The following is a 57,671-nucleotide window of genomic DNA, read 5'->3' on the forward strand; positions in this document are numbered from 1 at the left end:
ATAGGATATTCATGGATATTGAAGAGATGTCGGGGATTGATATTGGTTGATATTGGATATTGATTCTGAATATTGGTTAAATATGGTAGTAATAAGGTTGAAATTGGAGCGAAGCGGAAACCCTGAGGAGCGTAGCGGTTCAGGGTATGGTTGAAATATATCCTACAGACGAAATAAGGGGAGTTGATATTATTTCTATATTTGATATTGATGGATACTAGGGAAGATTGAAATATAGTCTTAGGGCTGAAATATTGGATTTCGACAGACTATACGTTTTTGACCAACAAACCCATAAACCTATAGACCCATCGACCTTTAGACTAGCTATTACCTTTTCATAACTTACCAAGTTAGTACTGATTTAAACCCATAGTTACCGAATCATGAAAAATTTGATTTTCATCCCAATATCCATCCTCATTTTTTTATCCTGTACACCCGGAAGTAAGAACGCAGAGGAACAACTTTCCGAACCAACAATCCTTCGGTTGGAACAGGATGCGGAGACGGGGGCCATCTATGTTTTTAAGGACGGCGAATCCACTCCCATACTTACCCAGGAAGCAAAAGCGGATTTTAGGCCATACCTTCACCCTATTATCTCACCTGACGGAAAAAGCGAATTGACAGAATTTAGTCCTGGGCACCACAAACATCAAACAGGCCTTTATTGGGGGCTTACCAGTGTAAACGGAAGGGATTATTTTCACAACCCCCAAGGTGATTACTGGAAGCGGATCGCAGCGAATATGATTGAAAAAAGCGGGGAATTGGTTTCATGGCAGACTGTCTACCATCTATTGGATTCAATAGGAAATCCGGTGATGCAGGAAACACTGACTTGGAGCCTTACAGAAGCGGAAGGAAAATACCAACTCAGTATGGAATGGAAGGGGGAAGGAATTGAGGATGTAACTATTGGTAAATATGATTATGGGGGATTGTTCCTTCGTATGCCTTGGAAAGAGGGAATGGAGGGAGAAGTGGTAAATGCCGCCCGGCAGAAAAACGACAAAGCGGAAGGCCAAAAAGCAATGTGGGTTAATGTTGGGATGAAGCTTGATGGCAGAGAAGACTACGCACAGGTGGCGATCTTTGACCATCCCGAAAACAAAGGATATCCCCAAAAATGGCGGGTAGATGGCCAACTGGGCGTTGGACCAGCTTACACCAAAGACAATGACTGGACGATCAACAAAGGAGAAAGTCTTACGATAAAACATCAGTTATTGGTTTACTCCGGAGATTTGAGTGATCTGGAAATCAACGATTATTGGGCCAGTTTTTCAGGAAAGTCAGGGATGTATAACACCACGGAACTTTGGGGTATTGCCCAAGCGGAGGGCCGAAGTGCCAAGTTTTTGACACCGGAGGAAGCGGTAAACGAAATGACCATTAAAGAGGGGTACAAGGTAAACGTATTCGCTTCCGAACCCATGATGACGCAACCCATGGCATTTTGTTGGGACGACAAAGGGAGGCTTTGGATTGCTGAAAACAGGGATTATGAATCCCGTGGTCATGGATTCTCCAATGCCGGTGACAGCCGGATTCTTATTTTGGAAGATACCAATGGAGACGGAGTTGCTGATACGAAAAAGGTTTTTCTGGAAGGTATTGCTTTTCCTGCAGCCATTGCAGTGGGTTTTGATGGCTTATATCTGGGTGCTCCTCCACATCTTTTATTTGTTCCCGACAAAGACGGAGACGACAAAGCTGACTTGGACGATGTGGAGATTTTGCTAACTGGATGGGGAATCAGGGACAGGCATGAAACGCTGAACAGTCTACACTGGGGTCCCGATGGTTGGCTGTATGGATTACAGGGATTTGCCACTCCTTCCAAAATCCGAAAACCCAGCGGAGATGCCAAGTTGTTTTATCACAAAGACCCATTTCCAGAAGATCTATTGGAGGCTGATGGCGTGGATATAAACGGTGGAGTTTGGCGCTATCACCCTACCAAAGACAGGTTTGAAGTAGTTGCGCATGGTTTTAGCAATCCTTGGGGCATTGATTATGATGCCAAAGGAAATCTGTTTATCACTGCCTGCGTGATACCCCACTTGTGGCATGTGGTCCCAGGTGGTATTTATCACCGACAGGGAGGACAGCATTTTAATCCCTACGTTTATGAAGACATCAAAACGATTGCCGATCACCGGCACCGTTCTGCTCATGGGGGTGCTCGGATCTATCAGTCTGACGCCTTTCCCGCTGAAGAACATGGACGGATCTTCATGGCCAATATTCACGAGCATGCTGTTTTATCCGACATTTTGGTTCCGGACGGTTCCGGGTTTATCGGCAAAGACGGAGATGAGTTCCTAATGGCCAACAATGCCCAATGGGTTGGCTTTAGCATGGAGATAGGGCCAGACGGAGGAATGTATGTGCTAGACTGGCACGATGCGGATATTTGCGGTCAGGAAGTGCTCCTTGGAGAAACGGGTCGGGTATTTCGTATCATGCCAGAAAAATCACTCGCAAAAAATTGGGAGGGAAGGTATGAGGATCTAAACAAGCTGTCAGACCAGGAATTGGTGGCCCTTCAAACGAGTAGCAGTGACTGGCACAGCCGAAGAGCCAGAGGCATTCTTCAAAAAAGAGCCACACAGGGAATCCTCAAAGAGGACACGCAAACCCTTTTGAAAAAGATGTTTGCTGACAACAAGAATCCGGATCATCGCCTAAGGGCAATGTGGGGCGTGCATTTGACTGGGGGATTTACGGAAAAAGAGCTTATGCAGCATCTGACTGACAGGGATCCGCATGTAAGGGCTTGGGGGATTCAATTGCTTTGCGAGGATTATAACGCTCCGAGGGAAGCACTAGCCAAATTTACCGCCATGGCCAAATCCGATCCTTCTCCTGTGGTCCGCTTAAATTTGGCCAACAGCCTGCAACGAATTGAAGTTAATGACCAATGGCCTATCGCGGAGGCACTTCTCAAACATAAAGAAGATGAATCAGACCATAACCTCCCAAAAATGATTTGGTACGGCGTTGAACACCTTATTGAAGAGAATCCGGAGAAATTTGTCACTTTGGCCAGCCAATCCCAATTACCGATGGTCAGTCGGTTTATGGCGAGAAGGACGGTGGACGGAGATTACATGGACAAGCTAGTAGCTACGCTGGCAAAAAATCCACCCAATCGGATTCATCTACTTGAAGGGATGCTGTCCGGCATGGAAGGAAGGACGGATTTGGAAATTCCAGCTTCTTGGCCTGAGTTGGCGAAAAAACTTGATAGCGATAAAATAACCCAACAGCTAAGTCAATCCATTTCGGAGCTGTTTGGGGATGTGGAAGCGACCAAGCGCTCATTTGCCACCTTGTCAAATAAACAGGCTCCTATAGCACAGCGCATAAGTGCACTTCGTACTCTCACAGCCCAACAACGCCCTGAATTGGTTGCCCGGTTACCCGAATTGATAAAGGAAAAAGAAATGCGGTCAGAAGCGATTTTAGCTATCGCTGCTTTCGATCAGGAATCCTTGGGTCGGCTCCTGATTAACGAGTTTTCAATTTATTCCACGGAGGAAAAAAATGCGGCCTTGCAAACCCTTTCCTCCCGCTCCCGATACGGAAACCTTCTTGCCCAAGAAATCAAAGCAGGGAAAATTCCCAAAAGAGAGATCCCAGCCAATATTGCCCGACAGTTGCTTCGGGTTGTGGGTAGTGGGTTTATAGAAATCTGGGGGCCCATCGAGCAGGTAGCCCATGACAAAACCGCCTATGACAAATACCAATCGATCTTGACGAAAGACGCATTAACTTCAGCTAATATCCAACAAGGCAAAAGCCTGTTTCAGCAAACCTGTGGAAGCTGCCATAAGATGTTTGGCGAAGGTGCGGACCTCGGGCCGGATCTGACAGGATCCAATCGGACAGATGTGGACTATATCCTGCTGAATGTACTTGAACCCAGTGCGGAGATTCAAGATGCTTACAAAATGGTCGTAATCACCACACGTGATGGACGAACTTATACCGGGAATGTAGTTGGAGAAAACCAACGGCAGATTACCCTTAGAGTCGTAGGACAGGATCCTGTTATCATAAATAAATCCACCATTCAGTCCAGAGAAGTAACTCCGGTGTCAATGATGCCTCCGGGGTTGTTTGAGCAGCTTTCAGACAAGGAAGTGGTTGATTTGGTGGGGTATTTGCAAAGCCCCAAGGCTGTAAAATAATTTAGGTCATGGCAAAACGTTCCCATAACATCCACGATATCTTCGTGAGGGAGTCTTTTTCCGATCCGGATCGAGCTGTCGCTTTTTGGAAATGATCGTTGTAAATGCTTTGAACTTATCCGATATTTCCGAAGCACTCATGTTATAAGTCGCTCTTAGTTAAGGCTTATTGATTCTAAGTGCCGTCAGGCACGGCCGATACAATAGCCCCCGGTTTCAACCCTATTCTGTTCACACATCTTTCATTAAATTCCAGGCTTCCCACAAATGGTCAAATTTGGCAAGACCTCTATACATTGTTATTGGCCCTGGGGTGGATTGACTTCGGTAACCTTTCCATCCTCCTATTCTGGCAATGACCCAAGCGGCCCATGAGAGGGTGTTTTCGGGAAATGGATTTTTTTGTTTTTCTGTTTTCCCTTCATATCGACTTACAAGGGCCGCTAACAGCAGTTTTTGTAGGGGCGCAAAAGTGGCCTCAGCACTAATTGTTCCGGGATTATCTCTGGCTTGAGTAAGTTGGAGTATTTTCATGGAGACCTGTAATGCCAGGACTCCCAAATTCATTAAACCAGCCCCTGTTTCCATCTGACTAGATTCCAAATTTAGGCCCTTGCGCTTGCTAACCCTGAACGCATTATGTAAAGCTTTACATAAATTGTTTCGGAACCAGAAGACACTTTTGGGATGTGGTCAGGCTCAGGTGAGAAAAGAAACACCCTGCAGTAAAGTGCCACAATTTATTACAGCGGTATACGCTCTGTTACTGCTCTCAGCGTCAAAAGCTGAAATCAAAGGCCTGCCACGGCCGAAATGGTACACAAATAAGAAAACCCAAAGAAGTACAACCCAAGACCTGATCAATCAATTTAGGGCAATAAACTGGACGGATTCAGTCAAAATCAATTTCTCCGACTTCGTTACAATGGAGAATAAACAACGAAGTACTAAAAATAACCCAATTCATGTGCTATCTAATCTGTTTTACGCACGCAATTTAGCCAAACTTATGAGAGTTGTTCACCGATGTTTCATCGGTCAACAACTCTTTTAAACCAGTCTCCCCTCAATTCTTCAATTCGGATAAATCAATCCAACAAAGACGCAGACGCCTCATCCAAATAAAGTGTACAGTCCCCATGTTCTTGTAGGATACTGGCTGGAAAAAGGTTGCTGACGGGATTTTTCACACAGTCTTTCACCGCTTTCGCCTTCCGCTCATCGGGTACTGAACAAATAATTGATTTTGACTTCATGATTTGCCGAATAGACATACTGATTGCCTGACTAGGCACTGCATCCAAATTGGGAAACCATCCCTCGTTGAATTGCTGAGCTCTACATGCTTGGTCCAAATCAACTATAAGGTAAGGTACTTCGGTATCGAAATCCGCTGGGGGATCATTGAATGCCAGATGACCGTTTTCACCAATACCAACCATTGCCACATCAATGGGATGGTCCTGAATCAGTCCTCCCAATCTTTTTATCTCTTCCGTAGGATCGACCTCGCCATCTATGAGATAGTATTGTTTTAATTTCCCTACTTTATCCAAAAAACGTTCCTTCAGGTATTTTCTAAAACTTGCCTGATGGGTGACTGGAAGACCGATGTATTCATCCAGGTGAAACATGGTGACTTTTTCCCAAGCAATTCCTTTTTCTGCAAGTAATTGGTTGATGGTCTCAAATTGGCTCGTCCCGGTAGCAAGAATGATATTGGCCCTACCTTTGGTAGTAATGGCATTTCTTATCAATTCGCCTGCTGCTTTGCCTGCCTTTTCCCCGAGACTTTTGGGATCCGCATTTATACTAATTTCCATGAAATAATTGAGAATAAAATAAAACCAAAATAATTAAGATCTCAAAATTAACAAAATTAAATGGACTAAGAGCCTAGTCCCGTAAAATCCATCCAATTCTTCCGTTTTGGCAAAATTACATTCCCTTTTTTTTTCGGTTTAAGGTTTTCAAGGAATATATAACCCCACATCCAGTGCGTTTGCCATTAATTTTTGCTCATCTGCAAAAAAATGCTTTTAATTCCCAAAGAATTAAAATAGATTGACTGAAAAATACAGTAACTGCTTTCGTAATGTTACTTAAATTTGATTTTAATTTGAACAATCAACTCATCAATGACCCAACCAAATAACCTAAAAGAATCTTCTTTGGATGTAATTTCCGAGGATTTTTCTTCCGCCACCTATCAGCCTCCAAAAAGTTCCAAACGACTATTATCTTTGGATGCTTTGCGTGGATTTGATATGCTTTTAATTGCGGGAGGCGGCACCTTCCTGGTTCTTTTAAAAGACAAAACCGGAATTGGAGCTGTTGATTGGTTTGCCGATCAACTTACACATCCTACATGGGATGGATTTACTTTTTACGATTTTATCTTTCCGCTTTTCCTGTTTATTGCCGGAGTGTCTCTCATATTTTCATTAAATAAAGGCCGTACCCTTGGACTAAGTAAAAACACGCTTTACCAAAAGACATTCACTCGGATGTTGGTGCTGATATGTCTTGGTATCGTTTTTAAGAACTCACCTATTCCGTTTTTTGAACCGTCTCAAATTAGATTGGGATCAGTTCTCGGGAGAATTGGGCTGGCTTCGTTCGTAGCAACTGTCCTGTACCTTAACTTCAACACCATCCAACGTTTGGGATGGGCCATGGGTATTTTGCTGACTTATTACGCAGCTTTATTCCTGATACCTGTTCCAGGGTATGGTGCAGGAGATCTAAGTTTTGAAGGCAACTTGGTGGGTTGGTTCGACAGAACCTTTCTGCCAGGAAGGTTGCTACAGGGGACCTATGACGAACTAGGCATATTGACCCAGTTTCCCGCTATGTGTCTCACCATCTTTGGAACGATAGCGGGTGAAATTCTGGCTAAAGGGTGGAATGATCAACAAAAAATAAAGGTACTTGCATTGGCCGGGGTAGCAGGAATCGGATTAGGCCTGCTGTGGGATCTTCATTTGCCTATCAATAAGCACTTATGGAGCAGTTCATTTATAATGCTAACAGCAGGAATGGCCTTTATCTTTGTGATGGTTTTCTACACGGTCATTGATGTATGGAAAATCCGAAAATGGGCATTTTTCTTCCAGGTTATCGGGCTTAATTCCCTGACCATATATTTCGCATATAGCTTTATCAATTTCAATTATACCTCAAGAAAGCTCTTCTTTGGACTTTACAGTCCACTACCGGAGGAATGGCACCGGGTATTTGAAGCTTTCGGTGCCTTTTTGCTCGTATGGTTGTTCCTATATATTCTATATAGGCTGAAAATATTCGTGAAGGTTTAGTCTAGACCAACGAGCATAATTAATGCGATGTGAATTGTCTTTTTACCTTTATTTAATGTTAAATCTCAAGGACGTCCAAAAACTCCGCCCGTATCCATCAAGTCCCGAGCCGTGGGTTCTATAAGCTTCATTGAAATTATGAATGAAACCTCATGGTAGAGTAAACACATTAAATAAAGAATAGCCCTTGCAGTCCACATGGCTGTGATAGGATTGCAATAGAATGGTAAGGAATCACTGCGTTAAAAAGAAAATTTTGTAATTGCTGTTTTGTTTAGCGCGATCCATAATTTATTGATTTTAAATTTTAATCGTTCTTAATCGTAAGGCATTACCAATTACCGACACCGAACTGAAACTCATTGCTAAGGCAGCTATCATTGGAGAGAGTAAAAGACCAAAAAAAGGAAATAAAAGACCCGCTGCAATAGGAATACCCAAGGTGTTATAAATCAGTGCAAAAAACAGATTTTGCTTGATGTTTATCATTACTGAGTGACTCAGTTTGTGTGCTTTTACAATGCCTTGCAAATCGCCTTTTATCAGTGTTATCATTGCACTTTCAATGGCAACGTCTGTACCTGTTCCCATGGCAATGCCTACATCACTTTTTGCCAAAGCAGGGGCATCATTTATACCGTCACCCGCCATTGCCACCACTTTGCCTTGTTGTTGAAGTTTTTCCACTTCATTCATTTTATCTTCGGGAAGCATACTGGCTTTAAAATCTGCTAAATTAAGTTCATCAGCAACTGCTTTTGCTGTTTCTTGATTATCGCCTGTAAGCATAATTACATCAATGCCATTTTTTTGAAGTTCGGCAATCGCTTTTGCACTTGTGGTTTTAATTTTATCGCCAATCACCACATAGCCAACTACTGTTTTATCAACAGATAGGTAAGAAACTGTTTTACCCTGCTCTTGGTATTTTCTAGCCTCTTCCTCCATTGTAGAAGTAATTTCAGCATTAGAAAATTCCATCATTTTCGGATTGCCCAAGGCTACTTTTTTACCTACAATTGTTGCCTCAACACCTTTGCCTGTAACAGCACTAAATTTTTCAGATTTTAGAATTTCTGTATTTTGTTCTTTGCCATATTTAACCGTTGCTTCTGCCAATGGATGCTCGCTATTGCTGTTTAAGGAGACGATAACTTGGAGCACTTCGCTTTCACTGAGACCATTATCAAAAGTACCTATTTTTTCTACTGTAGGTTTGCCTTCGGTTATGGTACCTGTTTTGTCAATGATCAATGTATTTACCTTGTTTAGTTTTTCGAGTGCTTCGGCATTTTTAATCAACACCCCATTTTGAGCCCCTTTCCCAACACCAACCATAACGGACATTGGCGTTGCCAAACCTAAAGCACAGGGACAAGCAATGATCAACACAGCAATGGCGTTCACAAACGCAAATACATAAGCAGGTTCTGGTCCCCAAATAGCCCAAACTGCAAAGGTGAGCAAAGAAATAAGGACGACAACCGGTACAAAATAACCTGAAACTTTATCTGCCAAATTCTGAATAGGAGCACGACTTCTACTGGCATTATTCACCATATGAATGATCTGGGACAGTAAAGTGTCGCTACCTACTTTTTCTGCTTTCATCAGAAATGATTGGTTGCCGTTGATCGTGCCGCTGCTTACTTTATCTCCCTTGGCTTTATTTACAGGTATAGGTTCGCCTGTTATCATGGATTCGTCGATGGTGGTTTCTCCTTCCGAAATTGAACCATCCACAGGAATTTTTTCACCAGGTTTTACTTTTAAGATATCCCCTAGTTCTATTTTGTCTATGCTTACTTCTACTTCTTCCCCATTAACCAATTTAATAGCTTTGTTAGGTGCCAATTTCAAAAGTTCTTTTACTGCCGAATTGGTTTTGCTGTGGGCCCGGGCTTCCAATAATTGCCCTAGGAGCACCAAAGTTAAAATAACAGTAGCAGCTTCAAAATAGACGTGAACTGCACCTGATTCGGTTTTAAACTGTGAAGGGAATATATCTGGAAAAAGCATTCCAAACATACTAAATAACCAAGCCACTCCTGCCCCAATTCCGATTAGGGTAAACATATTGAGATTCCACGTTTTTATGCTCTTATAGGCCCGCTCAAAAAACATCCAAGTGGCATAAAACACTACTGGAATGGACAATGCAAACTGAATCCAATTCCAATGTTTTTGTTCCAGTATTTCATATAGTGGATTATTGGAAATCATTTCACTCATTGCGATAAAGAATATTGGTAGCGTGAAAACTGATGCTATCCAAAATTTCCCTAGCAGATTTTTATATGTTTTTTCTTCCGCTGAGACGTCAGCTTGTAGTGGCACCAAATCCATTCCGCAAATAGGACAAGAACCGGCTTCATCTTTTACAATTTCCGGGTGCATTGGGCAAGTCCATTGTTCTGAAGAAGTACTGGATATATTTTGCTCTTCGATTAAATCCATTCCACAGACAGGACAATCTCCTGCTTTGTCATAAGTTTTATCGCCTTCGCAATGCATTGGGCAATAATATGTGCCTTTTCTTTTTGATTTCTCTTTTTTGGCTTCTGGATTATGTTGATGTTCTCCTGATTTATGGATACTATATATTCCACCATCCTTTTGGAAAGCCTCATGAAACGTTTCAAATGGAATGTGCTTTTCCATTTCTATGGAGGCTTCGGCTTTTTCTAAATCAACTTCTGCTTTGGTTACCCCTTTTACATTTGAAAGAATTTTCTCTACATGACTGGAACAGCCGTTGCACGTCATTCCATGTATATGATAGGTATGTTTCATGTTTTTTAGGTTATTCTTTCATAAATGATAAAAGCGAACTTTTTGGAATAGCCATTTTTCTTATCACAAAATAATTTCAACCCAATGCTGGATAAAAAAGGAAGCAAAAAACAATAAGAAACGTTCAGAAAACTGAGAAATAGTCCAAAATTTAATTTTTCTTATAATGCATCCAATGCCGCCATCAGTCCCCTCAATTCCGCCAATCCCTTTAATCTCCCAATTGCGGAGTAGCCTGGGTTGGAGGTTTTCTTCAAGTCGTCCAACATCTGATGACCATGGTCGGGGCGAAATGGGATAGGCTCTTTTCTGGATTTATTGAGTGAAAGAAGCCGTTGCATGACAGCTACCATGTCCACATCTCCGTCAAGGTGGTCAGCTTCATAAAAATTCCCAAGGCGGTCTTTCTTCACATTCCTCAAATGAACAAAGTGAACCCGATCACCAATACGGTCTAAGATAGTTGGAAGGTCATTAAAGGCCCCTGCTCCCAATGATCCTGTGCAAAAGCAGATGCCATTAAATTCCTGTGGTACTGCCTCAGTCAAAAACACAAGATCCTCCTCGTTGGATACAATTCGAGGCAACCCCAAAATGGCATAAGGAGGGTCATCGGGGTGCATGGTCATGATGATTCCTTCCTCTTCACAGACCTGTCGAATACTTTCCATAAAATACATCCAATTTTCTCTAAGACCATTCTTACCGATAGTAGCATACAACGCTATGCTCTCCCGCAGTTGCTCCAGAGAAATCCCTTTTTCCGTAGGCACCCCCATGAGCACAATATCCGTCAATTCCTGAAGGCGTTCAGCAGACATTTCAAACTGCCGCTTATCCACCTGCGCTAAGATCTCTGGGTCATAAAAAGATTCAGCACCTTCACGTTGCAGCACCTTTAGGTCAAACACAGCAATGTCTACCCAATCAAAATAAAGTGCCTTTGCGCCATTAGCCAACGGATAGGCCAAGTTGCTTCGCGTCCAGTCCAGCACAGGCATAAAATTATAACAGACCTTTTTCAAGCCGCAAGCTGCGAGGTTGCGAAGTGAAGTCCGGTAATTCTCCAAGAAATGTTCGGCGTTCTTATCTTTCGTCTTAATGGATTCATGTACAGGCACGCTTTCCACAATAAGCCATTCCAGACCAGCTGCTTCGATAACCGCTTTCCGCCCTCTGATTTTCTCGATCGGCCAGATTTCCCCATGGGGAATATGGTGCAGGGCGGATACCACTGCGGTGGCTCCAGCCTGACGGATATCTGATAGAGTTACAGGATCATTAGGCCCAAACCAGCGCCAACTTTGTATTAATGACATGAAAAATAAATATTTTGAGGATAAGAAATATTCAACGTAAATAATTGATCACATAATTGTGATATTTCACCGATTCCCTGTGCAGACTATGATAGGGATATCGGATATGTACTTCTTCTACTCACCAGTAATCGTAGAAGAATAAAGCTAAAAAGCCATACTCCGTGTTTCTTCAATTCCTGAAAAGATCAGTATCAAAATTAGTACGGAACATGGCTTATTCCACCTGAGTGAAAGGATTAGATCACATAATCTACTCCATATGGAAACCTTTGAGGTCTTGAAAGCATCGCATTTGCTTCGTCGTCATTTTTGAAGCGTTCTCTTATGGGATCCCAGTATAACTTGCGTGGGATTTTCATAGCAATATGGGAAAGCAGACAAGCACTGTTGGACCGCTGGGCAACTTCTGCCGGGGTAATGGTTTGCTGCCGGCTGACGATACAGTCCAGCCAGTTTTTATGATGTTCCGAACTTTCGTAGAGGTGGATTTCATCAGGCCCTATTACGGAAGTCAAGATTTTCGGATCACTTGCTTTGAACGCTTCACTGGCCTTGCTGCCGGCAACCGGATCTGAAGCTGTTACGCCCACATTTCCTCGAGCAACAAAAATCCAGCCATCCGTCCCTTCAAATCTAACCCCGTTGGGGTAGGCACCGCTAACCAGCATGGTGGCACCATTGGCATATTTGGCGGTTACTTCAAAGTCACCATGGACAGTCCAAAGGCCTTCTGTGGGAAAAGAAGCGGTAGCTTCCAATTCAATGGGCCCGGTATACTCCGTACCCATGCCCCAGTGGGCTATATCCAAGTGATGCGCTCCCCATCCGGTAATCATTCCTGCTCCAAACTGCTCACATCGAAGCCACCCCGGCCGATCATTCAAATTAGTTTGAGAGTGAACTCTGTCTAGCGTATATGGAACCATCGGAGTAGACCCCAACCACATGTCGTAATTTAAGTTAGCAGGCACTGGCATTTCCGTAGGATTACCTCCTGCCGGATCTCCCGGTAGGCCTACCAAAATACGCTTTACCTCACCTATTCTACCATTCCGTACCAATTCACAGGCACGTTTGAACTGTGGCCAAGGAGATACGGAGCGCTGCTGGCTTCCAATTTGGAAAATGGCACCAGTCCGGTGAATGGTATCACTCATCGTCCTACCCTCCGCAATGGTAAGCGATGTAGGCTTTTGCATGTAAATATCCTTTCCTGCCAAGGCTGCTTCCATCGCGGGTTGGGCATGCCAATGGTCAGGAGTACTTATGATGACTGCATCAATATCCTTCTGCAACAACATTTCCTTGTAGTCATCATATACTTTGACTTCGACGTAATTGGGCTTATTGTATTTGTCAGCATATTGCTTTTCTATCCACTCCTTACCCATTTGGGCCCTTTTGCTGTCCACATCCGCTACAGCTATTACCCTGGCAATGTCATTTTTCATTGTCTCGGGAAGATCGTGTGTCATTCCTATTCGGCCGAAGCCTATCTGTCCGATATTGATCTTATTACTTGGCGCATTTTTCCCCAATACAGACGCGGGCACAATAGTGGGAAATCCTGTTATAGCCAAAGAGGCTGCTAAAGCTCCTTTGGTGCTGGATTTCATGAAATTCCTGCGGCTTAGTTTGTCGGTACCTTCTTTTTTCATCTGTTTATTTTTTGTTTTTTAATGGTCAGATGGAATCTCGCTATGATAATCATCCCACTGTGTGACGTTTTCGTCATGCTCGATTTCATGTGTCTATAATTGTTTTTCAGCGGTCACATGGAATCTGTTTATAATTTTCTTTTAATGGTCAGATGGAATCTTCGCATGGATGATAATCATCCCAGTGTGTGACGTACTCGTCATGCTCGATTTCATGTGTTTATAATTTGTTTTTTTGGGGTCATAACTTGCCCCGGTTTATCGGGATGGAATCTCGCAACGATAATTATCTCTCTATGTGAAATTTTCGTCATGCTCGATTTCATCGAATCTTCGTTAGGTTATTTATATGGTCAATGATAATTTTTATCTTTTTAATTTATAAATGCTTTTAGCGGAGTATTCCTATCCGTCGCATATGCTTGATTAAAGTCCCTTCCTTTTACTTGGGATGCAACAAACCTCATTCCTTGAAGCATATGGTTGACAAAGGTGGGATCTTCATAGTCTTTAATATGGTGCCCTAGAGCACTAACCCATACTACACCTCCATCAAAATCCTGATGCCAGACCGCCGGGTAATACCTTGCAAAGGGCGCTGAAAGCTCACGGACCTTTTCTTCCTGATCCTTATTCAGTGACTCCAAGTCATGGGCCATAATTACCTTAATTCCGGGATATAATTCCTTCATAAGATAGCATTCATCCTCCTTCTCCCATACATTTGGCATTCCCTCCATCGAAGGATGCGAATGGTCCAGTTTATTTACTTTTAGGTTTTGAAATTTGGGGTGCCACACAAACCGCCCGCCGATCATCATCTTAAACCATTCCCAGTTTCTTTCCGTCCCGACAACGGAATGTATACCTACCAGACCACCGCCAGCTTGGATATACCTCCGAAAAGCCAACCTTTGTTCATCCGTGTCAAATACGTCGTTGTTCGTGCTGGTAAAAACCATAAAATCAATATCCTTTAGCTTGTCTTCAGCAAAGATGCCTGGATCGTCAGAAACCTCCACCGAAAATCCATGTAGGACACCTAAACGCTCAACACTTTCCACTGCAAAGGGAATGTTATCATGTACAAATCCTTCCCCATTTTTGGTATAAACCAATACTTTTAAACCACTTAAGTGGTCGTCTGCCGCCAAACCTATAGAGGTAACAAAGCAGCCGAGAAAAAATACCATTACTAATTTTTTGAATGTTGTGCGCATTTTGAGTTTGTCGTTTTTAACTTGAATTATCCAGTCAATATAAAAGATATTTTTTCTTCGTTCAAGATTTAATCCAGAACGATTTTTATTTTGGGAGGATAGGCAAAATTCTGCCAGGCACTTTCTGCTTCCTCAGCTGTCAATTTTTTGCTGGAAACCAAAAACCTGTAGTTAAGCACATAATTTTTACCCGGCTCAATATTCCAGTCCTTGTTTTTAGTGGGTGCAAAGTTGGCGTACATATCGCCCCTGTCATACTGGTTTTCCGGCCAAATCCGCAAAGGTTCGGGATGGTTGTAGTTGGTTGGAGAGGACATCATCACCACTGAGGCGTAATCATCATCTATGTCTCCCTGTACAATACACCAAGTCGCCAAGCTACCGTCAGCCTCTACCCTATTTTTCCCCTCTGATGTAATTACTTCACTGTTATATCTGTCCCACTTCTCCGTGGTCCTCCAGCCTAGACTTCCATAGCGGTATTCCTTAAGCAGTACAGGATCATCGGTAGCAGTGTTGAGAGAAATTGAAATATCAGCCAAGTAAATTCCATTTTCTTCCGGAGTGGCAAAGATGTTAGTCCCCTGTGTTTCCACCATGGCTACTTTTGGAGTCACATTCCCTTTAAGAACGACATGTTCGTGCAATACCTTATAGCCTGCGAAAACCGGACCTTGAATTTTTTCCTGTGTATTTGCATACCTTACAGTACCCTGCCTTTCTTTTAAGTTCCAAAAATCAATCGTTTGTCCCTCAAACTCCGCACTGGTCCAGGGATTCCAAAGGCCATAATGGTGATAATGGTCGGGCGGTTGAATTCGGGTAAGTGCTTTGCCGGTAGGCGACCACATTGGATGTACAAATCCACTTCTGGCATATGCGGAATCCACACCTGCGGGAGGATAAGCTACCGCATGGTTATACTGCCAAAGATCTTTGCCTTCCCTTCGAATATAGATTGCGGCATCATCCATGGCAATTGCCAGAAAGGATAAATTGCTTGAGCTTGGGCTTTTATGGACTTCAAAAACACGTTTGTTACCTTGGGTTCCCGTAGAAGAAACCATCCAGTAAAGCTTTCTGCCACGTTGGTTATAAATCTGATAAGGGATTGATCTGGCTTGCCCCTGAACAACTTCCATTAGCTGAATGGAGGAATCAGCCAAATGGGTAATTTGATCCAAATCCACACTTACGGGAAATGCGAATTTTGGGGATTCTTTTAATTCAATTTCTAATGTCGCCAATCGCTGCCCCCAGGCAGAAGTTCCGGACTGCAGTGCGATGAACAACAAGAAAATAAAAAACGTATGCTTCATAGTTTTTGGGCTATTGAATAGTATTTTCGGGATATATTGTCGTAAACATATATATATATTCGGTCGGATACAATGGAAATCAAAAAAAATATGCAATCGGTTTCATTTTTTAAATCCTTTTTTTACCTTACCCGTTAAAACCTTGGCATGAAGGCTATTCGATGAAGAAAGAAATTACAATTTATGATATTGCGGAAAGTATAGGATTTTCACCCACAACGGTGAGTAGGGCGTTGAGCAACCATCCGCGGGTCAAAGAAAACACCAAAATTAAAATCTTTGAGGCTGCCGCTAAACTCGGGTATCAATCCAATATATTTGCCTCCAACCTTCGCAGAAAACACACTTTTAACATCGGTGTCATTGTTCCACGACTCAATAGCCCCTTTCAATCCTCCGCGCTGGCAGGTATGGAAAAGGTCGCCAGCCAAGCAGGATACAACCTGATTATCAGTCAATCACTTGAATCCCTTACTAAAGAAATCGCCAATACCAAAACAATGTTCAACAGTAGGGTCGATGGATTATTGGTGTCATTAGCTGCGGATACGGAAGCTATTGATCATTTTGAACCGTTTTTTAAAAAAGAAATTCCAGTCATCTTTTTTGACAGGGTTCCTGAACAAAACTATGGAATGGGCGTGGTAATTGACAATGAAAAAGCAGCATTCGAAGCGACTGCGCACCTAATTGAACAAGGGTGCAAAAACATTGCCCACGCCTTGGGCAATTTGAAGATTAATGTATATGCGGACAGGTTAAAAGGATACCAACGAGCCTTGGAATCAGTTGGAATCAGACACGTTCCGCAAAATGTAATTCTGACGGATTTGAGTGAGGAGGCAGGGGAGAAAATTGTAAGCCAACTCATGGAAATGAAACCACGTCCGGATGGCTTATTGGTATCGAATGACAGTTGTGCCGCTAGCTGCCTTGTAGCGCTGAAAAAGCGGGGAATTATGGTTCCTGAAGAAATCGCACTGGTTGGATTTAATAATGACGTCATTTCCCGTATGGTAGAACCGAATCTAACGACAGTGAGTTATCCGGGATTTCAAATTGGAGAAGTAGCTATGGAAAAACTCATCCAAAAACTTGTAGCAAATGAGTCTGGAATAAGGCAGGAGAAAGAACTTATTATCTTGCCCTTTAATTTGTTGATTCGCGCTTCTACCCTGCGTACTGTTAGTTCTAATAAAACAGGAAAACTATAATGGTATCTCTTTTTTCTAGTTCACTAGGTGTTAATCGAAATTATTTTCTGAAATATAGATCCAAGACAATTACTAACCAATAACAGTACAACTAATTTCTTAGCTAAAGAGCGGGACTATATCAGTAAAACGTAAAAATATTTCTATATTAGGTGCTTATTTCTTTCCAAAATGGTAAACTCCGATAAATATCATAGAACTCTTTTTTTTATAGCATTGAGTCTGGTTTATTTAGGTTCCTGCGGTCAAAACAGCGAATTCCGTGACTTGGGCCAGATAAGTGAACTCGAAGAGATGGTTATGACTCCAGCTTCAAAAATTGCACCGAGCAAGGAGGATCCAGTCTCACAAGTAGAAGATCTTCGAAAAATAATTAAGGATGGAAATATAAGGTTTGAAACCACTGATGCTAGGGAAACAAAAATTCGCTTACTCGAACTAGTTGCTGCACATGAAGGATATATTTCCAAAGACTATGCAAATACATTTGGGGATATTACAGAATACACCATTACAGTTCGTATTCCTGCTACTGGGTTTGATCAAATTGTTGAGAAAATCACAGCTTTAGCCAAAAGAATAGAAAGCCAACATGTTAATTCCCTGGATGTTACAGAAGAGTTTATCGACATAAATTCAAGGATAAATACTAAAAAGTCGTTGGAAAACAGGTATAAAGAGCTTTTGCAACAATCCACTACGGTGGAGGAAATTTTAAAAATTGAAAAAGAAATAGGAAGTTTAAGATCAGAAATAGAATCCATTGAGGGACGGCTGAATTATTTGCAAAATCAGACTTCGATGAGTACGCTTGTGGTTGAGTTTCATGAAAAATCAGCTTCTTCTAGATTTGGACCCTCTATTGGAGGAGCCTTAAGAAACGGATGGAACAATTTGCTGAGCTTCTTATTGTGGCTTTTGAATATTTGGCCCTTCATAATTATCGCCGTAATAACAACCATAGCCACTTTACGGATTCGTAAGAGAAAGAGTAAGTAGGTGTTGAATTCCAACTACTCATTCATTATCGACAATCTTCGGTGGATTGTTGCTACCTTTGCACCATGTCCGAATCACCCTTCAATTATTCCGATTATTTACAAACTTTAGGCCTGGAAGCATTTAATGAAATGCAACAGGAGTTTTTTGGCAAAGCTTCCGGTTCAGACCAACTAATATTGCTAGCCCCTACCGGCTCAGGCAAGACGCTGGCCTACCTGCTTCCATTAATACAAATGTTGGACCTTAATAAGTCTGTCGTTCAAGCGCTGGTGATCGTTCCTTCCAGAGAGTTGGCGTTACAGATCGAACAGGTGTTCAAATCCCTTAAGACCTCTTTCAAAGTCACAACTTGCTATGGGGGGCATTCCATGAAAACTGAACAAAATGCCCTGCTAGATGCCCCTGCGGTTATCATTGCTACACCCGGACGCCTGTCCGAGCACGTAGACAACGGATCTTTTGACCCAAGCACTGTTCGGTTGGTTGTATTGGATGAATTTGACAAATCCTTGCAGTTTGGTTTTCATGAGCAGCTAAAGGTTATCTTTGAAAAACTTCCCGGTGATCAACGGCACTTCCTTACCTCAGCCACTCAACTTTCTAGATTACCGGAATTTCTACCCTTTAGATCTGTGGTCGAGGTAGATTATCTAAAAGATGCGCAGGATTCAAAATTGAAGTTGAACATAGTAAGAACTACCTCTGTTGAAAAAGTTGAAACGTTGATGCGCTTGATCGCAGGCTTTGGTCATGAGGTATGCCTAGTCTTCTGCAACCACCGGGATGCTGTGGATAGGATTAGTGCTTTGCTATCCAGCAATCATTTTGAGCACGCGGTATTGCATGGAGGCATGGAGCAAATTGATCGGGAAAAAAATCTCATCAAATTCCGTAATGGAACGCACCATGTCCTGATTGCGACTGATTTGGCTTCAAGGGGGTTGGATATACCTGAAATCAAACATGTGGTACATTACCAATTACCTCCTAAAGAGGATGCCTTTATTCACCGAAACGGCAGAACAGCCCGCATGCATGCTTCTGGACAAAGTTATTTAGTTCAGGCCAATGATGAGGAGTTACCAGAATACATTCGTGGTCCCATTGTTGAACTCGAACTACCTGAGGAAATCACCCTCCCGGAACCATCGCCATGGGCCTGTCTTTACATCAGTGCCGGCAAAAAGGATAAAATCGGCCGGGGGGATGTGGTCGGCATGTTGACTAAAAAGGGAGGCTTAATTCCAGAACAGATTGGGTTGATCACTATAATGGATACGGCTACTTATGTGGCGATAGATCGGAAACAAATGCCCATTCTTTTGGAAAAAGTAAGCCAAGAGCGCATCAAAAAGGTGAAAGTGAGAATGGCGGAGGCCAATTAGAAAAACTTCCTTATAAACTGCCGGCTGTCCATCACGGGAATCACCGAATAGAAAAAATCTGATGCATTCTCTGTAATTATAAGCTGACAACCTTCCTGAATGGCGGAATAATACTCCATGCCATACTCGAAATCTATTACACGCTTATCATTAATGGCTTGGGTGACCACTCCATGATCCACTTTGGCAATTCCTATCTTTGTACTCAAAAGCTGCATTTTCCATTTCGCAGCTTTCGAACCGCTTTTTTTTTCAGAAAAATGAAATGAGATCGCCAAACATATGGGTGACGTAAACAACTGATAGGAAGGCCGATCTGCCAAACTCAAGATCCTAGAAGTATAGTTGAAATTTGGATATTCTTGATTGAGCACGGAAATCAAGATATTTGCATCCAGAAACAGTTTCATTTCTTGGATTCAAAATACTCATTTTTCAATGATTTTCGGGAAGATGTCTTTTTGTATTCGGCAGGCCCCTCTGCAACTATATTGACCCAGTCAGAAATTGGCAATTCATCCAGAGACTTATAGTCACCAGATGTGATCTGAGCATATAAAAATTCTGTAAGTCTGGACAAACTTATTTGCTGGGAAGCGGCGAACTCTTTGGCCTTTTCGATGACCTGTCTGTCGAAGGAAAGTGTGATTTTGGCGTCCATATTTCGCCTGATTTACATTATACGACAAAGTTAAAATTTCCTTACGTATAAGCATAATGATAATCCATAATTTGTGACTATCAGGTCTTTGTAGTCGCTTCTTCCAAATTGTATAAAGCCACAATTACCTGCATCAATGCTGCGGTAGTCTCTGGCGATTTTCCTTTGATTTTCCCATACTTGCCTATAGATAGTAAATTGTCTACCGCTTCCCTGTCATCTTCGAACCTTTTCAATTCCTCGGTGTAAAGTTCCTCTAACAATTCCTGTTCGTCCTTTTTAGGAGTTCTTCCCAATATCCTTACAAAAGCTTCCGAAATGGCATCTTCTGATCTTTCAAAATCAGCATCCAAATTGGCTGCCATTACCCTTGAAGCTTCCAGCACCATAGGGTCGTTGAGAAGGGCGAGGGCTTGCAAAGGGGTATTGGTTCGCTGCCTTTTTACTTGGCAGATATCCCGGTTACTCCCGTCAAAAATCAACAATGCCGGAGGTGGTAAAGTTAACTTGATGAATGTGTACATGCCCCTCCTATATAACTTGTCCCCTGAATCGGTCCTGTACACAGCCAATTCTCCCCTTCCGGATGAGGACGCTTCCCAAAGCCCATCTGGTTGATACGGCTTGACACTGGGTCCTCCGATCTCAGGAACCAATAATCCACTACTTGCTAACACAAAGTCACGGATATGTTCGGCGTTGAGTCGAAGCCTGGGGAACCGACTAAGGAATATATTCTCCGGATCCCTTTCAAAATTGGAAGGATTGACTACTGCTGACTGCATATACGCGGCCGATCCCATTATTTTCTTAATCAAGTATTGAATATCCCACCCATTCTCTTGGAAATCAACCGCCAGCCAATCCAGCAGTTCAGGATGTGTCGGTAGATCTCCCTGCATACCAAAGTCACCGGTAGAAGCCACCAAGCCCACACCGAAAATCTCCTGCCAGATTAAGTTTACGAAAACTCTGGCTGTCAGCGGATTTTCATCCGAGAAAGTCCATTGGGCAAGTCCAAGTCTGTTTTGCGGATATTGACTTCCAAAGCTCAATATTGCCTCCGGGGTGCGTGGTTGGACTCTTTGATCAGTAGGTGCGTCATAAACGCCTCTATCCAATATATAGGTATTTCTCAGGGTATCCTTAAAATCCTCCATGACAGACACATAAATCCGACTGGTATCTTGCACGTTGACGAAGCTTAGGATGCCGTCCACATCCTCTTTGTCAATGGTCATGAGGGGAGTTTTGGAGCGTATGGCAGACCCTGCACCGCCTTCAAATCCTTTTTCCGGTGTATTGTTGAAAAAGGCAAAAAGGCTAAAATAATCTTCCTGTGAAATGGGATCATATTTGTGATCGTGGCACTGGGCACATTCTGCTGTCACACCCAAAATTGCTTTGGTGAAGGTATTGGTTTTATCCAGCACATATTCGATGCGGTATTCCTCATCAATTACACCTTCTTCTTCGGTATATTTGTGGTTTCGGTTAAATCCAGTTGCCAAAATATGCTCTTTGGTAGCACCATCCATAAGGTCTCCAGCCAGTTGCCAAGTGATAAACTGGTCATAGGGCATGTTTTTGTTAAAAGCATGGATAACCCAATCCCTGTAGGGCCACTGAGTCCTGTAATTATCGTTTTGGTAGCCAAATGAGTCTGAATATCGGGATATATCCATCCATAACCCGGCCATTCGCTCTCCATAAGCTTTATGTTTCAGCAGCCTGTCAATCAATTTTTCCGTGGAATCCGCCGATGTGTCATCCAAAAAAAGTCGAAGGTCTTCCGGAGATGGTGGAAGTCCGGTAATATCCAAGCTAATCCGTTTTAACAAAAAAGCTTTGTCCGCCGCCTCATTTGGTTGGAGCCCCCTATCACTCATGGCTTTCCATAGGAACCTGTCAATTTCGTTTTTGGACCAAGGATCATTGGTGTCTAGGGGAACCTCTGCTTTTAAGGGCTTGGTAAATGCCCAATGAGGTTCGTAAACAGCCCCTTGCTTTACCCATCTTTCAAGAGTTTCCTTCTGTTCCTCGGTTAGAATTAGGTTCGATTCCATTGGAGGCATCTTTTCACTTGGGTCAGAAGTGTAGATCCGCTTGACCAACTCTGATTCTCCCGGTTTTCCGGGAATCACGGCATGAAGACCCAAGTTATCCTTCAATGCGGCGTAGGCTCCCTCGGGGGTGTCCAACCGTAGTCCAGCTTCCCGTTTGTTGGCATCAGGACCATGGCAGGCAAAACAGTTATCCGAAAGTATGGGGCGAATATGAAAATTAAAACTTACCTGGTCAGGAACTGATTCAACATCAGACAAACTAGATTTTGAATCACAGGAAACCACCCAAAGTGATGCAGCTATAACTCCAATGCTCCATATCAACTTAATTTTATCTGAAAAATTATGCATAGTTATCAATAGATAGGATTAATTATTATGGGCCATTTTTAGTTATTAAAAGGAAATTTAATGCAAATAACCGTCAATAACAACGTATTATATCATTGTTTGATGAACTAAGCTAATTTTGTTTTAATTGGTTGATGAAATGATTTATCATGATCAATCCAGTGGCGTAAATCTTATTGCATAGTATTCACAGGTACCTTTTCCCGAATTTCGAATTCCGTGCGGATCCATGGAAGCCAGAAAAATAAGCGAACCCGGCCCAAGTATGTAGGGTGTCCCATTGATCATTTCTTCTACTTCGCCCTCTAGAATCAGAATAATTTCCTCATCCAGATGGGTATGCGGATCGTGGCTTTTTTCTCCTTCGTTGAGGGTTGTAATATGCATTTCCAACTCCTTCAGAGTTGAGGAGGGAGCTTGTCGGATGCTTCTTCGACCTCCTTTGGCGTTTTCTTTAAATTCCATGGCATGATAACCAAATAGTTCGACTGGGTTATTATTCTCAGATATTTGCGCTGAAAGTTTACGTTGCTCGGGTTTCCATTGAATCAGGAAATAAGTTACCTCAGGCCCCATCTCGCTGGAAAACTTAACATTTTTTCCCTGAGGTATAAGGACAACACTTCGTTCTTCCATCACATTTTTGAAATTCTCTCCCTCAATGCCCAGTTTACCTTGCTTTATGATTATAAGCTTTTCAGAAGTGGGATCTAGATCCTCATCTGTAATTGCGGAATTACTGGATATAGTTTTCAGGGATACTTGGAAAGAACTGAAAAACAATGTACTCCAGTCAACATACCCCTTTTTCGCTCCAGGAGAAATGGATTGGGAGGGAATCATTTTGTATTCAAAAACACTGGAGGGAAGCGGCTCTTTTTGGGCCAGAACTAAACCATGAATCAATAACAGGAAGCCGGTTAAGAAGAACTTTTGGGTCATCGGTAATATTTATTTTAAGTAAAACAAAATGAAAGAAACCTATTGCTGAGTTGGCTTTTTTTAAAACATCAGTTTTTAAATAAGTGGAATTCGCAAGAATACCCCAAACTCCTTTGGAAAATCAACGCTTACACGGGCATGTACGGCACCCTGTTCATCATAAAAAGTAGCGCTGTTGGTCAATGGAATAATCGCTTCATGCCATACATTCGGATGAATATAGAGTCCCATACCACCTTCTATCCTAAAAGCCTTAAAGTCCTTCGGAGTAACATCATCACCGGGCAATGCCAGTGCTGTGATAAAGGACTCGCCGTAGGGTGGGAAAAACAACTGCCCCCCATCCGGATGGTAATTGGCATGCCACAACAAAACCTGTTCGGGTATATCAGTTGAGTGCATCGATGCTAATTCCGGGGCTTTACTCCAGCCAAATACATATTCCGAGTTTACTGCGTGGTTCTTACCTTTGAAAAAATCCCCCTCCCAATAAAATTCAAAATCACCGGATACCGTACCCGCCTCGTCACCTGTGCCCTCATCCACCTCTCTCCTGCCGGGTGCAGGCCAACGGACAATTTCTATCGGATAAGAAAGGTATTCCGATTTACTAACTAATTTCCCAAAACCTTCAAGTGTGTTTTCATTTCCTGGAATTACTGGCACATCAAAAAATCCAGTTTTTGGCGGAATTTTGGGATTTAGGTAATCGATTTTCATGAGGGAGTCCATTAGGGCAGTGTATAACTATTGGTTCATAAATGTAAAAAATTTAAAATAAAAATGAATTTTAGTTTTGGTTATATATTGCATTGCAAACCAAAATGAAGCCGTAATGGCAAAAATAAAGATTACTTGGAGGTAAAAAACCCATCATATCCCTTCTCTTGTTTCCCAGAACACTTTATGTCCATCACAAGACAATTATAGGCTGCCATTGTCATTGAATCAAGCCTGGCTCGCGGGAACCACAACTGACTTTACGGTAGAGGAACCGTGTTAACAAAGAAATTGCGCAAGCAAAAGTGACGATAATTTTCAAATCAAAAATAAAATAAAATTTCTATTTATGCCTCTTATGTGATAATTAATTATTCAAATAACACCATAGGAAATATTTTTTAGTTACATTTATCATTTAGTTAAAATTAAAGATACTAAATAGAATTTTAGGGATAGAAAAAAAAGATGGCGTTTTTTTTGACAAATCAATAATTTAAGCACATCTTTATTTTCAAACCGATAAGTCGCTTACAAAAAAATGGATAAAATTTTAGATATTGACAATGTAGACCTCAAGATCATCTCGTTACTAAACGAAGATGCTAAGACTCCTTACACTGAAATTGCCAAAAAGGTTTTTGTATCTTCTGGAACTGTTCATGTAAGGATGCGGAAATTGGAAGATATGGGGATTGTCAAAAGTGCCACACTTAATATCGACTTTTCCAAATTAGGCTATGATATTTCTGCATTTTTAGGGATTTATCTTGAAAAAAGCTCCTTATACGACACAGTGATTGAGCGTCTCAAAGAAATAGCAGAAGTGATCAATGCCTATTATACGACAGGTAACTACAGTATATTCGCAAAAATCATCTGTAAAGACACCAACCACCTAAGGGATGTCCTGAATAAAATCCAGCAGGTAGAGGGAATTGACAGAACTGAAACCCTTATAGTGTTGGAGGAGAGTATTAACCGCCCCATTCAGTTATTCGAAAATGGAAAGTAACCTTAAAATCAAGTTATTTAGATTAAATCTAAATAAATAATTTTTTGTATTTTTTCATTTTCACATTAAACTATACCAACATTGTTTACGGGTGAAGTATTTTCTTATTAATTTTTTATATTCCTGATAGCAAGGAACTTGGACTCTAAATCTGGTCCAATTTCAGGGTTTTATGTCTCCAACTGAACAATATAATTTAGATATTCGTTGTATATTTGTGTTGTTGAATATAATTAGTCTAAATAACTCCGAATATGTCCAAAGACAATGAAATTTTAGAGGAATTTACCTCAAAAGAATATGAACACGGCTGGTCCGTGGAATATGAAGCTGATGAGGCTCCTCTAGGTTTAAATGAGGGAATAATCCGTTGGATTTCCGCAAAAAAAGATGAACCTCAGTGGTTGCTGGATTGGAGACTCAAAGCGTACAAAACTTGGGAGAATATGGTGGAGCCTGAATGGGCAAATATTCACTATCCTAAAATTGACCTTCAAAGCACCAGATATTATTCTGCTCCAAAGCAGACTAAAAAAACTGACTCCCTGGATGAAATTGATCCCGAATTATTAAAAATTTATGACCGTTTAGGGATTTCTTTAAATGAACAGAAGCGACTTCAGGGCATTGCTGTTGATGCTGTGTTGGATTCAGTGTCTGTTGGTACTACTTTCAAAGATACGCTCTCCAAACATGGAATTATATTTTGTTCATTTAGCGAGGCAGTAAAAGAATATCCTGAACTTATAAAAAAATATCTGGGGTCTGTAGTTCCCATCACAGATAATTATTATGCAGCCTTAAATTCCGCTGTATTCTCTGACGGTTCTTTCTGCTACATCCCAAAAGGAGTAAGGTGTCCCATGGAATTGTCGACCTATTTCCGGATAAACGCAGCCAATACAGGTCAGTTTGAACGCACATTGATCGTAGCTGAGGAGGGCTCATATGTTTCTTATCTAGAGGGATGTACAGCGCCACAACGGGATGAGAACCAACTCCACGCCGCTGTAGTAGAAATATATGCAGCAAAAAATGCAGAAGTGAAATATTCCACAGTCCAAAACTGGTATCCCGGCGACAAAAACGGTAAGGGTGGAATTTATAACTTTGTAACTAAAAGAGGCATATGTGCCGGAGATTATTCAAAAATCTCCTGGACCCAAGTGGAAACCGGATCGGCAATTACTTGGAAATATCCTTCCTGTATCCTAAAGGGAGACTACAGCATAGGCGAATTTTATTCTGTAGCAGTCACCAACAACTATCAGCAAGCGGACACAGGAACTAAGATGATACATATCGGGAAAAACACCCGGTCCAGAATTGTCTCTAAAGGAATATCTGCGGGCCATTCCCACAATTCCTACCGTGGTCAAGTTCAGGTAATGAAAAGAGCGACGAACGCCCGGAATTTCTCCCAGTGCGACTCTTTGTTGATGGGGTCTACCTGCGGAGCGCATACCTTTCCCTATATCGATATTTCAAACTCGAGCGCCCAGGTAGAACATGAAGCCACTACTTCCAAAATCGGAGAGGACCAGATTTTCTATTGCAATCAGCGGGGAATTGCCACCGAGGACGCAGTCGCACTTATCGTCAACGGATATGCAAAGGAAGTGCTCAATCAGCTTCCCATGGAATTTGCGGTTGAAGCTCAAAAATTATTAGCTCTTACCTTGGAGGGAAGTGTAGGATAATACCATAATCAAACCAATAATGCTTAGTATAAAAAATTTACACGCCTCCATAGAAGGCACACCTATATTACAGGGAATAAATCTTGAAGTAAAGGCTGGGGAAATTCACGCCATCATGGGACCAAACGGTTCCGGTAAATCTACTCTGGCATCTGTATTGGCCGGAAGAGAAGAATATGAAGTGACTGAAGGAGAAGTATTTTTCAAAGGCAAAAACCTGCTTGAACTAAGCCCTGAAGACAGGGCCCGGGAAGGTGTTTTTCTAGCATTTCAATATCCGATAGAAATACCCGGCGTAAGTTCAACAAATTTCCTGCGCACGGCGGTGAATCAGGTGAGAGAGTATCGAGGCCAAGAACCTTTGGACGCGGTGAAATTTCTTTCATTAATGAAAGAAAAAATGAAATTGGTTGAGATAGATCAAAAGCTTTTAAGCAGATCTCTCAATGAGGGGTTTTCCGGCGGAGAGAAAAAAAGAAACGAAATATTCCAAATGGCGATTTTGGAACCGACACTGGCTATCTTGGACGAAACAGACTCCGGTCTGGACATTGACGCTCTAAAAGTCGTTTCAAATGGAGTAAATCAACTGAAATCGAAGGATAATGCCACCATAGTGGTAACCCACTATCAGCGACTGTTGGATTATATCGTCCCGGATTTCGTCCATGTGTTGTATCAGGGAAGGATCGTCAAATCGGGGACTAAAGAATTGGCCTTGGAATTGGAGGAAAAAGGTTATGATTGGATCAAAGAAGAAGTTGCCGGACACACTGTCTGATGCAACAATTTAAAACTTTAGAACCAACATTCATGACTACAACAACAAAACATTCGGATTCATTAACATCTACCCTACTGGAAGCATACAAGGATATCCAATTTACGCTTGCTGCTTCATCTCTGCGGAATGAGGGTAGAGACTTGCTTCAGCGTATTGGACTCCCCGCCAACAAGGAGGAAGAGTACAAGTTTACACCCATATCTAAGAAGATTGAAGGAACAATAACCCGGTTTTCCCATGCTATTCCATCGGAGAACGTGGATCAAAAGACTGTGGATGAAAACCTGATACCAGGATTGGATTGCCATCTTCTGGTTTTTAATAACGGTAAATTGGAAAGAAATCTTTCCAATTTCGATACTTCTGTTCTCTCCCTAATATCTTTTGCCGACTTACTTGAAGGAAAGATGGAGGAGCAGGTAGGAAAAATAGCCAAAGCGAATAAAGACCCCTTCGTAGCCTTGAATCAGGTGGCTTTTCAGGAAGGAACTTGGTTGGAGGTTGCTGCCAAGACGGTTTTGGAAAAACCAGTATATATCCTGCAGCTAATACAGGCTACACAAGAAGGTGAAACCGTACACCCAAGATCTTACATTCAGGTAGGAAAGAATGCTAAAGTTACCTTTATCGAAAACGTGGTCAGTTTGGATGATTCTCCTTATTTCCTCAACGGAGTTACTGAAATCAATGTAGGAGAAAATTCCCAAGTGGATTTTTACCGGGTGCAGGATGAAAGCAAAGCGGCTTTGGAAGTAAACAATACTGAGATTAATGTGCCCAGAGATGCGACATTTAATTCTGCGGTAATTTCTCTACAAGGTAAGATGATCAGGAATAACCTTAGCATCAACTTATTGGATTCCAATTCTCTCGGGAACATGTACGGCATTTATATGCTCAATGGACAAACACATGTGGATAACCATACCAACGTGGACCATACCATGCCCCATGCAGAATCCAACGAACTCTACAAGGGCATCCTTGCCGACCACTCAAGAGGAGTCTTTAATGGCAAAATATTTGTCAGACAGGATGCGCAGAAAACAAATGCATTTCAACAGAACAACAATATTCTGTTGTCGGAAGATGCGGTGGTAAATACCAAGCCGCAGTTGGAAATTTGGGCGGATGATGTCAAATGTTCCCACGGGTGCACCACAGGTCAGCTGGACGAGGAAGCCTTATTTTATCTTCGATCACGGGGAATTTCAAAAGAAAACAGCCGGGGAATGCTGTTGTATGCCTTTGCGGGAGAAGTATTAGAAAAAATAAACAATGAAAACTTCAGAGATTATTGCATCGGACTTATTCAGCAGCGACTTGGCACCCACTACGCCTAAGGGGAAATATTTTTCTGTTGATGAAATAAGGGAATTATTCCCAATTCTTCATCAAGAAGTAAATGGTAGCCCACTTGTCTATTTGGACAACGCAGCTACTACCCAAAAGCCGCTGGCAGTCATAGAGGCACTAACGGCCTACTATGAACTGGACAACGCAAATATCCACCGCGGTGCGCATACGTTGGCCGCAAGGGCTACTGAATATTATGAAAAAACCAGGGTATCCGTTAAAGAATTCATTAATGCGCCGAGTGAGGAGCAAGTAATTTTCACGAAAGGAACGACTGAAAGCATCAATTTGGTTGCTTCCACCTATGGGAGGGAATTTATAGGCAAAGGTGATGAAATTATAATCTCCACCATGGAGCACCACTCCAACATAGTCCCTTGGCAAATGCTTTGCCAGGCAACAGGAGCTGTGCTCAAAGTGATTCCCATCACTGACGCCGGTGAAATCATTATGGAGGAGTTTGAGAAGATGCTCTCCACTAAAACCAAGTTTGTGTCAGTCGTACATGTCTCCAACGCATTGGGCACGGTAAATCCAGTTAAGGAAATAATTGACAAAGCACATGCTGTTGGTGCGAAGGTGCTTGTGGATGGCGCTCAGTCTACATCCCATTTGAGCGTAGATGTACAATCGCTGGATTGCGATTTTCTGGCCTTTTCGGCCCATAAATTATATGGACCGACTGGACTTGGAGTTCTCTATGGGAAAAGAGATCTCTTGGAAGCCATGCCTCCCTATCAGGGTGGCGGGGAAATGATAAAGGAAGTGGATTTTGCGGGAACAACATATAACGATATCCCCTTTAAATTTGAGGCCGGCACACCCAACATCGCAGATGTAATAGCTTTTCAAAAAGCATTGGAGTTTTTCCAAATCATCGGACGTGAAAACATTCATTCCCATGAGCAGGAATTGCTTACTTATGCAACAGATAAACTATCGACAATAAACGGATTTATTCCCGTAGGCACCGCAAAGGAAAAAGTAAGTGTGTTGAGTTTTCTGATCAATGGCATGCATCCGTTTGATGTGGGTATGATGCTCGACGCCGGAGGCATAGCTGTCCGAACAGGACATCATTGCACCCAGCCGCTTATGAAGAGATTTGGCATTGAAGGAACCGTGAGAGCATCATTCTCTGTTTACAATACGAAAAATGAAATCGACACGCTCTATCAATGGGTTAGTCGTATAGCGAAAAGAAAAAATTGATGTCTGATATAAATACCGTCCAAGATGAAATAATAGAAGAGTTCGGCATTCTTGGGAATGACAGGGAGTCTACCATTTTTTATATCATGGAACTTGGTGACAGACTTGATCCGTTTCCGGAAATTGAACGGACAGAGGATAACATTATAAAGGGATGTCAATCCAAAGTATGGTTAGTAACGCAGGAAGAAGGAGACAAGGTTGTTTTTCTGGCAGATTCGAACACAGATATTACAAAGGGGCTGATTAGTCTTTTGATTCGGGTGTTGTCAGGAAGGAGTCCTGATGAAATAATTTCCAGCGATCTGTATTTCATCGATAAAATAGGCATGGGCAGTATTATTGGCTCCCAACGCTCGAATGGATTAACAGCCATGATCAAACAGATGAAACGCTTTGCAATTGCCTATCAGGCCAAATCCAATGCCTCATAATTAAATAGAACCATGGAAACCTCAACGACAAAAATAGAAGAAATTGCCGAACTGAAGCAAAAAGTGGTCAATGCGATAAAAATGGTATTCGACCCCGAAATACCAGTGGACGTGTATGAATTGGGATTGATATATGAAATCACTGTGTTTCCAGTCAACAATGTGTATGTCCTGATGACCTTGACTTCTCCAAATTGTCCCTCGGCAGAGGCTATCCCCTCCGAAGTCAAGGAACGCATAAAAGAAATAGAAGGGATTAACAACGTGGAGGTGGAACTTACCTTTGATCCACCGTATTCACAGGACATGATGTCCGAAGTAGCTCAGTTAGAATTAGGTTTTTTATAAATAACACCCCTAATAAAAATAGAATATGTATCCAGAAGAATTAATTGCACCTATGCGTGCCGAATTGACAGACGTGGGATTTAAGGAATTCAGATCTGCTGACGATGTAGACAGCCACTTGAAGTCACACAAGGGAACTACCTTAATTGTGGTGAACTCTGTTTGTGGATGTGCAGCCGGTGCAGCTAGACCAGGCATTAAATATGCGCTTGACGCAGCAGCAAAGAAACCCGACGTTTTGGCAACTGTGTTTGCTGGCAATGACCGCGACGCTGTTGCGAAAGTACGCGAATATGTCTTACCCTACCCTCCTTCCTCTCCTGCCATGGCCCTATTTAAAGACGGTGACTTAGTTCATTTTATAGAAAGACACCATATAGAAGGGAGAAATGCGAAAATGATCGGAGATCATTTGGTAGAAGTGTTCGAACATTTCTGTAATTAAAAGGCCCATTATAGGGCCTTTTTTATGCAAGCGAAAACTCAAAACATCAATTATTTTAATATAAATTAAAATTTTGTTTTTCATAATTAAAATAATGAGAAATCATATTTTTGAAAATATTATAAGGTAAATTAGAAGTACCATAGTATAATAAAGTATTTCATACTTTCGATATGCAGTTGTCCTACATCCTGAAAATGTAAGATTTAAGGAATATATGACGCATATTTAGTACCTTAATGGCAAAATTAGAATCAAATTACGCACAACAGTCCAAAATAGATTAATTTAAAAAATATGTCTGAAATAGCGAAGTTATCCTATCAGGGAAATGAATATGAACTGCCTGTAACCAAAGGAACCGAAAATGAAGAGGCCATAGATATTAGCAAATTGCGGGGACAGTCCGGTTTAATTACTCTTGATCCTGGATTTAAGAACACGGGGTCTACCAAAAGTGCCATTACTTTTTTGGATGGGGAAGAAGGAATTTTGCGATACAGGGGTTATAATATAGAGGATTTGGCCGAAAAATCTACTTTTTTGGAAGTTTCCTATTTATTAATTTACGGAGAACTCCCTACAGAAGCAGAATACAAAAAATTTACCAAGAAAATAACAAAGCACACCTTAGTCCACGAGGATATAAAAAAGATATTGGACGGATTTCCTTCCGTAGCGCATCCTATGGGTGTTTTATCATCCCTTATTTGTTCATTAACTGCCTTTTATCCAAACTCCCTCGATCCAAATAATTCGAAGGAAGAGATAAATTTGAGTATTGTCCGTCTATTGGCCAAATTGCCAACATTTGCTGCTTGGGCGTTTAAAAATAAAGTAGGACATCCCGTTAATTACCCGGATAACGGTTTGGACTATTGCAGCAACTTCCTTAAAATGATGTTTGCCCTTCCGGCCGAAAAATTCGAACCGGATCCCGTCATTTCAAAGGCTCTGGACAAACTGCTTATCTTACACGCTGATCACGAACAAAATTGTTCCACGTCTACTGTGCGAGTTGTGGGTTCTTCACAGGCAAGCATTTATGCCTCCATTTCCGCTGGTGTCAATGCCCTCTGGGGACCGCTTCATGGCGGCGCAAACCAATCCGTAATAGAAATGCTGGAAGCCATAAAGGACGATGGTGGAGACAGTAAGAAATGGTTGGATAAGGCGAAGGACAAAAATGATCCCTTCCGCTTGATGGGTTTTGGACACCGTGTATATAAAAACTTCGATCCCCGTGCCAAAATTATCAAAAAAGCAGCGGATGAAGTACTCGAGAAATTGGGTATTGATGATCCCATATTGGATATCGCCAAAGAATTAGAGATGGCGGCACTTCAAGATCCGTATTTTGTAGAAAGGAAATTATATCCAAACGTAGATTTCTACTCAGGAATCATTTATAGGGCATTAGGCATACCGACTGATATGTTTACAGTAATGTTTGCCCTTGGCAGACTTCCAGGCTGGATCGCTCAGTGGAAGGAAATGCGTGAAAACAACGAGCCGATTGGCAGACCCCGACAAGTCTATGTCGGAGCTACCGAAAGGTCTTATGTACCTATGGATAACAGATAATGAATAATTTTGATGGGGGGTTGTTGCTATAACGACCTCCCTCTTCAAATCAGAACTATTGAGCAGTATTTTTAAAATTTTTTCACTATTGTTTTATTTCCGGGTAAATATTTTGCTTATTAAAAAATAATACCTACCTTTGCAGCATAATTAAATAATCACATTTTTCTCGATTGCCGTGGGTTTCCTTACTGTTGCTAGTTAGTGGGATTTAGGATACCGTGGCGCAGAGAAGTAAGGAAACATTTCATGGAAAACGAATTATTATTCTCAGACCTTGGGATTTCTGAAGAAATCTTAAGTGCAGTGGAAGATATGGGTTACACCCAACCTTCCCCAATTCAAACTCAAACCATCCCGTTATTGCTTGAAGGCAATGACGTCATTGGTCAGGCCCAAACTGGTACTGGTAAAACAGCCGCTTTTGGAATTCCTATCATTGACTTGGTAGACACGAGCATCAACAAACCTCAAGCAATCATTTTATGCCCTACCCGCGAACTTGCGGTACAGGTAGAAGGCGAGATTGTAAAGCTTTCTAAGTACAAGAAGAGATTGGCCTCGACGTGTATTTACGGAGGTGACCCCATTGACCGACAAATTAAAGCCTTGAGAAAAGGTGTTCAAATTGTGGTTGGCACGCCCGGAAGGGTGATGGATCACCTTGACAGGGGCACGTTGGATTTAAGCAACGTAAGCATGATCGTATTGGATGAAGCTGACGAAATGCTGGACATGGGTTTCAGGGAGGACATTGAAACCATCTTGAAATCTATGCCGGAAGAAAGACAGACTGTCTTTTTCTCCGCCACCATGCCCAAGCCTATCTTGGATCTGACCAGAAAATACCAAACCGACCCTAAAATCGTCAAGGTATTGCGTAAGGAACTTACGGTAGAAAATATCACACAGGTATATTATGAGGTGAAGACTCCTCTGAAAATGGATTTGGTCACTAGATTGATCAACGTCCATCAGTTTACGTTGAGCCTTATTTTCTGTAATACTAAAAGAGCTACTGACCAGGTAACGGAAGAGTTAATCGCCCGTGGCATTCAGGCGGAAGCATTGCATGGTGACTTATCGCAGGCCCAACGGACCAAGGTAATGAACAAGTTCAGAAAAGGACATTGCTCCGTATTGGTAGCTACCGATGTGGCGGCAAGAGGAATAGATGTAGACAACGTGGAAGCGGTGTTTAACTATGATTTGCCCTTGGATGAGGAAAACTACGTACACCGGATCGGAAGAACAGGCCGTGCTGGTAAATTCGGAACTGCCATCAATTTTGTAACAGGAAGAAGAGATTTGGGCAAGATCCGTGATCTTGAAAAATTCATCAAAACCAGCATCAACAAATTATCCCCTCCTTCCTCCGCTGATTTGTTGGAAATGAAGCAGGACCAACTGGTGAAGGATGTGACCCGAAAAGTTTCCCAAGAAGATGATAACACCATCTTTGAAGCTACTATTGGTAAAATGCTTGCGGATGGATTGACTTTGGAGCAAGTAGCTATGGGTCTTATCAAATTGCAAATGGGTCCCGCAGTGAAGGAGCTCAATGAACTTAACTTCGATTTGGACATGGGAAGACCTGGTGGTCGGGACGAAGGAAGAAGAAGAGAAGGCAGAGACTTCCGTTCAGAGCGTGGTAGCTATGACAGAGGTGGAGACCGGGGAGGTTCTGACCGAAGAGGTGGGAAATCTGATCGAGGTGCTAGACCACGTAAGGATGGCAAAGACAGCGCAAAAGACGCCAATATGGCCCGCCTGTTTTTAAACTTGGGTAAAAAGGATCATATTCGACCAAATGACATCGTTGGTGCCATTGCAGGTGAAACTGGTGTATCAGGTAGAAGCATTGGTGGAATAGATATCTTTGAAAACTTCTCTTTCGTAGATGTTCCGAAGAAAGATGTGAATCATGTCATCAGTGTGATGAACACCAACACAATTAAAGGCAAAGCCGTAAATTTCGAGATTTCGAAAGGTTAATTTCAATATATTAAAAAGGCACTATCTTTGCAGATAGTGCCTTTTTTTGTTTAAGGTATCCCGTCAGGCACCGTTTATTATTTTTCCGGTAATGGCCTGCCCTATCTCAACCAATTGGGCGATTTCCAAGTCTGAAAATTCATAAGGTTCTTTTTTAGCTATACCCAATGTACCATATAATTTGTTCTCCCGCAGTAACGGGATAGTTATGGCTCCCTCGACTTGGGTGTCTTTGGCTCCTGGGCGAACTACACCGGAGGCATCGGTTTGAAGGTTGCAGACTTGCACAGGTTCTTTACGTTCTGCGGCAATTCCAGCCATTCCTTTCCCAATCGGAATCTCTGACATCTTGGGTAACAGGAATTCCGGAACGCCCACCTGCGCCTTCAGATGAAGCATTTCTGTACCCTCATCCAATATATGTAATGTTCCCGTGGTACATGCGAAGTAGTCAAGAGTTTGTTGCAGCCAACTACTCCATGCATATCCTTCTTCCTTTTGAATTGCTATCACTAGCTTGTCGGGAGTTGTTTCTTTCATATTAGTATCATTTTTTTTTGTGTTTCGCAATTTTCCCAAAGATATCAATTTCCCGAAATAGGTGGGTAATTATGGGCATTATCCTTATCTTCGTCCTACAACTCTCTGAAGAATGCAGGTTTTTTATCAAGAAGAAATCAAAGGAACCGAACTGGTGTTGGATCCAGATGAATCCAGGCACCTCACCAAGGTTTTACGAAAGCCTGTGGGAGATATTGTACTCTTTACAAACGGAAAAGGATCCCTATTTAGTTGTAGGATCGAAGACAATGATCCAAAAAAAGCAAAGTTGGTCGTAGTCAGTCAGGAATTTGTTCCTAAACCAACCTACCATATACACTTGGCCATTTCTCCCACCAAAAATGCAGACCGCATGGAGTGGATGATGGAGAAGATTACGGAGATTGGCGTGGATGAGGTAACGTTCATCCAATCTGAAAACTCGGAAAGGACTCAAATTAACCTGGACCGTCTCAAAAAAAAATCAATCAATGCCTGTAAACAAAGTTGTCAGGCGTGGGTGCCTGATATTAATGACATACGCGGTTTTGGGGAATTTTTGGCAGATAAAACATGGAGTACCTATAACCGTTTCATTTGCTATGTGGATGAAACGATTCCCAGCCATCTGATACAGCTTGCTAAAAAAGATCAGTCCTATTTGATTTTGGTAGGACCCGAGGGAGATTTTTCCCCAAGTGAAATCAAGGAAGCAGTCAAAAACGGTTTTGCACCCTGCTCCTTGGGAAAGAATCGGCTAAGGACCGAAACCGCTGGGCTGGCCGTGATACACGCCCTTCAACTTTTAAATATCGAATAAGATCTTCACATCTACCTGAATTAAAGGCGCATGGTGAATCAATTAATGCTTTTCTTTAATATTCAGGAAATTCCCAACGCTTTTCTTCCTTTATCTGGTGATTAGCTTTATTTTTAGGGGTAATATTTATCACAGATTTGAAAAATTCATGAAAAAAACAAAGATTTACCTTCTTTTTCTACTGCTTGTCCTTGCGGTAAGTGTGCAGGCTCAAGAAGCGACGATTCTTCAACAGCTTGAAGAAATAGCCATAGTAGACCAGAAAGTCATGATGCCCATGAGGGATGGCATTCGATTGGCTACCGATATTTACAGGCCTAAAACAAATACGCCTGTCCCAATTATTTTTTCCAGAACACCCTACAATTTCAACTCCTACCGGGACGGAGAACTGGTGATCCGGACGCTTGAAGCTGCCTACCAGGCCGTAAGCCGGGGGTATGCCTATGTCGTCCAGAATGAACGGGGGAGATTTTTCTCCGAAGGAGAATGGGATATATTGGGAACTCCACTCACTGATGGATATGATGCTTTTACCTGGATGGCGGAGCAATCTTGGAGCAATGGTAAAATAGGCACATTGGGATGCTCCTCCACTGCAGAATGGCAAATGGCAGTAGGAGCCATGGACCACCCCGCACACGCAGCCATGATCCCGCAGGGGTTCGGAGCAGGTGTTGGCCGTGTAGGGGAGTTTTTTGAGCAGGGAAACTGGTACCGGGGAGGTGCAACGCAGATGCTATTCATTGCTTGGCTATACAGTACCCAGCATGATCCAATGGCTCCCAAATTACCCGAGGGTATCGGACAGGAAGACTTGCTTCGCTTACAGCGGTTTTACGACATGGCCCCAAGATATCCGCAGATTGATTGGGCAGAAGGATTGAGTCATCTACCCGTACAGGATATTATAAAAAATGCCAACGGTCCGAAGGGCATTTTTGAAGAAATAGTAACCCGCACCCCCAATGATCCTAAATGGTATGAAGGAGGCTTATATCATGATGACATGGACTTGTCAATTCCCAGTTTCTGGTTTGTCTCTTGGTATGATGTGTCAAGTAGCCCCAATTTGGCCCTTTTTAACCATGTAAGAGAAAACGCAAAAGATCCTGAAATAAGGGACAATCAGTACCTGGTTATTGCCCCTACCCTCCATTGTGCCTTTACTCGGGCTACCGAAAACACCATTGTAGGTGAACGAAGCATGGGAGATGCAAGACTTGACTACGATGAGCTTACCTATGGATGGTTTGACTTTTGGCTGAAGGGTGAAGCGAATGGTATAAAGGAAAAGCTACCACGTGTGAAATACTTTACGATGGGTTCCAACAAATGGCAAACCTCCGATACTTGGCCTCCCGCTAATGTACAAATGACCCCATTCTACCTGGACAGCAAAGGCAATGCAAACAGCCGCTTGGGAGATGGTCAACTGATATCCAAACGACCGGGGAGGGACAATCCGGATACCTTTACTTACGACCCCATGGATCCCGTCACTTCCTACGGAGGAAATGTCTGCTGTACTGGGAATGCCGTGCAGGGTGGAGCCTTTGACCAGCAGGAGATGGAACTCCGGGAGGACATTCTGGTATATACATCAGAGACATTGGATGAAGGTATAGAAGTAAGTGGATTTATTGAATCGACGCTTTACTTGTCTTCAGATGTAAAAGATACTGACCTCACCATAAAATTGATCGACGTTTATCCCGACGGAACAGCATATAATCTGGACGAAACCATTCAGCGTGTCAGATATAGGGACGGGTATGATAAGGAAGTATTTATGGAAGAGGGAAAAGTATATAAAGTTGACTTGACGCCAATGTCTACCAGCAATTACTTCGAGAAAGGCCATAAAATCCGGATCGAAGTATCCAGCTCCAATTTTCCCCGCTTTGACCGAAATTTAAATACTGGCGGCAATAATTTCGATGAAACTGTGGGAAAGGTGGCCAAAAACAACATTCACCATTCCAGAAATTACCCAAGCAGCATTAGTTTGCCTATAGTGAGAAAATAACTCACACTATTTACTCTTTTACAACACTTACCACCACTTTAACCATGAAAACCAAATTATTCCTCTTGGCATTGTTGTTTCTTCCATCTTTGCTTTTTGCCCAGAGCGAACAGCAAAGATGGAAAAAGCATGCCCGTCAAACTGAAATCATCCGGGACCAATGGGGCGTTCCCCATGTTTTTGGGCAGACAGATTCCGACGCCGTTTTTGGAATGATCTATTCCCAATGCGAGGATGACTTCAACCGAGTAGAAATGAACTACATCACCGCTATGGGACGAATGGCTGAAATAATGGGGAAAGAGCAGATCTATACGGATTTGCGCATGAAAATGTATATTGATCCGGATGTTTTACAGGAGGAATTTGAGGGTAGTTCGGATTGGCTTAAGGAATTAATGACGGCATGGGCCGACGGAATTAATTATTTCCTGGCAAAAAATCCCAAAATAAAGCCAAAACTGCTGACCAAATTTGAACCATGGATGGCCCTTGCCTTTAGTGAGGGAAGTATCGGGGGAGATATAGAGTCTATCTCATCTGTTGGATTACGGGCCTTTTATTCCAACAACTTTCAAAGTTTCATACCTTTAGAAGAGTGGGATTTGGAGGAAAACCCCAGCGGGTCAAACGGCTTTGCCATCGCCCCCGAACTCACTGTGAATGGAAACGCACTGCTGTTAATTAATCCGCACACCTCATTTTATTTCCGGCCGGAGGTACATATGGTTAGTCAGGAGGGTTTGAATGCATATGGAGCGGTTACTTGGGGCCAGTTTTTTATTTATCAGGGATTCAATGAGTTCAATGGCTGGATGCATACCTCCACCAGGGCGGACGTGATCGATCATTATGCCCTTACGGTAGAGCAAATTGACGGTACTTACCACTACAAATACGGCAATGAATGGCGACCCTTTATCACAAAGGAAATACCCATGAGATACAAAGATGGTGATGGAATTGGGGAAGAGGTCATTACCGCCTTTTATAGCCACCATGGGCCGGTCATTAGGTCAGAAGGAGATAGATGGATTTCTGTTCGCTTGATGGTTGAGCGCGAAAAGGCTTTAAGCCAATCCTACCTGCGTACCAAAACCAGCAGCCATCAGGAGTTCCGTGACATCATGGAACTTAAAACCAACTCCTCCAACAATACCGTATATGCGGACAAAGATGGAACCATCGCCTATTACCACGGCAACTTTATGCCCATAAGGGATGAATCATTCGATTGGTCAGGGGTGGTAAACGGTGGTGACCCTGCAACAGATTGGAAAGGACTGCACGATTTGGATGAGTTGGTACACGTGATAAATCCCAAGAACGGGTGGGTGCAAAACTGCAACGCAACCCCATTTACCTCTGCAGGTGAGTACAGTCCAGTGCGGGGGAATTATCCTGCATATATGGCACCGGATGCGGAAAGTGCCCGGGGGCTGAATGCCGTTCGGGTTTTACGAAACAAAAGAGGTTTTACTTTAAATAATCTGATAGATACGGCATATGATCCGTACATGATAGCATTCGAACAGCTACTTCCAAAGCTGAAAATTGCCTACGAAAGGATTTCCCAAAACCACCCTCTCAAAAGCCAATTACAAAAACCTGTTGAAACGCTGTTGAATTGGGACCTAAATTTCGGATTAAAATCAATAGGGATGTCGCTGGCACATTTTTGGGGACAGGCTTTGATAAGCAATGCGCGGGGGATTGAAAGACCTGCAGAGGTATACCTTTTTGATTTCTTAGCAGATTTTACTTCAGACCAGATGAAGCTGGAGGCATTGGCCACTGCTGTACAAAAACTGGAGGAAGATTTTGGCTCTTGGGAAACCCCTTGGGGAGAAATAAACCGATTTCAGCGAATCACCGGCGATATTGTTCAGCCTTTTGATGACAACAAACCCAGTATTCCCGTTCCTTTCGCTCCTGCTACTTGGGGTTCGCTGGCCTCCTATGTAGGCAGAAGTCCGGTTGAAACAAAAAAAATATACGGAACTGTCGGCAACAGCTTTGTGGCGGTGGTTGAGTTTGGCGAAAAAGTAAGAGCCAAGAGTAGCTTGGCCGGAGGTCAAAGTGGTGACCCGGCATCTCCACATTTTTATGACCAAGCGCAGCCCTACGCCAATGCAGAGTTTAAAGAAGTGAATTTCTACCGGGAAGACATTCTTAAATTTGCCTTGAAGACCTATAAGCCAGGAATGAAATAATATATCGTCCTTAAAAATACCTCGCAACCAAGTCGCAAAATGCCCAAATAAAAAAGCCACGAAGGAAAGTATTTCTTCGTGGCTTTAATGATGTTATCCTTTATTTTAATATCCAGGATTTTGGGGTGCTAGGTTGGGGTTTCTCAAAATTTCTCCCGCAGGAACCGGCAAAATAGACTTGTTTGGATCAGTAATTCCCATGACGGAGGCTAATCGATCTGTTCTCACCAAATCAAACCATTCGTGGCCTTCATAGCTTAGCTCAAGCCGTCTTTCCTTGTAGAGAGCGGTTCTAAAGTCGTGTATGGTAGCGGGCATTATGGGGGCTAAACCTGCACGACTCCTAATCTCATTAAGCAACTCCACTGCTCCAGCGTTGGGATATTCCAACTCAGCCATAGCTTCTGCCTTGCTTAAGAGTACTTCCGCAAGCCTGAAAAGAATGACGTTGTCGTCCCTTGTGTTCCCTCTAAAGTATTTCTTCATATAATACCTGCCGCTGGCCTCACCGAAAGTCGCTTCCTTTCTAGTATCGCCTTCTTCATAAGTATTGAGGATATCAGGGTTTACCTCTATCACCCAATTTCCCCCCAAAGTGCCAGGAAGGAAATTCGTGGCTATTGCGTTTTGCAATTGGGGGTCATAATTGATCTCCATAATGGATTCCTCGGAATTTTTATTTTCATACAAAGACACATACGGAATCGTCAATTCGCTTCCCTTAGTGGCTATTACCCTGTCTGCATCACTGACTACTTGGGCATATTCTTTTCTGAACAGGTAAATGCGTGTTCCCAATGCAAAAGCGGCATCCCTTGTAGCTCTTGCCTTTGTAGCCAGATTCGAACCAAAAGCGGTTGGCAAGTTGTTTTTGGCGAAATCCAAGTCAGCAAAAATCTGTGTATATACCTCGGCAACCGAGTTTCTGGAAACCTGCAACGAAGGGATATCCGGACTTGTAGTAGGCGTGGTGATCAATGGCACTTGCCCAAAATATCTGACCAAACTAAAATAGGTAAACGCCCTTAAAAACCTCGCCTCAGCGACCACCTCATTGCGTTTTTGCTCAGCCAACCCCGGGATCTGAGGAACTCGTTCAATTACGACATTGGCTCGATTAAGCAAAAGAAAGTGCTGATTCCATAAGGTTTCATACCATGGGTTATCGTCCAGAAAGAGTAAATTATTCATTTGCTCAAACTGCCTATTGAGTGCAGTTCCCAATGTGTTTTTTGTGGGAAGTTCGGGAAATACAACATAGTTCAAACCCAAGTCAGCCAATTGGCGGTAAACACCGATGATGGCAGCGTCCGCATCTGAGGGGCGAACAAACAGTTGTTCGTTGGAAACGGAATCCAATGGTTCCTGATTGATTACATCACATGAGTTCAAAAAGAGAACCATGCAACCAATATATATGAGTTTCTTTTTCATTGCTTTTCGTTTAGAAGGTAAGGTTAAGTCCCATGGTGTATGATCTGGCCTGTGGATAGGAACTAAGATCAAATCCCAGTCTAGAATCGTCTTCGTAGGCGTTGACTTCTGGGTCATAGCCTCTGTATTGGGTGAAGGTAATTAGGTTTTGACCTGCAAAATAAATCCGAAGATTCTGAACTCCCAATCTATTCAACGCATCTCCCTGAAGGTTGTATCCTAGGGAGATATTTTTAAGCCTTAGGAATGACCCGTCCTGAAGGGTCCTGTCCGAAACAGAACCATTTCTGTAGGGGTCTCCCCAAGCTGCCCGGTGCAGGGTCGCTACGTCGCCGGGCTGTCTCCATCTTTCCCTTGCCAAGGTTGAGGAATTAAACCACGTATGTAATCTTCCGTAGGAATACTCCGCCTGATTGAATATTTCGTTTCCATATACAAAATGGAAAAAGATGGACGCATCAAAATTCTTATAAAAGAAGGAGTTGGTCAGACCGCCGATAAACTTTGGCTGGGCACTACCAATAATCTGAACGTCTTCAGTGGTGGAAGCAAAAGGAATGTTGTCATCACCATTTAGGTCATCAAAAATATAATCACCAGTCTCGGTGTTGACTCCCAAAATTTTCCAACCGTAAAAGGTTCCTAGCGGATAGCCTTCTTTAACAATACTTGCATACCCGTTGAAGCCCAGAGGCCGGGGACCTCCCGGAAGGTTCGTCACTCTATTTCTGTTGAAAGCAATATTAAAGTCAGTCGTCCATCTAAATCCTTCCCTGTCAAAATTGACCGTATTCAACAAGATTTCGATTCCTCGGTTTTCCACATTGCCGACATTTTGAAGGGAGCTGACAAACCCCGAAGTTCTAGGTAACAACACTTCCAACAACAAACCGGAGGTTTGTTTTAGGTATGCATCAACAGTTAGATTTACCCTACTTTGAAGAAAATTGAAATCCAATCCGATGTTGGTCTGTTCAGTGGTTTCCCAGCTCAGGTCAGGATTGGCCAGTTGCGTGGGAGCCAATCCACTTAAGCCTATATAATTAAAGCCGCCGGCAGATAAGCCCCTGGAAGTGAAATTTCCAATTTCCTGATTACCTGTCCTACCCCAACTGGCTCTGAGCTTGAGGTCCTCCAGCCAGGATGCTTCCTGTAGAAATTCCTCTTGGCCTATCCGGTAAGAGGCGGAAACGGAAGGAAAGGTACCATACTTATTGTTTTCACTAAATCTCGATGATCCATCTACCCGATAACTTGCCGCAATATTGAATTTGTCCCCATATCCGTAGTTGATCCTACTAAAGTAGGAGACCAAGCCCCAGCTGCTGCCGGTCGAAGTAGAATTTTTAATTGAAGCAGAACCCAAAGTGGGGATGGATTCCAGAGCGAAATTTGAGGCTGACGCAACTGTCCTGCTAAACACAGACTCTTGATTCGAATAACCCAATAAGGCACTGATCCTGTGATCTGGAGTAATTTCTCGGACAAAGTTCAGAGTATTCTCATTGATCCATCCGATATCCTGAGTAAAGCTGTTCGTGCCTGTCCCGTTGGTGGTTCTGCCGACTACAGTCAGATTATTTGGTGGCACGAAATAGACCTCTTCCAAACTTAAATAATCAATTCCCAATGTACTCCGGAAAGTAAGTCCATCAATAATTTCATAATCCACGTAGGTATTTCCTATGACCCGGTTGTTGAATGCCTCATTGGTAATTTGGTCGGCGATCAACAGGGGGTTGTCAATGTTACTGATATAGGGATCATTCGGATTTAAGGACCCGTCTGCCAATCTCGCCGGTACGGCGGGTGATTTCACTATTGCCACTGCTACGATTCCCTGTCTGTCACTGGTGCTTACCCTGTCTGTCTTGGAGCGGTTAAGGCTTAGGCTTACCCCGGCTTTCAACTTATCATTGACATGCTGGTCAAAATTAAACCTGAAATTCCCTCTTTTAAAACCACTTCCAATCACGACCCCTTGTTGATCCAAATAGCTTCCAGACAGGAAATACTGAGAACGCTGCGTTCCTCCTGACAGGGACAATTCATGATTTTGAATGGGTGAGGACCTGAAAATCTCATCCTGCCAGTCAGTCGTTGTCAGTGACGAAGGGTCTGCGATAGGCTCCGGTCTGCCAACGTTTCGGTTGGCCTCATTTATCAATTCACCCCATTCAGGCCCACCCAAAAGGGGTATCCTTTTCGCTACTTCTTGAAATCCGTAATAGGTGTTAAAATTGATCCGGGTTGTTTCCGCACTTCCCCTCTTGGTTGTGATGATGATCACGCCGTTTGACGCCCTTGAACCATAGATCGCAGCTGCCGAGGCATCCTTTAGTACTTCTATAGATGCGATATCGTTTGGACTAATATTTGCCAATGGGTTTTGCTGGACAGATCCGGCCGCAGCACCTGCATAATTTCCTGTATTGATTGGAATTCCATCCACCACATATAGGGGATCATTACCCCCTGTAATGGAACTTGAACCCCGGATCCTCACGGTGGATCTACCTCCCGGAGTACCGGTATTCTGGGTGACATTGACCCCACTTACCCGTCCTTGGAGTAATTGTTCCGGACCGGTAATGGGCAGATCAGCCAACTTCTTGTCCCCTACCGACAGCGAACTTATCGCACTGGTAATATCTTTTTTACTTTGAGTACCATAACCGACCACAACTACCTCTTCCAGGCTTTTACTGTCCAAAGTTAAGGCAACGTTAATGACGGTTTGGTTTCCCACCACCACTTCTTGTACGTTGTATCCAATAAAGGAAAACTGAAGCGTTTCCCCAGGATTGACGGAAATACTGAATTTACCATCAATATCTGTGGAAGTGCCCCTTCCCGTATTTTTCACAACGACACTAGCCCCTGGAAGAGATTCATTGGAGGTGGCATCGGTAACTGTCCCGGTTACCGTCACTTCCTGAGCTTTTTCAATTGTCGGTTGAAGACTTGAAATTGGTTCCCCATTTTTAACGGTAATGGTGGAATCAATTTGCTTGAATCGAAGCGTTGTAAGTTTGGTGATATCCATCAGCATTGACTCCAGATCTGATTCCAACGATCCCAGTTCCACCATTTGCTGAAGATCAATTTTACTTTCGTAGGCAAACGTAAAGGTTGTTTGTCTTTCAATATTTCGGAAAATCCCCCGAAGGTTGTCCGATTCCTTTACCAGGGAAACCCTAGCGTCTTTCATGTTTTGGGCCTCTGCGTCCAAGGCCCAAACCACTCCCGAACCCAAATAAAAGAGGGCTCCTATAACGAGCATTTGCATGGTAATCCTCACAATAAGGACAGGTAATTTTTTTTTCATAATTTTGATCGATTAGTTAGTGATAATTCTTTATGGATTCATCTGATCAGTGAGAGTGGCGCTACTGGCATAGCGTCACTTTTTAGCAGTTTCCATTTTTTACTGTAAGCTGTTTTCCATTTAATTCATAGGTTATTCCTGTTGCATATTTGATTGATTCCAAAATGTCTACTAATTTCATTCTGGGGTAAGTACCAGTGACAATACAGTTTTTATTTATAGCCTCGATTTCCAATGATTCCAAATCATACCACTCACTCAACTCATTCAGCACTTCACGGAGTGGTTTCCGATCGAAAATAATGGTCCCTTCTACCCAGGCAAAAACCAGTTGCGGATCAATCTTGGTGATAGTCCCGAATGTGGCCTCGGTACTGACAACCATCTGATCGTTTCTCTCCAGAGTTTGCCCATAGGTATTGCCTCCAGCTTGCGTTACGTTCACTTTGCCCTCCTTTACGGCTATCACTTGAGGCTTGTCCTTGAAAGCTTGGACCGAAAAAGCTGTTCCCAATACCCTCGTTTCAATATCCTGAGTATGTACAATAAATGGATGTAAGCTATCTTTGGCTACTTCAAAATAAGCTTCCCCTTCTAATCGAACAATCCGGTTTATGGAGAATTTTTTATGTATTTCAATGGTGCTGTGACTATTCAAATAAATTATTGACCCATCAACCAACGTTACCGAACGGCGAATACCTCTACCGTTCTGAACCGTTTCAAACATATTTTCTGCTTCAACTTGACTCACAATATTTTCAGTCAGTTCATTGTTTTGATAATAAAACACCAGAAAAAACACCAAACATGCAGCGGCCATTCCTACCCACACCCGAATTGTAGTATTTGTTCTGGCAAGACCCATTTCCTTCTCCAACCTACTGAAATTTTTTGATGGCAAATCAGGTAACCCCTCCCTTGAAAAGGTTTCCCCATATTGAGCATCATACCATTTATTGAGAAGTAGCCTCTCCTCTTGCGTAAGGGTACCTCTTAGTTCTTTGGCTATAAGGTATTTTATCTTCTGTGGAATTATCATAAGTGTCTCTTATATGTATGTGCAAAAAATGACACCTTACTACCTGAATATTTGAAAAAAAATCATAAAAAAATTAGCTCAAAAGTCAATTAAAACCCAACATATTGTTGATCAGAGATTTAAAATAAGCCAAGCGATCGGGATAAAAGCTGTCATTAGAATAAAATGCTTGAGTTCTGCTCTTAAATAGACCAAGGATTGATGGATTCTATTATGTACTGTCTGTGGAGCAAGATGAAGCTCGGCAGCGATTTCCTTGGTGGAAAGGTGATTATAACGGCTTAATTTAAAAACTACCTTTTGCCGCTCTGGAAGACTATCTACAATTACCTCTATACGATGGTACAATTCCTCAAATTCCAAAATATGGGAACCATTCACTGTATCACCGTCAAATTCCCCATTAGGGTTCAGTTCGCAGACGGTATATTTATGATCCAAAACACGAAAAACCTTATACTTAACTGCCGTAAACAGGTAATTTCTAACAGCATGATGAATGTTCAAAACCTTTCTGTTTTTCCAGATATCCAAAAACACATCCTGTACTAAATCCTCCGCTTCCGATACATCATGGAGCCTTGCATAAGCATGCTTGATCAACACCTCCCAATATTTATCATAAAGCGTCCTAAATGCCTTCATATCATCCAAAGCAATTAATCTTAACAAGTTTTTATCGGAATCCTGCATTTCGGTAGTTATTAATACGGCAATAAATCTAGGACCTTAATTTTGTCAAACAGTCGAAAATTCAATTAATAAATTATTAATAATTCAATGGCTTCAAAAGTTAGTAATTTATTGCGCTGATTTTCTATTGTGTCTAAAATATTTTATGAAATACTAACGGATATCCAGCTATTTACTGAAATTAAAACAAATACAAATTTGATAATTCATATCTAATGACAAACAGTCCGTGGAAGGGATCCTTTTACATCACTAAAAATCATTTTGACCCCGATGACCGTATTGGGTATCAGCCTGCAAGTCAGTGGGGAAACTATAACGGTGCCATCGTACAACATCTCTCCGAAGTGTGGCATAACCGAAAATCAGAAATACCGGAATTACCCGCTCCTGCTGAAATTGGCGGCTATGCGTTGGAAACTGACACGGAATTTGGTTCCTTCTTTGCCAACGCCCTAGGGATGCAGGTTGTTGCCAATCTGGGTGGAGCAAGTGTACCCAAATACGGGTTTAGTTGGACTCCGTTGGGAGTGATCCGATTCAGCAAGGTAGGATGGGATGCCCGATTGCAGGCGGAATACATGATTTGGTGGTAGGGAAAGAAGTTGACTTAAAAACACCAAATGGTGAAGGCTTGGATAAATACAGACGGTTACGTGGAGTGACTTCGGACCTGAATGGATGGAACGCGGCCGCTGGGTGCGGATTGCGGATTTGGCTACTAATTACCAAGCTGTCCCGGAAGTAAAATTTGTGCATCCACTTCTAGTGAAACTCACACTTCACTATACCTATGTTATAGGTCGGGGTGGCCCAAACTTTTCCCAGGAATTCACCATCACACCAGATGCGGTAGTAACACGAATGCTTGCCCTCCATAAAACCGACCACGGCGTCACAGTACCCCTTTTGGAAAATGATGGTAGGGAATTGCTGCTCACATTTTCGGATAAAATAGCTGGAACAGCCTATCAGTATGGTACAGATGAACAGTATTTTATTTCATTAAACAATCAGGTGACGATCCATCGGGATGCTCCGTCCATCCAAAGTACCTATGGATGGTTGAAACCGGTCAGGTTTGAATCAAAAGAAAAATCGACCGATATTTTGGTAGACCCAAAAAAACAGGGTGAGCCAACCGCAGAGGAAGTCTTGAAATCATTTGAATGGACTCAAGATGGGTTTAGTTCAATTTTGGGGCAAGTGTCCGGAAGCACCTACTTAGGTTTAACATCTGGCGGTGGTGAAAGTAATAGTATGGATCTTAACGGAGATGGGAACAAAAATGCTTTTTTTGACAGAAAATGTCAGTTTATTTTTCAACTGCACAAGGGCCAGCCAACTGCAGTGGAGGCTAATCGGGAGATGATCTTAAACCTAAACGGAATGGAATATACTTTGGCCCCTTTTGAACCAATTTATCTGGATTGACAGTTAAAACAATGGGGTTAGAAATATCTCAATTTGAAACAAAGATATAAAATCCAAGTTTCCTGTTTTAGATTAAATTCGCACTATAAAAAAATTATTCATTTACTATCAACACATGCTTTTTAAAACAAAACTTACCTTTTCGCAACCCGTTGGCATAATTCTTTATTTTATATGTCTTTATGGAATGATAACCGGATGCACAGGACCTTTAGATGTGGGAAGTATTGATTTGGAAAACTGGAAAAATGACCGATATGGCTGCAAAGGTCTGCGGATACAGGATGTGGAAGAAATCCGAAAAATTAAAAACACTTTTTTGACTAAAAACAACCAAGAACTTATCAAGACTTTTGGTAGGCCGGATCGCGTAGAACTCGCAAGTAAAAGTCAAAGCTTCTTCATTTACTTTTTGGAGCCTTCTGATAACTGCGACCCGAAACCGGAAAAAGAACCCCTCAAGGTTCTTTTCCGTCTCAATGCAATCAATAAAGTAAGCGAGGTAACCGTCACAAACCTCAATCCATAAAACAAAGTGCGGCAGCACCGAGGGTTCCAGCGTTGTTTTCCAGCGTGGCCCTTTTAAGTGAAAAACTTTCAGTGTAGTACGGCGTAAGATTGGTTTTCACCATTTTCTCCAGGGAAGGAAGGATATGGGGAAGACCAGCGGATATTCCCCCGCCAAAATACACCTCATTCACATCAAGAATCCTTACAGTGGATACAATGGCTTCTCCCAATATTTCCCCAACCTCTTTAAACACCTCCAAAGAAACTTTATTACCTTCATTTGCTGTGCGTACCAACAGATGCATCCCTAATTCTTCCGTCCCCAAACCTCCCACCTCATCAGGAAATTCAGCCATCTTCTTCTTCATGATAGTAATGATTCCTTTTCGGCCAATCAAAACCTCCAAGCGGATGTTGTTTCGGGAAAGCATATGGCCCATTTCCATGGCGTTTCCCCGGACACCTTTAAAAACTTCTCCGTCCATGATCAACGCACTTCCAATGCCCGTACCTAGCGTGATAAACAGGAAATTACCAGATGTCTTTTCATGGCCGAAATGAAATTCTCCCACAGCTGCGGCATTGGCGTCATTCTCCAAATGGAAAACAATTGAAGGATACTGTTCCTTTAGTCTATGCCCCAATTCAAATCCATTGAGTTCTGAAATTGCTGGTATTTCCAGCGTAGTATTTCGGTCTTTGCTTATCAAACCCGGTATACCTATTCCCACATGGGAGACTTGTGTATACTTTTGAAGATACTTTCCAACTACCTTTACAAAAGCCTCATTAAATCCTTCTGGCTCCAATTTCATAAGGCTGGTATCCTCTTTGTGAAACTCCACAATTTCACCATCTGACTTCACGAGGCCTATTTTCACATAGGTACCACCCACGTCTATTCCCAAAAAATACTTTTCCTGTATATCCATAATTTAGGTGCTTCTTTAAATGATTCGCTAAAATACTAAAGACTTTAAATTAATGAATGATTTCATGTGGTTATAATTTGTTTTTCATTGGTCACATGGAATCTCGCAATGATAATCATCCCAGGATGTGACGGGTACGTTATGCTCGATTTCGGGAGTTAATCTTCTCCAACTAAATCAATCCCCGTATCCTTGATAAGGATCAGATTTTTACGGTAAAGTTGGCCGATGGCCTGCTTAAAATGCTTCTTGCTCATTCCCAGTTCCTTCTTAATGGCTTCCGGATCGGATTTGTCATGCAGCGGAAGGAAACCTGTTTTTTTCAACCTTTCCAAAATCAGTTCGGCACCTTCTTCAAATTTTTGGCGACCTATCGGGGTAAGCTGTAAATCCAGTTTACCGTCTTCTCTTATTTTCTTTACGAAAGCCCTAACCGTGTCTCCAATAGCTATGGGTTGAAACACTTCGTTCTTGTATATCAACCCCTCAAAACTATTTTCCATCAACGCCTTAAATCCCAAATCCGTCCGGTCAAAAACAAGTGCCTGAACCTCCTGCCCTTCTTCAAATCCTCGGGTATCATTTATTAGAAAGTCCTCGTATTTACTTACACCAATAAGCCGGTTAGTTTGATGGTCCAAGCAAACCCTGATTAGGTATTTCTTGCCAACCTCCATGGGACGGTGCATTTCTGATTTAGGCACAAACAGGTCTTTAATCATCCCCCAATCCACAAAAGCCCCAAAAGGAGTCACATCTTTGACTTCCAAAACAGCAAATTCATCAAGCAGAGCTTTAGGTTTATCCGTGACAGCGACCGGTCTATCCTCACTGTCGGTGTAAATAAACACATCAAGTTCATCTCCCTCCTTTTCTTCCCCGGTTAGATATCTCTTAGGAAGCAGAACCTCCCCGTTATCGCTTAGCAGCACATAAGCACCATTGTCGGTAAATCGTTGTATAGGCAATCGGGAAACTAGTCCTAGTTCTTGCATGGATCTCTTTTTTCAAAAATTAAAGAACAAAGGTACAAAAAATCAAGCAGGAAAGTAGACCGCTCCGACCTGTATAATCAGGAATCTCCTTCAAATATTATTCATCCATATTACGGACATACTAATCGAAAAAAGAGATTCATAGATTAAAATTAAGGTATATCTATTCATTTTCACGATTTTGTTATTACTTGCGGCTTCAAATTTCAAGCTGAAAACCGAAACCACCTCGAATGGAAAATATTATTTACACCATCAATGATATTGTCTGGAGTAACGCACTAATTATCCTTTGTCTTGGAGCGGGAATCTACTTTTCTATAGTTACGCGGTTTTTACAACTAACCTATTTTCGGGAAATGATCCGGCTGCTTTTTGATGGTAAATCATCAGAAAGGGGAGTCAGTTCTTTTCAAGCATTTGCGATCGCGATTTCAGGACGGGTAGGTACTGGGAATATTGCCGGAGTAGCTACGGCTATTGCCATGGGAGGTCCCGGTGCAATATTTTGGATGTGGGTAATTGCTTTTTTGGGATCTGCCTCGGCGTTTATAGAAGCTACTTTAGGCCAGATATTCAAACAAATCAAAGGTGGACAATACCGTGGTGGTCCCGCATTTTATATTGAAAAAGGACTCGGTATTAAGTGGTATGCTATGCTGTTTGCCTTTGCCACAATCCTGAGTACTGCCTTCTTTCTTCCCGGTGTCCAAAGCAATAGCATTGCGCTCAGTGTTAATAATGCGTTTAATATTCCGGTAGAAATCACAGGGGGAATTATTTGTCTGTTCTTGGCATTAATAATTTTTGGTGGAGTTAAACGAATAGGAAAGGTTGCGGAAATTGTAGTGCCCTTCATGGCTGCCGCTTATATTTTAATGGCACTGATAATTATCGGTTTAAACATAACATCTGTACCTGGGGTCATAAAGCTAATCATCAGCTCGGCGTTCAACTTAGAGTCAACTTTTGCAGGTGTTTTTGGAATGGCGATTGCCTGGGGAATAAAGCGGGGAATCTACAGTAACGAGGCCGGGCAGGGAACCGCACCACATGCGGCAGCAGCAGCCGAAGTTAGTCATCCTGTTAAACAAGGTTTGGTTCAGGCATTCTCGGTATACATCGATACCTTGTTTATATGTACCGCTACTGCATTTATGATTTTATTTACAGGCCAATACAATGTGATCAATCCTGAAGGCGGCTTTATCGTTGAAAATTTACCTGGGGTTTCTATTGGGCCTGAATTTACCCAAAGCGCCATAAGCGTACATTTCCCGTTGATTGGACCCGGATTTGTGGCTATTGCGTTGGTTTTTTTCGCATTTACCACCATTATGGCCTATTATTATATTGCTGAAACCAACCTGAGCTATCTGCAAAAGGATGGCAAACAAAAATGGCCAATTATGGCTCTTCGAGTTTTGATCCTAATTGCTACATTCTACGGTACCATCCGAACGGCAGAACTGGCTTGGACACTAGGTGATATCGGGGTTGGGATTATGGCTTGGCTGAATATCGTTGCCATCATACTCCTTCGCAAGCCAGCCATGGCGGCGTTGAAGGACTATCAGGAACAAAAAAAGAAAGGGCTGGACCCAAGCTTCAACTCGGACACGCTAGATATCGATCATACTGAGAACTGGGATAAAATTGATGACTAAAAACGGTAGTTGCCTGTCGGACCGAGACGGAAGACGGGAGGCGGAGGGACTGAGTCCATCAACCTATCAACTTATCAACCTATTTGTAGACTGAGAGACGGGAGACAGAAGTCCGAAGACGGGAGACGGAAGAGATGCGAGACTTAGGGACCGAGTCCATAAACCTATCAACCTATCGACCCATCAACTTAATTGTCGACGGAGCACGGGAGACAGGGGATTAGAGTTTTTTATTTCGATAACGTCTTTTAACATGCTATTTTTTAGATTTTCCATTAAGTCCCGTACTTTTCGGCCTAATTTAGAAATTCGTGAAAAACATGCTTCTGCTACTTTCTATCAGTGTTATTTTTTCCTGCGGCCCTAATTCCGAAAAAGGATCTAATTTATTGGAAATGTCAATTTCGATAGATACTGTAATAATTGATTCCCAAAATGAGATTTTAGACTTAAAATCCGGTCTTTTTATCTCTGATTTTTCTGAAAACAAAAGATACCTCTACAATTTCAATTCCATCAATCACAGCATTGAAAAGATAGACTTGGACAATTTGGAATTTGTTGATAGATATTATTTTGAAAAAGAGGGTCCAAACGGTGTAGGAGAACAAGTTGGGCAGATTCAGTATTTGCAACAGGAGATGTTCTATCTTACAAACGGCATTTTCAATTTGGATGGCCAAAAAATTTCAGATCTGAACTTTAATCATGTCGAGTTATCGGGAGATACCTTGACCTTTCAACAGCCGTTAAATTACGCCTTCCTGTTGGAGAAAAGTCCAAACAGAATTTTGGGAGCTTTTCCCTCCTTAGAAACCATTGATTTGAATAAACTGGAATTGATTAGTATACAGTCATTTGACAAAGAAGGTCCAAATGGCGTAGGCAATAAAGGCAGAGGGGGTATAGTCCATCTTGGAGATGACAGAATCCTCTTTAAAGGTTGGCCATCTCCAGATATTTTCACGACCAGAGGTGAAAAGTTACCTGATTTAGGGAACCTTTATGGTATTAAAACGAATCTTACTGAAGATGGAAAAGACTTTTTGTATGAGGCAGTTGACCCCGAGGAACCGCAACTGGTATTTGGAATCATTAATGAATTCCCCGGTAAAACCTTTGAATATGGAAGGATTGATGTTTCGGACAGTACCCTAAAAACCTACCCATTGCCGACTTGGAAAAACCTTGATGAGTTTACCATTACTTATGATGACGGCAAAACATACGATATTCTTGGCCCTTATATTTATGTGGCAAACGTCAACCATAATATCATAGTAAGTTCGAATATTTCAAGTGAATTATATGTCTATAAACCCAATTCGGACAGCCTCCATCATTTTACGTATTCCTACAAACTGACCAAATCTGAGAAAACGGGGAGCTATCCAACCGAAATCTCCGATCCCAAAGAATTCCATAATATTTTTAAAAGTATCTATGGTGATGTCTCCTTTCTCCCTCCTATTTGGGATCCAGATCAGCAACAGTATTACCGAATACATTATGAAACACTATTTGAAGATGACGTTTCAGGTATGTATCCCAAGGGAATTGGGGCAAAAGTCTATATAACCGTCTACGATAAAGATTTTCAACTGAAAGCAGAAGGACAGTTGCCTGAATTTCAAGAATCCCCCAGATTCCACTTCGCAAAAGATGGGAAAATCTGGATTTTTCAGAACATTGATGACGAGATGGGTTTTATCCGATTCTCTATGCAATGACCTATCGATTTGTTATTGTTCAATCTGTTAGTAGTCTCACATCAAAATTTCGTATTTTTAATGTCAGTAACCTAAACTGACATTGAATTTAAGGTCAGTTCATAGTACTCACATTAAATTTTCATTTTTTTAAGGTCATATAACTTGTTTGGTATTAAATTTAATGTCACATTTGTGACCTGACATTAAAATAACAAAAATTTAAGGTCAAATTAGGATGTATCTTATCAATCCAGACAGGAACAAACCGTGGAACAATCTTCCAGAGCTCCCTATTGAAGCGAAATATTATAGGGAGTTGGATATATTCGAGCAATTGGGCGAGGCAAAGGCTTCCATTGCCAGATTGCAAGGTAGAAGTGCCGCGATACCCAATCAGGGTATGCTGATCAATACGATTAGTTTGCAGGAGGCGAAGGCTTCCTCCGAGATTGAAAATATCTTCACTACCGATGACGAGCTTTATAAAGCCTTTAGTGATGAAACCATCAAACAGGGACCTGCCAAAGAAATTCTACATTATCGGGAATCCCTGTGGAAGGGGCATCAATACCTGGAAGCAAATCAGCAATTTGATATCCCCTATTTCGAATTGATCTATCAAACCATTACTGGTATGAGTGACGGCATCAGAAAACCTTTTGCCCATACCTATATCCGTCAGGGAGGTTCGGGACCGAATGCGGGAAAAGCAGTCTACACACCTCCACGGGGCTCGGGAGTGGTAGAAGCCAAGATGGAAAACCTCATTCAATTTATGAATGATGACATAACATACGCCATAGACCCAATTTTGAAAATGGCCATGGGCCACCTTCAATTTGAAGCCATTCATCCATTCCGGGATGGAAATGGCAGGACAGGGAGATTGTTCAACATCCATTTTCTCACGCAAAAGGGGCTATTGGATTTGCCAATTTTGTTTTTGAGTAAATTTATTCTGGATCAAAAGGAGGATTATTATGCCTGCTTGGCCGGTGTCACGCAACGGGGGGCCTGGAAGGATTGGTTAATTTTTATGATCAAGGCTGTAGAAAATACCTCCACCGATACCTACAATAAGATTAATGATATATTGGCAACAAAGGATGGTATCCTGCATGTTTTGGAAAAAGAAACCAGCATTAGCCGTCCAGAGTCCTTGGTAGAGGCAATTTTCACCCAACCCTACACCAAAGTCAAGCACCTGACCGACAAAAAAGTCTATGCGGAAAATACAGCCCGCCAATACCTCAACCAACTGGCAGAAATGGGGATCGTAGAACGCCGGGAAATCAGCGGGGGGCATTACTACATGAACCTTGAACTGTATCGAATTTTGGGTCAATAATTCTGCAAAGCAAATAAAACTGAATTTTTATCTTACTTTCAAGTACTTATGAACAAAATTGATCTATAACAAACGCATGTTGTTTTGATTGGGCTAACATACAATTTGATTCGGGATATTTGACCACATAGCAGGAAATTGTATATTTCCACTCCAATTACACATCTTATCTACTATGAAACCAGCTCATCGAAACCAATATATACTATTAAGCTTTATCATTTTACTCTTTTCCCTTGACGTTCAGGCCCAATCCTACTTTTCTGACGGTCTTAGTCCAGAGTTTCATAAAGAGAGAAGGCAGGCATTTCGAGACCTTTTACCGCAAAACGGCGTCGCCGTTATTTTTAACAATCCCGTCAAAAACAGATCTAATGATACGGAATTCAGTTACAGGCCAAATTCTGATTTCTACTACCTGACTGGATTCAGAGAGCCTAATTCGGCTTTAATCATTTTCAAAAACCCACAAACCATTGATGGTGCAAACGTAGACGAAATTATATATGTACAGCCTCGGGATGCAAAAAGAGAACAGTGGGATGGAGTACGGTTGGGGGTTGAAGGAGTGAAAGAAAAACTGGGATTTGAACATGCCTATATCCATTCAGAGTTCATGAACTCCCCACAGATTGATTGGAACAACATGGGGTCAACATTATCCTTTGATATGGGGACGATAGAAGGAGGAAACCACAATTCACCTTTGAATGATATGGTTTCAAAATTAAAGGAAATGGGACTTTCATCAGAAGTGCCGAGTAACACCGCGCTGAACCAAATTATGTCCAAGTTACGGGTAGTGAAGACTCCTGAGGAATTGGTAATCTTGGAAAAAGCCATTGTAATTTCCGGAAAGGGGCATATTGAATCATTTAAATCGATAAAACCGGGGGTATCAGAAAGAGCTATTCAGGGAGTTCATGAGTTTGTACACAAGTCCATGGGAGCTGAGGATGTAGGATACGGGTCAATCGTCGGTTCAGGGAACAACTCAACCATTTTACATTATGTCGAGAATAACGTTGTTGATTTGAAGGATGGATTGATTTTGATGGATATTGGTGCAGAGTATAGGGGTTATTCGGGTGATATTACGAGGACAGTTCCCGTGAAGGGCGTTTTTTCACCTGAAGAAAAAGCCATTTATGAGATTGTGCTGGAGTCTTTGGAAGCAGGAATTGCTGCTTGTAAAGCGGGATCCGATTACCAAGATGTGGATTATGCGTCTAGAAAGATAATTGATGAAGGATTGGTGAAATTAGGGTTAGTTCAGCCGGGAGAAAGCCATCCTTACTTCCCCCACGGCGTTGGTCACCATTTAGGTCTGGATGTACATGACCGGGGAGGGAGAGTGATTTTCGAACCGGGGATGGTTCTGACTGTAGAACCTGGGATATACATTCCTGAGGGAAGCAATGTGGATCCCAAATGGTGGAAAATTGGCATCAGAATAGAAGACAATATAATGATAACTGCGGATGGACATAAAAATTTAAGTGCCTTTGTTCCCAAAACGGTGGAGGATATAGAACGGATTATGCAAGAGGAAGGAGTACTACAACAGTTGGAATTGTCTGGAGTCGGAATGGATTAGAGCGTCATTCTATATCTTTCTGGAATTTTATCCTTCATAGAACCTATACCCAAAAATCCATTAAACAACGGATTTTTTTCATTACCGGTCAAACATCCGGATAGGGTTCCTCTAAATTGTTATACTCATTTTCTAGACGAAAATCCTAAAATCGATTCTGATCAATTCGCTTATTACCAAATATTTTCCTTTTGAATCTTTTAAAAGGTCAATCGGTTTTTGGTTTTCGAGAGAAATGTTCGACGTATTTAGCCATAATTTAGTAACTTGTCCTGACAAAATAAATCCATAATCATGCAAACCTCCATCATTCCGTTACAATTAAATGAAAG

Annotated in this window: 46 protein-coding genes (1 of these 46 only partly in view); 26 read left to right on the forward strand and 20 right to left on the reverse strand. The window is 42.2% G+C overall.

The window, feature by feature from the left end; translation table 11 throughout:
* Positions 1-386: 386 nt before the first annotated feature.
* Positions 387-4,202, forward strand: a complete 3,816-nt coding sequence (locus FQ608_RS09800) for a PVC-type heme-binding CxxCH protein (RefSeq protein WP_158857934.1) — start codon at positions 387-389, stop codon at positions 4,200-4,202.
* 231 nt (positions 4,203-4,433) lie between these two features.
* Here the strand turns inward: FQ608_RS09800 and FQ608_RS09805 are convergent, their stop codons facing one another.
* Together FQ608_RS09805 and FQ608_RS09810 are read right to left on the reverse strand one after the other, a co-directional pair.
* A complete protein-coding gene (locus FQ608_RS09805; protein WP_158857935.1) occupies positions 4,434-4,790 on the reverse strand; it encodes a hypothetical protein in 357 nt (118 codons plus the stop codon).
* Positions 4,791-5,290: 500 nt separating this feature from the next.
* Positions 5,291-6,025: a glucosamine-6-phosphate deaminase gene (locus FQ608_RS09810; protein ID WP_158857936.1), complete on the reverse strand. Its 735-nt coding sequence runs from the start codon at positions 6,023-6,025 to the stop codon at positions 5,291-5,293.
* Positions 6,026-6,340: 315 nt separating this feature from the next.
* On the opposite strand from FQ608_RS09810, the gene FQ608_RS09815 reads away from it, so the two are divergent.
* Positions 6,341-7,519 carry an acyltransferase family protein gene (locus FQ608_RS09815; protein ID WP_158857937.1) on the forward strand — a complete coding sequence of 393 codons (1,179 nt, stop codon included), beginning with the start codon at positions 6,341-6,343 and terminating at the stop codon, positions 7,517-7,519.
* 300 nt (positions 7,520-7,819) lie between these two features.
* On the opposite strand, the gene FQ608_RS09820 is transcribed toward FQ608_RS09815, so the two are convergent.
* The 5 genes from FQ608_RS09820 to FQ608_RS09840 form a co-directional block, all read right to left on the reverse strand.
* Complete coding sequence (locus FQ608_RS09820; RefSeq protein ID WP_158857939.1) at positions 7,820-10,312, reverse strand: heavy metal translocating P-type ATPase; 2,493 nt, start codon at positions 10,310-10,312, stop codon at positions 7,820-7,822.
* A gap of 161 nt (positions 10,313-10,473) precedes the next feature.
* Complete coding sequence (gene uxuA / locus FQ608_RS09825; protein WP_158857940.1) at positions 10,474-11,631, reverse strand: mannonate dehydratase; 1,158 nt, start codon at positions 11,629-11,631, stop codon at positions 10,474-10,476.
* Positions 11,632-11,870: 239 nt separating this feature from the next.
* Complete coding sequence (locus tag FQ608_RS09830) at positions 11,871-13,292, reverse strand: Gfo/Idh/MocA family protein (RefSeq protein ID WP_158857942.1); 1,422 nt, start codon at positions 13,290-13,292, stop codon at positions 11,871-11,873.
* Positions 13,293-13,666: 374 nt separating this feature from the next.
* Positions 13,667-14,512, reverse strand: coding sequence for a ThuA domain-containing protein (locus FQ608_RS09835; RefSeq protein WP_234364154.1), 846 nt, complete (start codon positions 14,510-14,512; stop codon positions 13,667-13,669).
* Positions 14,513-14,580: 68 nt separating this feature from the next.
* Positions 14,581-15,831: a DUF6807 domain-containing protein gene (locus FQ608_RS09840; RefSeq protein WP_158857944.1), complete on the reverse strand. Its 1,251-nt coding sequence runs from the start codon at positions 15,829-15,831 to the stop codon at positions 14,581-14,583.
* Positions 15,832-15,992: 161 nt separating this feature from the next.
* On the opposite strand from FQ608_RS09840, the gene FQ608_RS09845 reads away from it, so the two are divergent.
* The 3 genes from FQ608_RS09845 (at position 15,993) to FQ608_RS09855 (ending at position 19,432) form a co-directional block, all read left to right on the forward strand.
* On the forward strand, positions 15,993-17,045 hold the full coding sequence (locus FQ608_RS09845) for a LacI family DNA-binding transcriptional regulator (protein WP_158857947.1): 1,053 nt from the start codon (positions 15,993-15,995) through the stop codon (positions 17,043-17,045).
* 267 nt (positions 17,046-17,312) lie between these two features.
* Positions 17,313-18,044: a DUF4349 domain-containing protein gene (locus FQ608_RS09850; protein WP_158857949.1), complete on the forward strand. Its 732-nt coding sequence runs from the start codon at positions 17,313-17,315 to the stop codon at positions 18,042-18,044.
* A 65-nt stretch (positions 18,045-18,109) separates the two neighbouring features.
* On the forward strand, positions 18,110-19,432 hold the full coding sequence (locus tag FQ608_RS09855; protein WP_158857951.1) for a DEAD/DEAH box helicase: 1,323 nt from the start codon (positions 18,110-18,112) through the stop codon (positions 19,430-19,432).
* On the opposite strand, the gene FQ608_RS09860 is transcribed toward FQ608_RS09855, so the two are convergent.
* The 5 genes from FQ608_RS09860 to FQ608_RS09880 form a co-directional block, all read right to left on the reverse strand.
* On the reverse strand, positions 19,429-19,842 hold the full coding sequence (locus FQ608_RS09860) for a type II toxin-antitoxin system VapC family toxin (protein ID WP_158857953.1): 414 nt from the start codon (positions 19,840-19,842) through the stop codon (positions 19,429-19,431). The two genes, FQ608_RS09855 and FQ608_RS09860, sit on opposite strands and share 4 nt — an antisense overlap.
* Positions 19,839-20,093, reverse strand: a complete 255-nt coding sequence (locus FQ608_RS09865; protein ID WP_158857955.1) for a DUF6364 family protein — start codon at positions 20,091-20,093, stop codon at positions 19,839-19,841. The genes FQ608_RS09860 and FQ608_RS09865 overlap by 4 nt, the downstream gene beginning before the upstream one ends.
* Before the next feature lie 80 nt (positions 20,094-20,173).
* A complete protein-coding gene (locus tag FQ608_RS09870; protein ID WP_158857957.1) occupies positions 20,174-22,510 on the reverse strand; it encodes a PSD1 and planctomycete cytochrome C domain-containing protein in 2,337 nt (778 codons plus the stop codon).
* A gap of 153 nt (positions 22,511-22,663) precedes the next feature.
* On the reverse strand, positions 22,664-23,452 hold the full coding sequence (locus FQ608_RS09875) for a cupin domain-containing protein (protein WP_158857959.1): 789 nt from the start codon (positions 23,450-23,452) through the stop codon (positions 22,664-22,666).
* 75 nt (positions 23,453-23,527) lie between these two features.
* On the reverse strand, positions 23,528-24,172 hold the full coding sequence (locus FQ608_RS09880; RefSeq protein WP_158857961.1) for an ureidoglycolate lyase: 645 nt from the start codon (positions 24,170-24,172) through the stop codon (positions 23,528-23,530).
* A 541-nt stretch (positions 24,173-24,713) separates the two neighbouring features.
* Here FQ608_RS09880 and FQ608_RS09885 point away from each other — a divergent pair.
* The 10 genes from FQ608_RS09885 to FQ608_RS09930 all read left to right on the forward strand — a co-directional run bounded on the left by FQ608_RS09885 (position 24,714) and on the right by FQ608_RS09930 (position 35,045).
* Positions 24,714-25,187 carry an Lrp/AsnC ligand binding domain-containing protein gene (locus tag FQ608_RS09885; protein ID WP_158857963.1) on the forward strand — a complete coding sequence of 158 codons (474 nt, stop codon included), beginning with the start codon at positions 24,714-24,716 and terminating at the stop codon, positions 25,185-25,187.
* A 254-nt stretch (positions 25,188-25,441) separates the two neighbouring features.
* Positions 25,442-26,887, forward strand: a complete 1,446-nt coding sequence (gene sufB / locus FQ608_RS09890; protein WP_158857965.1) for a Fe-S cluster assembly protein SufB — start codon at positions 25,442-25,444, stop codon at positions 26,885-26,887.
* A gap of 19 nt (positions 26,888-26,906) precedes the next feature.
* Positions 26,907-27,668, forward strand: a complete 762-nt coding sequence (gene sufC / locus FQ608_RS09895) for a Fe-S cluster assembly ATPase SufC (RefSeq protein ID WP_158857967.1) — start codon at positions 26,907-26,909, stop codon at positions 27,666-27,668.
* 32 nt (positions 27,669-27,700) lie between these two features.
* The gene (gene sufD, locus FQ608_RS09900; protein WP_158857969.1) at positions 27,701-29,014 is read left to right on the forward strand and encodes a Fe-S cluster assembly protein SufD; all 1,314 of its coding nucleotides are present in this window, start codon (positions 27,701-27,703) and stop codon (positions 29,012-29,014) included.
* On the forward strand, positions 28,950-30,239 hold the full coding sequence (locus tag FQ608_RS09905) for a cysteine desulfurase (protein WP_158857971.1): 1,290 nt from the start codon (positions 28,950-28,952) through the stop codon (positions 30,237-30,239). Before sufD ends, FQ608_RS09905 begins: the two co-directional genes overlap by 65 nt.
* Positions 30,239-30,673: a SufE family protein gene (locus FQ608_RS09910; protein WP_158857973.1), complete on the forward strand. Its 435-nt coding sequence runs from the start codon at positions 30,239-30,241 to the stop codon at positions 30,671-30,673. Before FQ608_RS09905 ends, FQ608_RS09910 begins: the two co-directional genes overlap by 1 nt.
* 12 nt (positions 30,674-30,685) lie before the next feature.
* Entirely contained in the window at positions 30,686-31,021 is a 336-nt protein-coding gene (locus FQ608_RS09915) for an iron-sulfur cluster assembly protein (RefSeq protein WP_158857975.1), read from the forward strand.
* A gap of 25 nt (positions 31,022-31,046) precedes the next feature.
* Positions 31,047-31,466 carry a BrxA/BrxB family bacilliredoxin gene (locus tag FQ608_RS09920; protein WP_158857977.1) on the forward strand — a complete coding sequence of 140 codons (420 nt, stop codon included), beginning with the start codon at positions 31,047-31,049 and terminating at the stop codon, positions 31,464-31,466.
* Positions 31,467-31,763: 297 nt separating this feature from the next.
* Positions 31,764-33,050 carry a citrate synthase gene (locus tag FQ608_RS09925; RefSeq protein WP_158857978.1) on the forward strand — a complete coding sequence of 429 codons (1,287 nt, stop codon included), beginning with the start codon at positions 31,764-31,766 and terminating at the stop codon, positions 33,048-33,050.
* A 249-nt stretch (positions 33,051-33,299) separates the two neighbouring features.
* Positions 33,300-35,045, forward strand: coding sequence for a DEAD/DEAH box helicase (locus FQ608_RS09930; protein ID WP_158857980.1), 1,746 nt, complete (start codon positions 33,300-33,302; stop codon positions 35,043-35,045).
* Between the two features lie 63 nt (positions 35,046-35,108).
* Here the strand turns inward: FQ608_RS09930 and FQ608_RS09935 are convergent, their stop codons facing one another.
* Positions 35,109-35,585, reverse strand: a complete 477-nt coding sequence (locus FQ608_RS09935) for a GAF domain-containing protein (protein ID WP_158857982.1) — start codon at positions 35,583-35,585, stop codon at positions 35,109-35,111.
* Positions 35,586-35,697: 112 nt separating this feature from the next.
* Between FQ608_RS09935 and FQ608_RS09940 the strand changes: the two genes are divergently transcribed.
* The 3 genes from FQ608_RS09940 to FQ608_RS09950 all read left to right on the forward strand — a co-directional run bounded on the left by FQ608_RS09940 (position 35,698) and on the right by FQ608_RS09950 (position 40,647).
* Complete coding sequence (locus tag FQ608_RS09940; RefSeq protein WP_158857984.1) at positions 35,698-36,405, forward strand: RsmE family RNA methyltransferase; 708 nt, start codon at positions 35,698-35,700, stop codon at positions 36,403-36,405.
* Positions 36,406-36,553: 148 nt separating this feature from the next.
* Positions 36,554-38,434, forward strand: coding sequence for a CocE/NonD family hydrolase (locus FQ608_RS09945; RefSeq protein WP_158857986.1), 1,881 nt, complete (start codon positions 36,554-36,556; stop codon positions 38,432-38,434).
* Between the two features lie 44 nt (positions 38,435-38,478).
* The gene (locus tag FQ608_RS09950) at positions 38,479-40,647 is read left to right on the forward strand and encodes a penicillin acylase family protein (protein WP_158857988.1); all 2,169 of its coding nucleotides are present in this window, start codon (positions 38,479-38,481) and stop codon (positions 40,645-40,647) included.
* A gap of 105 nt (positions 40,648-40,752) precedes the next feature.
* Here the strand turns inward: FQ608_RS09950 and FQ608_RS09955 are convergent, their stop codons facing one another.
* From FQ608_RS09955 to FQ608_RS09970, 4 genes are all read right to left on the reverse strand, one after another.
* Positions 40,753-42,081, reverse strand: coding sequence for a RagB/SusD family nutrient uptake outer membrane protein (locus FQ608_RS09955; protein WP_158857990.1), 1,329 nt, complete (start codon positions 42,079-42,081; stop codon positions 40,753-40,755).
* A gap of 10 nt (positions 42,082-42,091) precedes the next feature.
* Complete coding sequence (locus tag FQ608_RS09960; protein WP_158857992.1) at positions 42,092-45,409, reverse strand: SusC/RagA family TonB-linked outer membrane protein; 3,318 nt, start codon at positions 45,407-45,409, stop codon at positions 42,092-42,094.
* A gap of 82 nt (positions 45,410-45,491) precedes the next feature.
* Positions 45,492-46,451: a FecR family protein gene (locus FQ608_RS09965; RefSeq protein ID WP_158857994.1), complete on the reverse strand. Its 960-nt coding sequence runs from the start codon at positions 46,449-46,451 to the stop codon at positions 45,492-45,494.
* Positions 46,452-46,562: 111 nt separating this feature from the next.
* Positions 46,563-47,144, reverse strand: a complete 582-nt coding sequence (locus FQ608_RS09970; protein WP_158857996.1) for an RNA polymerase sigma-70 factor — start codon at positions 47,142-47,144, stop codon at positions 46,563-46,565.
* A 215-nt stretch (positions 47,145-47,359) separates the two neighbouring features.
* Between FQ608_RS09970 and FQ608_RS09975 the strand changes: the two genes are divergently transcribed.
* From FQ608_RS09975 to FQ608_RS09985, 3 genes are all read left to right on the forward strand, one after another.
* Positions 47,360-47,740, forward strand: coding sequence for a hypothetical protein (locus FQ608_RS09975; protein ID WP_158857998.1), 381 nt, complete (start codon positions 47,360-47,362; stop codon positions 47,738-47,740).
* A gap of 85 nt (positions 47,741-47,825) precedes the next feature.
* Entirely contained in the window at positions 47,826-48,578 is a 753-nt protein-coding gene (locus FQ608_RS09980; protein ID WP_158858000.1) for a hypothetical protein, read from the forward strand.
* A 187-nt stretch (positions 48,579-48,765) separates the two neighbouring features.
* The gene (locus tag FQ608_RS09985) at positions 48,766-49,107 is read left to right on the forward strand and encodes a hypothetical protein (protein ID WP_158858237.1); all 342 of its coding nucleotides are present in this window, start codon (positions 48,766-48,768) and stop codon (positions 49,105-49,107) included.
* On the opposite strand, the gene FQ608_RS09990 is transcribed toward FQ608_RS09985, so the two are convergent.
* Positions 49,097-50,020, reverse strand: a complete 924-nt coding sequence (locus FQ608_RS09990; protein ID WP_158858002.1) for an ROK family protein — start codon at positions 50,018-50,020, stop codon at positions 49,097-49,099. The genes FQ608_RS09985 and FQ608_RS09990 overlap by 11 nt on opposite strands.
* 158 nt (positions 50,021-50,178) lie before the next feature.
* The gene (locus tag FQ608_RS09995) at positions 50,179-51,015 is read right to left on the reverse strand and encodes a CvfB family protein (protein WP_158858004.1); all 837 of its coding nucleotides are present in this window, start codon (positions 51,013-51,015) and stop codon (positions 50,179-50,181) included.
* A 233-nt stretch (positions 51,016-51,248) separates the two neighbouring features.
* Here FQ608_RS09995 and FQ608_RS10000 point away from each other — a divergent pair, with 233 nt between their 5' ends.
* The 4 genes from FQ608_RS10000 to FQ608_RS10015 all read left to right on the forward strand — a co-directional run bounded on the left by FQ608_RS10000 (position 51,249) and on the right by FQ608_RS10015 (position 57,339).
* On the forward strand, positions 51,249-52,682 hold the full coding sequence (locus FQ608_RS10000) for an alanine/glycine:cation symporter family protein (protein WP_158858006.1): 1,434 nt from the start codon (positions 51,249-51,251) through the stop codon (positions 52,680-52,682).
* Between the two features lie 395 nt (positions 52,683-53,077).
* Positions 53,078-54,412: a DUF4221 family protein gene (locus FQ608_RS10005; protein WP_234364155.1), complete on the forward strand. Its 1,335-nt coding sequence runs from the start codon at positions 53,078-53,080 to the stop codon at positions 54,410-54,412.
* 217 nt (positions 54,413-54,629) lie between these two features.
* Positions 54,630-55,742 carry a Fic family protein gene (locus FQ608_RS10010; RefSeq protein ID WP_158858010.1) on the forward strand — a complete coding sequence of 371 codons (1,113 nt, stop codon included), beginning with the start codon at positions 54,630-54,632 and terminating at the stop codon, positions 55,740-55,742.
* A gap of 175 nt (positions 55,743-55,917) precedes the next feature.
* Entirely contained in the window at positions 55,918-57,339 is a 1,422-nt protein-coding gene (locus tag FQ608_RS10015) for an aminopeptidase P N-terminal domain-containing protein (protein WP_158858012.1), read from the forward strand.
* 132 nt (positions 57,340-57,471) lie between these two features.
* On the opposite strand, the gene FQ608_RS10020 is transcribed toward FQ608_RS10015, so the two are convergent.
* Entirely contained in the window at positions 57,472-57,639 is a 168-nt protein-coding gene (locus tag FQ608_RS10020) for an antitoxin Xre/MbcA/ParS toxin-binding domain-containing protein (RefSeq protein WP_158858014.1), read from the reverse strand.
* Between FQ608_RS10020 and FQ608_RS10025 the strand changes: the two genes are divergently transcribed.
* Positions 57,634-57,671 carry the beginning of an acyl-CoA dehydrogenase family protein gene (locus FQ608_RS10025; protein WP_158858016.1) on the forward strand. 2,269 nt of this gene lie beyond the right edge of the window, so 38 of the gene's 2,307 nt are visible here — the first part of the coding sequence; the start codon lies at positions 57,634-57,636; the stop codon falls past the right edge of the window. The genes FQ608_RS10020 and FQ608_RS10025 overlap by 6 nt on opposite strands.

It is taken from the genome of Lunatibacter salilacus, assembly GCF_009797935.1.
Taxonomy (GTDB): domain Bacteria; phylum Bacteroidota; class Bacteroidia; order Cytophagales; family Cyclobacteriaceae; genus Lunatibacter; species Lunatibacter salilacus.

Coding starts and splice junctions, on each gene's coding strand:
- FQ608_RS09800 (WP_158857934.1), top strand. CDS start 387: ATGAAAAATTTGATTTTCATCCCAATATCCATCCTCATTTTTTTATCC.
- FQ608_RS09805 (WP_158857935.1), bottom strand. CDS start 4,790: ATGGAAACAGGGGCTGGTTTAATGAATTTGGGAGTCCTGGCATTACAG.
- FQ608_RS09810 (WP_158857936.1), bottom strand. CDS start 6,025: ATGGAAATTAGTATAAATGCGGATCCCAAAAGTCTCGGGGAAAAGGCA.
- FQ608_RS09815 (WP_158857937.1), top strand. CDS start 6,341: ATGACCCAACCAAATAACCTAAAAGAATCTTCTTTGGATGTAATTTCC.
- FQ608_RS09820 (WP_158857939.1), bottom strand. CDS start 10,312: ATGAAACATACCTATCATATACATGGAATGACGTGCAACGGCTGTTCC.
- uxuA (WP_158857940.1), bottom strand. CDS start 11,631: ATGTCATTAATACAAAGTTGGCGCTGGTTTGGGCCTAATGATCCTGTA.
- FQ608_RS09830 (WP_158857942.1), bottom strand. CDS start 13,292: ATGAAAAAAGAAGGTACCGACAAACTAAGCCGCAGGAATTTCATGAAA.
- FQ608_RS09835 (WP_234364154.1), bottom strand. CDS start 14,512: ATGCGCACAACATTCAAAAAATTAGTAATGGTATTTTTTCTCGGCTGC.
- FQ608_RS09840 (WP_158857944.1), bottom strand. CDS start 15,831: ATGAAGCATACGTTTTTTATTTTCTTGTTGTTCATCGCACTGCAGTCC.
- FQ608_RS09845 (WP_158857947.1), top strand. CDS start 15,993: ATGAAGAAAGAAATTACAATTTATGATATTGCGGAAAGTATAGGATTT.
- FQ608_RS09855 (WP_158857951.1), top strand. CDS start 18,110: ATGTCCGAATCACCCTTCAATTATTCCGATTATTTACAAACTTTAGGC.
- FQ608_RS09860 (WP_158857953.1), bottom strand. CDS start 19,842: ATGAAACTGTTTCTGGATGCAAATATCTTGATTTCCGTGCTCAATCAA.
- FQ608_RS09865 (WP_158857955.1), bottom strand. CDS start 20,093: ATGGACGCCAAAATCACACTTTCCTTCGACAGACAGGTCATCGAAAAG.
- FQ608_RS09870 (WP_158857957.1), bottom strand. CDS start 22,510: ATGCATAATTTTTCAGATAAAATTAAGTTGATATGGAGCATTGGAGTT.
- FQ608_RS09875 (WP_158857959.1), bottom strand. CDS start 23,452: ATGACCCAAAAGTTCTTCTTAACCGGCTTCCTGTTATTGATTCATGGT.
- FQ608_RS09880 (WP_158857961.1), bottom strand. CDS start 24,172: ATGAAAATCGATTACCTAAATCCCAAAATTCCGCCAAAAACTGGATTT.
- FQ608_RS09885 (WP_158857963.1), top strand. CDS start 24,714: ATGGATAAAATTTTAGATATTGACAATGTAGACCTCAAGATCATCTCG.
- sufB (WP_158857965.1), top strand. CDS start 25,442: ATGTCCAAAGACAATGAAATTTTAGAGGAATTTACCTCAAAAGAATAT.
- sufC (WP_158857967.1), top strand. CDS start 26,907: ATGCTTAGTATAAAAAATTTACACGCCTCCATAGAAGGCACACCTATA.
- sufD (WP_158857969.1), top strand. CDS start 27,701: ATGACTACAACAACAAAACATTCGGATTCATTAACATCTACCCTACTG.
- FQ608_RS09905 (WP_158857971.1), top strand. CDS start 28,950: ATGAAAACTTCAGAGATTATTGCATCGGACTTATTCAGCAGCGACTTG.
- FQ608_RS09910 (WP_158857973.1), top strand. CDS start 30,239: ATGTCTGATATAAATACCGTCCAAGATGAAATAATAGAAGAGTTCGGC.
- FQ608_RS09915 (WP_158857975.1), top strand. CDS start 30,686: ATGGAAACCTCAACGACAAAAATAGAAGAAATTGCCGAACTGAAGCAA.
- FQ608_RS09920 (WP_158857977.1), top strand. CDS start 31,047: ATGTATCCAGAAGAATTAATTGCACCTATGCGTGCCGAATTGACAGAC.
- FQ608_RS09925 (WP_158857978.1), top strand. CDS start 31,764: ATGTCTGAAATAGCGAAGTTATCCTATCAGGGAAATGAATATGAACTG.
- FQ608_RS09930 (WP_158857980.1), top strand. CDS start 33,300: ATGGAAAACGAATTATTATTCTCAGACCTTGGGATTTCTGAAGAAATC.
- FQ608_RS09935 (WP_158857982.1), bottom strand. CDS start 35,585: ATGAAAGAAACAACTCCCGACAAGCTAGTGATAGCAATTCAAAAGGAA.
- FQ608_RS09940 (WP_158857984.1), top strand. CDS start 35,698: ATGCAGGTTTTTTATCAAGAAGAAATCAAAGGAACCGAACTGGTGTTG.
- FQ608_RS09945 (WP_158857986.1), top strand. CDS start 36,554: ATGAAAAAAACAAAGATTTACCTTCTTTTTCTACTGCTTGTCCTTGCG.
- FQ608_RS09950 (WP_158857988.1), top strand. CDS start 38,479: ATGAAAACCAAATTATTCCTCTTGGCATTGTTGTTTCTTCCATCTTTG.
- FQ608_RS09955 (WP_158857990.1), bottom strand. CDS start 42,081: ATGAAAAAGAAACTCATATATATTGGTTGCATGGTTCTCTTTTTGAAC.
- FQ608_RS09960 (WP_158857992.1), bottom strand. CDS start 45,409: ATGAAAAAAAAATTACCTGTCCTTATTGTGAGGATTACCATGCAAATG.
- FQ608_RS09965 (WP_158857994.1), bottom strand. CDS start 46,451: ATGATAATTCCACAGAAGATAAAATACCTTATAGCCAAAGAACTAAGA.
- FQ608_RS09970 (WP_158857996.1), bottom strand. CDS start 47,144: ATGCAGGATTCCGATAAAAACTTGTTAAGATTAATTGCTTTGGATGAT.
- FQ608_RS09975 (WP_158857998.1), top strand. CDS start 47,360: ATGACAAACAGTCCGTGGAAGGGATCCTTTTACATCACTAAAAATCAT.
- FQ608_RS09980 (WP_158858000.1), top strand. CDS start 47,826: ATGGAACGCGGCCGCTGGGTGCGGATTGCGGATTTGGCTACTAATTAC.
- FQ608_RS09985 (WP_158858237.1), top strand. CDS start 48,766: ATGATAACCGGATGCACAGGACCTTTAGATGTGGGAAGTATTGATTTG.
- FQ608_RS09990 (WP_158858002.1), bottom strand. CDS start 50,020: ATGGATATACAGGAAAAGTATTTTTTGGGAATAGACGTGGGTGGTACC.
- FQ608_RS09995 (WP_158858004.1), bottom strand. CDS start 51,015: ATGCAAGAACTAGGACTAGTTTCCCGATTGCCTATACAACGATTTACC.
- FQ608_RS10000 (WP_158858006.1), top strand. CDS start 51,249: ATGGAAAATATTATTTACACCATCAATGATATTGTCTGGAGTAACGCA.
- FQ608_RS10005 (WP_234364155.1), top strand. CDS start 53,078: ATGTCAATTTCGATAGATACTGTAATAATTGATTCCCAAAATGAGATT.
- FQ608_RS10010 (WP_158858010.1), top strand. CDS start 54,630: ATGTATCTTATCAATCCAGACAGGAACAAACCGTGGAACAATCTTCCA.
- FQ608_RS10015 (WP_158858012.1), top strand. CDS start 55,918: ATGAAACCAGCTCATCGAAACCAATATATACTATTAAGCTTTATCATT.